Annotated in this window: 36 protein-coding genes (2 of these 36 cut by a window edge); 22 read left to right on the forward strand and 14 right to left on the reverse strand. The window is 47.6% G+C overall.

The window, feature by feature from the left end; genetic code table 11:
- The 4 genes from ACKFKF_RS04560 to ACKFKF_RS04575 form a co-directional block, all read left to right on the forward strand.
- Positions 1–781, forward strand: partial view of a tetratricopeptide repeat protein gene (locus ACKFKF_RS04560; RefSeq protein ID WP_446866593.1) — the 3' portion only. Its footprint begins 599 nt before the window's first position; 781 of the gene's 1380 nt are visible here — the last part of the coding sequence; its start codon lies off the left edge, out of view; its stop codon occupies positions 779–781.
- 2 nt (positions 782–783) lie between these two features.
- Positions 784–4218: a glycosyltransferase family 39 protein gene (locus ACKFKF_RS04565; protein WP_446866594.1), complete on the forward strand. Its 3435-nt coding sequence runs from the start codon at positions 784–786 to the stop codon at positions 4216–4218.
- Positions 4219–4458: 240 nt separating this feature from the next.
- Positions 4459–6555, forward strand: a complete 2097-nt coding sequence (locus ACKFKF_RS04570; RefSeq protein WP_446866595.1) for a glycosyl hydrolase 115 family protein — start codon at positions 4459–4461, stop codon at positions 6553–6555.
- Positions 6556–6566: 11 nt separating this feature from the next.
- Entirely contained in the window at positions 6567–7535 is a 969-nt protein-coding gene (locus ACKFKF_RS04575; protein WP_446866596.1) for a lysylphosphatidylglycerol synthase transmembrane domain-containing protein, read from the forward strand.
- 87 nt (positions 7536–7622) lie between these two features.
- Here the strand turns inward: ACKFKF_RS04575 and ACKFKF_RS04580 are convergent, their stop codons facing one another.
- The 5 genes from ACKFKF_RS04580 to ACKFKF_RS04600 form a co-directional block, all read right to left on the reverse strand.
- Positions 7623–10979 carry a right-handed parallel beta-helix repeat-containing protein gene (locus ACKFKF_RS04580; RefSeq protein ID WP_446866597.1) on the reverse strand — a complete coding sequence of 1119 codons (3357 nt, stop codon included), beginning with the start codon at positions 10977–10979 and terminating at the stop codon, positions 7623–7625.
- Between the two features lie 128 nt (positions 10980–11107).
- On the reverse strand, positions 11108–13222 hold the full coding sequence (locus tag ACKFKF_RS04585; RefSeq protein ID WP_446866598.1) for a glycosyltransferase: 2115 nt from the start codon (positions 13220–13222) through the stop codon (positions 11108–11110).
- A gap of 395 nt (positions 13223–13617) precedes the next feature.
- A complete protein-coding gene (locus tag ACKFKF_RS04590) occupies positions 13618–14973 on the reverse strand; it encodes a nucleotide sugar dehydrogenase (RefSeq protein WP_446866599.1) in 1356 nt (451 codons plus the stop codon).
- A 207-nt stretch (positions 14974–15180) separates the two neighbouring features.
- Entirely contained in the window at positions 15181–16491 is a 1311-nt protein-coding gene (locus ACKFKF_RS04595; RefSeq protein ID WP_446866600.1) for an HlyD family secretion protein, read from the reverse strand.
- 1268 nt (positions 16492–17759) lie between these two features.
- Positions 17760–17909 carry a hypothetical protein gene (locus tag ACKFKF_RS04600; RefSeq protein ID WP_446866601.1) on the reverse strand — a complete coding sequence of 50 codons (150 nt, stop codon included), beginning with the start codon at positions 17907–17909 and terminating at the stop codon, positions 17760–17762.
- A gap of 1109 nt (positions 17910–19018) precedes the next feature.
- Here ACKFKF_RS04600 and ACKFKF_RS04605 point away from each other — a divergent pair.
- The 3 genes from ACKFKF_RS04605 (at position 19019) to ACKFKF_RS04615 (ending at position 20797) form a co-directional block, all read left to right on the forward strand.
- Positions 19019–19393, forward strand: a complete 375-nt coding sequence (locus tag ACKFKF_RS04605) for a hypothetical protein (RefSeq protein WP_446857866.1) — start codon at positions 19019–19021, stop codon at positions 19391–19393.
- Between the two features lie 605 nt (positions 19394–19998).
- Positions 19999–20382, forward strand: a complete 384-nt coding sequence (locus ACKFKF_RS04610) for a hypothetical protein (protein ID WP_446866602.1) — start codon at positions 19999–20001, stop codon at positions 20380–20382.
- Positions 20383–20428: 46 nt separating this feature from the next.
- A complete protein-coding gene (locus ACKFKF_RS04615) occupies positions 20429–20797 on the forward strand; it encodes a hypothetical protein (protein WP_446857863.1) in 369 nt (122 codons plus the stop codon).
- Positions 20798–21011: 214 nt separating this feature from the next.
- Here ACKFKF_RS04615 and ACKFKF_RS04620 read toward each other — a convergent pair whose 3' ends face one another.
- From ACKFKF_RS04620 to ACKFKF_RS04635, 4 genes are read right to left on the reverse strand one after another with little or no spacing between them, the layout of a single operon-like run.
- Positions 21012–21782, reverse strand: a complete 771-nt coding sequence (locus ACKFKF_RS04620; protein ID WP_446866603.1) for a DUF928 domain-containing protein — start codon at positions 21780–21782, stop codon at positions 21012–21014.
- A 13-nt stretch (positions 21783–21795) separates the two neighbouring features.
- Entirely contained in the window at positions 21796–24171 is a 2376-nt protein-coding gene (locus tag ACKFKF_RS04625; protein WP_446866604.1) for a CHASE2 domain-containing protein, read from the reverse strand.
- Positions 24172–24191: 20 nt separating this feature from the next.
- Positions 24192–25127, reverse strand: coding sequence for a DUF1822 family protein (locus ACKFKF_RS04630; protein WP_446866605.1), 936 nt, complete (start codon positions 25125–25127; stop codon positions 24192–24194).
- A gap of 23 nt (positions 25128–25150) precedes the next feature.
- Positions 25151–25843: a hypothetical protein gene (locus ACKFKF_RS04635; RefSeq protein ID WP_446866606.1), complete on the reverse strand. Its 693-nt coding sequence runs from the start codon at positions 25841–25843 to the stop codon at positions 25151–25153.
- Between the two features lie 1532 nt (positions 25844–27375).
- Here ACKFKF_RS04635 and ACKFKF_RS04640 point away from each other — a divergent pair.
- The 6 genes from ACKFKF_RS04640 (at position 27376) to ACKFKF_RS04665 (ending at position 39136) form a co-directional block, all read left to right on the forward strand.
- A complete protein-coding gene (locus ACKFKF_RS04640) occupies positions 27376–28065 on the forward strand; it encodes a response regulator transcription factor (protein ID WP_446857858.1) in 690 nt (229 codons plus the stop codon).
- On the forward strand, positions 27998–29338 hold the full coding sequence (locus ACKFKF_RS04645; protein ID WP_446866607.1) for a sensor histidine kinase: 1341 nt from the start codon (positions 27998–28000) through the stop codon (positions 29336–29338). Before ACKFKF_RS04640 ends, ACKFKF_RS04645 begins: the two co-directional genes overlap by 68 nt.
- Before the next feature lie 493 nt (positions 29339–29831).
- On the forward strand, positions 29832–31259 hold the full coding sequence (locus ACKFKF_RS04650; protein WP_446866608.1) for an NF038122 family metalloprotease: 1428 nt from the start codon (positions 29832–29834) through the stop codon (positions 31257–31259).
- Positions 31256–33964, forward strand: a complete 2709-nt coding sequence (locus ACKFKF_RS04655) for a two-partner secretion domain-containing protein (RefSeq protein WP_446866609.1) — start codon at positions 31256–31258, stop codon at positions 33962–33964. Before ACKFKF_RS04650 ends, ACKFKF_RS04655 begins: the two co-directional genes overlap by 4 nt.
- Entirely contained in the window at positions 33964–36603 is a 2640-nt protein-coding gene (locus ACKFKF_RS04660; RefSeq protein ID WP_446866610.1) for a CHAT domain-containing protein, read from the forward strand. Before ACKFKF_RS04655 ends, ACKFKF_RS04660 begins: the two co-directional genes overlap by 1 nt.
- A gap of 265 nt (positions 36604–36868) precedes the next feature.
- Complete coding sequence (locus ACKFKF_RS04665; RefSeq protein WP_446866611.1) at positions 36869–39136, forward strand: protein kinase domain-containing protein; 2268 nt, start codon at positions 36869–36871, stop codon at positions 39134–39136.
- Between the two features lie 231 nt (positions 39137–39367).
- Here the strand turns inward: ACKFKF_RS04665 and ACKFKF_RS04670 are convergent, their stop codons facing one another.
- The 5 genes from ACKFKF_RS04670 to ACKFKF_RS04690 form a co-directional block, all read right to left on the reverse strand.
- Positions 39368–41365 (reverse strand): CHASE2 domain-containing protein, encoded by a 1998-nt coding sequence (locus ACKFKF_RS04670; RefSeq protein ID WP_446866612.1) that lies wholly within the window; start codon positions 41363–41365, stop codon positions 39368–39370.
- A gap of 3 nt (positions 41366–41368) precedes the next feature.
- Positions 41369–42142, reverse strand: coding sequence for a hypothetical protein (locus tag ACKFKF_RS04675; RefSeq protein ID WP_446866613.1), 774 nt, complete (start codon positions 42140–42142; stop codon positions 41369–41371).
- Between the two features lie 755 nt (positions 42143–42897).
- On the reverse strand, positions 42898–44232 hold the full coding sequence (locus tag ACKFKF_RS04680; RefSeq protein WP_446866614.1) for a tetratricopeptide repeat protein: 1335 nt from the start codon (positions 44230–44232) through the stop codon (positions 42898–42900).
- 159 nt (positions 44233–44391) lie between these two features.
- Positions 44392–44682, reverse strand: a complete 291-nt coding sequence (locus tag ACKFKF_RS04685) for a Mo-dependent nitrogenase C-terminal domain-containing protein (RefSeq protein ID WP_446857848.1) — start codon at positions 44680–44682, stop codon at positions 44392–44394.
- Between the two features lie 682 nt (positions 44683–45364).
- Positions 45365–46474 (reverse strand): bestrophin family protein, encoded by a 1110-nt coding sequence (locus tag ACKFKF_RS04690; protein ID WP_446866615.1) that lies wholly within the window; start codon positions 46472–46474, stop codon positions 45365–45367.
- 693 nt (positions 46475–47167) lie between these two features.
- Between ACKFKF_RS04690 and ACKFKF_RS04695 the strand changes: the two genes are divergently transcribed.
- The 9 genes from ACKFKF_RS04695 to ACKFKF_RS04735 all read left to right on the forward strand — a co-directional run.
- Positions 47168–47998 carry a carbonic anhydrase gene (locus ACKFKF_RS04695; RefSeq protein WP_446866616.1) on the forward strand — a complete coding sequence of 277 codons (831 nt, stop codon included), beginning with the start codon at positions 47168–47170 and terminating at the stop codon, positions 47996–47998.
- 28 nt (positions 47999–48026) lie between these two features.
- Positions 48027–48326: a 2Fe-2S iron-sulfur cluster-binding protein gene (locus ACKFKF_RS04700; protein ID WP_446866617.1), complete on the forward strand. Its 300-nt coding sequence runs from the start codon at positions 48027–48029 to the stop codon at positions 48324–48326.
- 156 nt (positions 48327–48482) lie between these two features.
- On the forward strand, positions 48483–49718 hold the full coding sequence (locus ACKFKF_RS04705) for a proton extrusion protein PcxA (RefSeq protein WP_446866618.1): 1236 nt from the start codon (positions 48483–48485) through the stop codon (positions 49716–49718).
- 89 nt (positions 49719–49807) lie between these two features.
- Entirely contained in the window at positions 49808–51091 is a 1284-nt protein-coding gene (locus tag ACKFKF_RS04710) for a hypothetical protein (protein ID WP_446866619.1), read from the forward strand.
- Between the two features lie 97 nt (positions 51092–51188).
- Positions 51189–51656, forward strand: coding sequence for an FHA domain-containing protein (locus ACKFKF_RS04715; protein ID WP_446857842.1), 468 nt, complete (start codon positions 51189–51191; stop codon positions 51654–51656).
- 68 nt (positions 51657–51724) lie between these two features.
- Positions 51725–52606, forward strand: coding sequence for a hypothetical protein (locus ACKFKF_RS04720; protein ID WP_446866620.1), 882 nt, complete (start codon positions 51725–51727; stop codon positions 52604–52606).
- A gap of 361 nt (positions 52607–52967) precedes the next feature.
- Complete coding sequence (locus ACKFKF_RS04725) at positions 52968–54986, forward strand: NAD(P)H-quinone oxidoreductase subunit 5 (RefSeq protein WP_446866621.1); 2019 nt, start codon at positions 52968–52970, stop codon at positions 54984–54986.
- A gap of 166 nt (positions 54987–55152) precedes the next feature.
- Positions 55153–56814 (forward strand): hypothetical protein, encoded by a 1662-nt coding sequence (locus tag ACKFKF_RS04730; protein ID WP_446866622.1) that lies wholly within the window; start codon positions 55153–55155, stop codon positions 56812–56814.
- Between the two features lie 511 nt (positions 56815–57325).
- Positions 57326–57671: the 5' end (the start) of a pentapeptide repeat-containing protein gene (locus tag ACKFKF_RS04735; RefSeq protein WP_446866623.1), read on the forward strand. It continues 356 nt past the right edge of the window; only the first 346 of its 702 coding nucleotides appear in the window; the start codon lies at positions 57326–57328; its stop codon lies beyond the right edge, outside the window.

A 57671-nucleotide genomic window follows, 5' to 3' on the forward strand; every position in this document is an offset into this window, starting at 1 on the left:
GGGACTGGCTGATGAAACGCTCGATCGCTTTCTATTTGATATGGGCAAAGTGCTGCCCTGGGTGGGTCTAGTCGCTGGCATCATTGCTTTCTCCCTGCTCGTGCCCAACCTGATCAATCGTCAACTCGACACAATGTTTGCCAAAGGCGAATATCACTCCGTTGTTACGATCAGCCGAACATTAGCCGCCTGGTATCCACCCTTGCAAGGTGATGAAGAATTTCTTCAGCGTAGGGCAGCAGCCGGATTTTATGATGGCGAACCTGATCTAGCTCTGATCAACGTTGCCAAAGGGCTAGAACGCTATCGTCTGAGAGATTATCTCAAAGCAGAAGATTATTTTCAGCGCGCCTTAGCGATCGCACCCGACCAGTTTTTTGCCAGACAGTACCTTGCCACGGCGATCGTCAACCAGGGCGTAAACTACTTCAACGAGGGTGAAAACCGCAAGCCTGGAGCGGCGATCGATCGCTTTGAAGCCGCATTGAAGATCTTTCCAGGACACCTCGAAGCAATGTATGACTTGATGTTAGCCAGAGTCGTCAATGGTGAATTTGACCAGTCATCACGGGTGGCGCGACAGTTGATCCAAGATCTCAGCCATTTTCACAAGCCCAGTTTTGCATTACTGGGTCAAGCCTATTTGCACTCATCCTGGGCGAGCTATCACAACGGCGATTTAAAGCAAGCCTGGAAACAATATCGCCAATCGATCGACAACACCGCCTGGGATAAACCGATCAATGAAGAAGCCTTGCACCCCTTTGATGAGGGAGGTTAGCTATGAAACACAGCGATCGTTGGCTTTCGTTAGCACTCATTGTGATTCTGGGTTGCTTACTAGGAATGTTGAGCTTTGTGCTTTGGGACAAACCGCCTGCTCCCGTTGATCGGGTTGCCTGGTCTGCTGAGACACAATGGATTGGTTCCCAGGAGCCGGGTTACTCGTTTTACGCCCGTCGCAGCTTTGACTTAGCAGAAGATGCTCAGGCTGGCTGGCTAAAGCTGAGTGCAGATAATGATTTTGTTCTGTATGTGAATGGTAAAGACATTGCTAAAGAAGTCAGCACCGTTAATAACTCTCTCGGATTTGCGAGTAAGTTGAGTGAACCGTTTCAAAATGTCAATGACAGCATTAATTATCGTAGCAATGGTGGAGCTTTCTACGCGCTGAGTAATACTCGCGATTGGAAATTAACAACCTATATTGATCTCACGAATTATCTACGTCCCGGCAGCAATACGATCGCGTTAGCCATTCAAAAGAATCGCCAAAATCCGCGTGTGGTCATTGAGGGAGCCGTCTATCCGACACAAGGAAGCGACCCGATCGACCTCAGCACCGGAGCAACTCCCTGGAAAATCTCTACCTTGGCAGAAAATCATCATGGACTGCGGTGGTTTGATCCAGAGTTTCCCGATCAGCACTGGGCAGCAGCGAAAGCGATCGCACCCGTTCAAGCACCGACCTATAGTCGGCTGAGTCGTCATTTGTTCGATCGCTTTCTGGAAGGAAATTGGATCACTGGTCGGGAAAGTACACAAGGAGAGGTATGGCTGAGAGGCAATTGGCAGACTCCCCAGGTGCGGCAGCGTGCCTTTGTAAGGGTGGCGGGAGATGGTGAGTATGCATTGTTGCTCAATGGTCGGCTGATGAATCGATTTGGGGCGAATGATGGCAACGAGTTACACCTCTATGAAGTGACAAACCTCCTAAAGTCGGGTGTTAACACACTGGCAGTACGGTTGGCTCGTCCTCTTGATCCAGACTGGTCTACCAAACGCAATGGCGCGCTCACCCCAAACGGTGCATTAGGATTTTTTCTAGACGGTTGGGTTGAGACTGATCGAGGAGAGATCACAGCGACGATCGCTACCGATAATACCTGGACTGCATTACCTCAGCCTGTGTTGGGTTGGGCGGAGGGTTTAGGTCAAGGTCAGCCTGCCACAGTGCTAGAATCGCCAGTCCCGCAGGCTTTTAAACGTACCTTTGAAGGCGATGCTTATCTGCTCGACTATCCCAGTTTTCTTTGGCATCAAAGTCTCTGGCAATTAGGAGCAACAGGGATTGTCGCGATCGCTGCCTGGGGTCTCGGTCGATTTTGGTTGGGTCGTCTTAGCGGGTGGGATAGCGTTACCGCAGGGACAGGACTGCTGCTACCCGGAACCTTGTTTCTGATCGGCATTGGGTTACTCAAACATCGATATGCCGAGTCAGAACGAGGGCTACTCTTCGCCCAGTCTCAAAGTCCTGCGCTCGTCTTTTTAGGATTTATGGGAATTGGGGTCTTGATACTGCTGTGGAGTCAGATGAGACGACGGCAAAACCCGCAGAGTAGTTTAGTTGAATTAAGTGGTTTAGTTGAATTAAGTGCTACCCGTGCAAAGGCGTTTCCTGCAACGTCTCTACATTCCTTGTCGCAAAATCCGCATCGATCGGGTCTAGAAATCTGTCCTTCCTGGACGCTGTGGTTTTTATTCGGTGTGATTCTGTTTGTGGGCTGGAGTCTGACAGGTGGAATGGCGGTATCGTGGGCTTCGGGAGCCATCTTAGCTTACCTCGGCGTTAGTGTTGCAATGATTCGGTTGCCGATGGGTGGGCGATCGTCACTAAACCTCAGACGATCGAGCATTGTAAACAGATTTCAAACGCTATTCAGAACACACTCTAACTGGAATCAGTGGGGGTGGTTGAGTGTGATTGTCATCATTGGATTTGTACTTAGGGTTTATCAGATTGGGTTTGAATCGCTAGACACCGATGAGAGTATTTCCTTTGATGCGATTCGTGGAATTCTTCGCACAGGCGCTCCTGAAGCTACATCTGGCATTTGGTATACCCGTTCCCCTTTCTATCACTATATGGTGGCGCTCTGGCTGCAACTAGTAGGAAATTCTGCCGTTAATGTTCGCTTGCTATCTGCGCTTTGGGGAACTGCGACGCTAGTGGTTGCCTTTGTCCTCGCTCGCCAAATCACTGGAAAAGTTTGGGTAGCTCTCGTGGTGACGGCGCTATTAGCGATCGACCCCTGGGAGCTTTGGTATTCCCGATTTATTCGGTTTTACCAGGTGTTGCAATGTATGAGCCTGGTAGCATTTTGGTCGTTTTACAAAGGATTCATTGAACGCGAAGGGAAACGCTATCAATATATATTTTTTATTGCTGTGACATTGACATTGCTCAGTCAAGAAGTCACCATTACGCTATTACCTTGCTTTCTAATTGGATTTCTGTTCTTTTATCGACCATTTCGTTGGTCAACCGACTGGACGATCCTGGTAGGCAGCGCAACGGTGATGTCAATTTATGTCTACAACATCATCTTCTTTTCGATCAAATGTTTAACGCCCTGGATTGCGTTATCTTCTGGCACAGAATCTTATTTAAAGCCGCATTTGCGAGACATTGCTGGTTTTCTTTCTTGCCTGTTTGTCGGCCCCAGCCGCATGTATACAATTTATAGTCTTTTCTTTCTCTTAGGGTTTGCCTACTTTCTAAAGCGTCGGGATGGAAAGTTAATTTTCTTCTTTAGCCTAACGCTACTCTATGTCTTGAGTGTGACGATTTTGCTCTATCAGATCACTCCCCGATATACCTTCCCGGTTTATCCCTTATTGATCACACTAGCAGTTCACAGTGCGGTTTGCTTACTAGAAAGCTTGGGGCGAAGATTTGAGAGCATCTTAAAAGGGTTACTGCCATTGAGACAGATTGCGATCGCTGGCGTTGCCCTGATTCTAATTAGCAATATTGAACCTGGTCGGGTGCTAGCCAGCTATCACGATTCGCTGATTAGACGAAACATTGAGGTGTTTGAATATGTTCACGATCGCCGACAGCCAGGGGATGTCGTGATTTCTCCAACCCCATCGGGAGCCGCGATCGTGCTAGGCGGATTAGATTACTTTTTCCCATCCGTTTTACCTGTAGATGCTCTCTATTTTCGCGATGGACGGATGATCGATCGCGTCAGTCGTAGTGTGATTATCAGCAATTTAGATCAGGTGAGTCACATTCTAGAGCAGGCTAAACGGGTGTGGATTCACCTTGATGATGCAAAAGACAATGCTTTTACGCCCGAAGTTTCTCAATATTTGGAAACGATCGGTCAACCTGTTATGGAAACCTTTGGGGCGAGGCTGCGATTGTGGCAGCGCGACGATGGAGTACTGCCGCGAGTTCAAAATCAGGGTAGAGATTTGGGTGCTTACTAATTCAACGTCAGTTCGACGAGTTTTTTTGCTTCGTTCTCAGCGGCTTCTGCCCCCTAAATCCCCCATTCTGAGGGACTTTGAACTAGAGTTTTTGGCTTGAAGTCGCCCAATTTTCGGGGATTTAGGAGGCTTCCCGAATTCACAACCCCTTGCGGGTATCTCGAAGAGCGCGGAGCAAACCACTTCTGTCGAACTGACGTTAATTCAGAACTGAAGGCTTAAAATCTGAGAATATTCTCAATGTTTAACAAAGTTTTCGATCGCAGAAATCGGATCAATACTCTGATTCTGGCAGCCTTAGTAACGCTGGTGATCAGCCTTTTTCCGAGCATTGATGCAGCCACATCTGCTGATATTCAAATCAGTCCAGGAGTGCCCATTCTAATAGATGCTGGACAAGATAGAGCCATTCAAAGAGCCGTCAAAGACCTCCAGCGAGATCTACAAACGGTGTTTGGGCAAGAATCACCGATCGTCACCAGTGCCTCAGATTTGGGCGATCGTGACGCGATCGTGATCACGCGCAATGGTTCCCAAACGGCTGATTCAACATTAGTAGGGACGGAAGCACATTCCATTATGGTGAAAGAGGCTGGAGGGGCTACCCGGATTGTTTTACAAGGAACAGACACACGAGGAACCATCTATGCAATCTACACCTTTTCTGAACGGTTCCTGGAGGTTCCTCCACTTTGGTTCTGGGCTTCGTGGAAACCTCAGCAGAAAACAGAAATTACCATTCCCCGAAGTACTAACTTGCGGTTTGGTTCGCCCCATGTTACTTGGCGGGCATGGTTTCCCAACAACAAAGATTTACTTAGAGGTTGGCAGAAAACCAACCCAACGATTGACGCAGACGACGTGATTTTTGAAACCATGCTGCGGCTAAAGCTCAATGTGACTAATGTCGGAGAAGACATAGGAGATTATCCCTCACCCCAAGCAGGTTTGAAGCGTGCGCGTCAAGCCAGCGATCGTGGACTCGCCATCACGGTTCCCTATTTGGGGTCATTCAGATATTGGGACAAGTACTGGCAGTTAGTTCGGCAACAAGAGCCTCCGAAACTTGCCTTAGCGAACCGCGAAAAATTTGATGAGTTCTGGACTTACCACATCAATCTACTACTGCGCGAGAAGTTTGAAATGGTGTGGGGAATTGGCTTTCGGGGAGCCAAAGATCAAGCCTTCTATGACGCAATGCCCGATGCACCTCAAGAGGATGCGAGCCGCGCCAGGGTAATCCAGGAGATGATTTTACGACAGATCACTTTGCTGAAACAGATTACCAATCAAGCACACCCGGTAATGCAAACGATGCTTTACGCCGAAAATTCAAAGCTCTTTGCTCAACAACTACTCCGACTACCAGAAGAACCGAGTCTGATTTGGACATTCTCTTCAGACAACCGAGATCACTTTCCTGGAGTCGAGCTAAGAGGCACGATCGCTCCCCCCAACCAGCCGATCGGCTACTACATGAACTTCCAATTTACCTCCTCCGGAGCGCACTTGGCTCAAGCTGAAAGCCCCTGGAAAATGGAGCAAAATTTCCGCATTGCTCAGTCCGCCTCCCAACAACCCCTGCAATTCTCGATCGTCAATGTGGGCAATGTGCGGGAATTTGTTTTAACGATCGCGGCCAACGCCCAGATGATGTGGAACTTTACAGAATACAAGTCGGATGTCTTTGTGAAACAGTTTTGCGATCGCTATTTTGGTGCGAGACATGCCAACCAAATCGCCTCACTCTACAAGGACTTTTTTGCCTCTTACTGGCAGCAAAAACAAGGAGACATTCCTGGCTTTAGTCAACAATATCTCTTTCACGACCTCCGCATCTCACACGCCAGCGAAGCGTTGCTCAAACACATTCAAACCAGCCAACTAAAAGCCAACCCATTGAGCGATCGCCCAGATTTCTACCGCATTGAGCCTGCTAATGGTCAGACCCAAGTAGATGCGATTATTCAGGGCACGGATGGATCAATCAAAAAGCTGCGATCGGTACTGTCAAACTGTGATGCACTGAATAAGACCTTAGATCCACAAGGTCAAACATTTTTCAACGATAACCTGTGTGTGCAGGCCGACTTCATGCAGCAAGCAAATCAGCTTCTAAACTCGCTTGCCCATGCTTTCAAGTCTCTTCCAAATCAACGAAAAACAATCAAGTACCTCGCGCAAGCAAAGCAAGCAGCTAGAGTCATGCCGCGAACCCTGAAAGCAGCAGAACGAGATCGCTTTGCAGGCTGGTATGTTAACGAACAAATTTTCGGGGTGAAAAAACTGAACGATGCCATTGATCGAGCCGCGATCGCACTCTCAGCAACCCGATAAAACTAAAGCCAGTGAAACTAAAGCCAGTCACCGTTCTGAAAACAATTGTTAGCCTAGCACTGCTTGGTTTTGTCTTAACTCAAATCGATTTTTATCAAGCCTGGACTCAGTTTCAGCACCTTTCCTGGCAGTTTATTCTGCTGGCGCTGCTCTTTTACACAGGCTGTCAGTGGTTAAGTTGCTTGCGCTGGAGTGTTGTCCTTCAATCCAGCAATCATTCCGTTCCGATGAGCCATCTACTCAGCAGCTACTTCGCGGGAATGTTTCTCAACATCTTTCTTCCCGGCGCGTTGGGAGGGGATGCTTACCGAGTCTACCGGGTTGCTCAGATCACAAAAGATCCAGAAGTCGCCCTAGTCTCCGTCTTTCTGGAACGATTCACAGGTTTGGCAGCACTCTCCGCTCTTGCCGTATTAGGATTGCCGCCCGCCTTTCGCTTAGTAGGACGTTGGGATATTATTCTGCTATTTATGTCCTGCGTTGGCGCACTGGTGGGAGCAGTTCTACTCATATCGAGTCCTAAACTACTGATATGGGTTGAGCCTTGGTTAGAAAAATTTCGGCTAGGGCGAGTTGTCGATCGCTTTGCCAAAATTCAAATCCTCTTAAGAAAGTTCGCTCAACACCGTCGCGCTCTGGCATTGTCTATGGGGCTTTCCCTGTTACTCCAGCTAGCGATCGTGTACTACCACTATCTCGTTGCTCAACAGCTTAAAATTCCGGTCTCCTACTTAGAACTGCTCGTTTTCATTCCGATCGTGGTGGTCGTCACGCTGCTTCCTATCTCATTGGGAGGGTTAGGAGTCAAAGAAAGCTTGTGGGTCTATTTGTTTAGTCGCGTAGGGTTAGCCGCAGAACAAGCCCTCCTACTTTCTCTAACTATTACCGCATTAAGTTGGCTGTTGAGCCTTCCCGGAGCCGTAATTTTGCTACTAGACTCTGCCGGGTATCAACAGATTAGACGGGGAACCCTTAAGTAGCTCCATAACCGATAAGTCGCTGGTCAGTAGAGGGGTTGGGGATGATAGTGAACCTCAGAACTCAGCAATGCCCTTTTTTCTCCGTCCTTACTCAAATGGCACTACCGAGGAGTTGAGTGTTTTGCTTGAGTCGTTACTCATCAGGGATTGTGCTACAGGCGAGGTAATTATCTTAGAGTTGGTGCCAAGGAGGGCGATCGCTGTTCTCGTAAATCCTGAAATTGTGTTGCTTTCGTAGACATTGTAATCGTTATTTATATTGCGTTCGGCGATTCCATTGCGGTAACTGTTTGTGGTAGAGCGAATGGTGTTGTTCCGAATTAAGTTGTTGGTAGATGACTTGACTCCACCTGTAGAAAAGTCATCCAGATAGATACCGTAGTAAGTGGTTGGTGCTGCGGTTCCGTTGTCGGCAATGGTGTTGCTAGTAATCGTCGTGAAGGTTGATCCTCTCAGACGAATGCCGTGTTGAGCATTACCGACGATCGTGTTGCCTTCAACTTTGGTGTTAGCAGCCAGTTGAACTAAGATGCCAGACAGCTTATTGCCGCGAATCACATTGTTAACAATAGAGTTTGCGTCAGAGGTTCTGCTAGTTTCTGTACCGGGTTGAATTGTAATTCCATTGCCACCATTGTTAGTGACGACGTTGTCTCTCACACTGTTATTTTTGGCAGCCGTCACGATATTGATTCCATGCCGACCATTGGCATCCAGAATGTTGTGAGTGAAGGTGGAATCGAGGCAATTGTCGATCGTTAATCCATCGACTCCATTGTGATCCGCCAGATTCCCAACCATGCTCAGCCGGACAGTAGGCACACCCGCCGCCGAGTTTTCGTGAGGGTCAAATCCATAGTGAGGAAAGTCATGTGCCCGAATATCGACAAAGCTACTGTCTGCATAGGTGCCAAAATTCGCATAGCTGTTCTGATAACTGGTGCCACCGTCTTTGTTACCATCTAGCGACAGGTGCCGGAAGTGCTGATTTGAGAAGAAGGTTTTGACTTGGTTTTCTGCTTCGGTGTGATAAGCCGATCGCAACAGTCCCGCATCTTCTAGCTGGGCATTATCGACCAATCTCAGTACCGATTTCCAGCCAACTCCCGTCAGGACGACGTTATCATAAAGCACTTCAACATTGTCGGAGATATTGTAGGTGCCTTCCATTAGCACAATTGTTCCACCACCCTTTGATCCCAGGCTTGCGATCGCTTGTTCAATGACAGTTTGGTCAGCCGTGCCTGTCGCTATGTAGTCCGCCAGATTTGCATTTACAGAGTTACTAGCGGAGATCGTAACGGTGTTAGGAGCGTTGTGGCGCATTAGATTGAAGGTGTAGGAACCCGGAAGGGCGTAGTCAGGATTTCCAAGGATGGCAGTAGGTGTGATCTTGACGTAATAGGTGCCTGCCGCTAAGAACGATGTGACCGAACCTCCTGTCGCTGAGGAACTGCTATTTGAAACAGTGCCACTGTTCATCGAGTCTTGCAGAATCGTTCCTGCACTGTTGAGCAGATCCAGGCGGTATCCTGCACTCAGCCCATTCAAGAACACGCTCACCGCATCAGAAACTCCTAGACTGAATTTGAAATAATCGAGCGGGTCACTACTGCCGACGAAATCTGTCACTGATTGCAGACGATCTGCTGCACCGAGATCAACCGCAGTCTCCAGGGTGTTGTCTGAGAGTGGGTTAGCTGCTCCGGTTTGAGTTGGGCGAGGAGTGACATCTACGGGTGTCACAACAACAGGAGTCGTGATAATTTTGGAGTTGGGCGCAAGCACGACGATCGGGCTTCTGGTCGTGCCTGTGATGAGGTTGTCCTGGTAAGTATTATTGTCATCACTGACGCTGCGTTCGGCAATTCCGTTGCGGTGGCTGTTTGTGAGAGAACGGATAGTATTGTTCTTTACTAGGTTGCGCGTAGAGGCCACAAAGGCAGGAGTTTCAGGTCTTGTGCCTACATAATCATCCATGTAAATTCCGTGGAACTTGTTGGTCAGGGAAAGACCGTTATCAGCAATCAGGTTGTTGGAAACGGTAGAGTTGCTGACTCCTCTGAGGCGAATTCCATGCTCACCACTGCCTTGAATGATGTTACCTATGATCTCAGTCTCGTTGGAGAGTTGAACTAAGATACCAGATAGTTGATTATCGCGAATGGTGTTGTTGAGTAGACGGTTTGCATCAGAGGCTCTACTCGTTTCGCTACCTGGCTGAACAATAATACCAACGCCCCCATTGTTGGTGACGATGTTGCCTCTAACTAAGTTGTTTTTAGAAGCCGTTACCACGTTGATTCCATGCCGACCATTGGCATCAATGATGTTGCTGCTGAAGGTAGAATCGAGACAATTGTCGATCGTCAATCCATCGACTCCATTGTGATCCGCCAAGTTTCCGACCATGCTTAACCGGACGGTGGGCACACCCGCATCGGAGTTTTCGTGAGGGTCAAACCCATAGTGGGCAAAGTCGTGTGCCCGAATATCGACAAAGCTACTGTCGGCATAAGTCCCAAAGTTTGCATAGCTGTTCTCAAAACTTGCGCCGCCATCTTTGTTGCCATCTAGTGATAGATGCAGAAAGTTCTGGTTTGAGAAGAAAGGCTTCTGAATATTTTGCGCCTCACTCGGAAAAGCTGATCGTAACAATCCGGCATTTCTTAGTTGAGCATTATCGACCAATCTCAAAGTTGACTTCCAACCCACTCCAGACAGGGTGACGTTATCATAGAGGACTTCCAGATTGTTTGAGATATTGTAGGTGCCTTCTAATAGGAGAATGGTTCCGCCGCCCTGAGTGCCGACTTGAGCGATCGCTTGCTCAATGATGTCTTGATCATTCGTGCCTGATGCCACAAAATCAGCCAGTTCGCGGTTGTTGGAGTTGCTGGCAGCGACCGTAACGGTGTTGGGTGCATTATGGCGTTGTAGATTTACTGTGTAGGAACCCGGAAGAGCATAAGTTGGGTTTCCGGTAATGGTAGCAGGAGTCACTCTGACATAGTAAGTTCCTGCTGTGAGGGAAGACGTGACCGACCCGCCTGTGGTTGAGGAGTTGAGTGTCCAAGTCGTGCCCCTGTTGGTTGAGCTTTGCAGAAGGGTTCCTGCGCTGTCCAATAGATCCACTGTGTAGCCTGCACTCAAGCCATTCAAGAACAGGCTAACTGCATCAGAAGTGCCGAGACTGAACTTCAAAGAATCTACGGGATCGGTGCTATCTACTGCATCGGTGAGCGATACTTTACTGTCTAATGTACCGAGATCCTGAGCAGTTTCTAGCGTGTTATCAGCGATCGGGCTAGCGGCGGCGGCAAGTCTGCTCTGGGTGAGAGGCGTTTGCAGCAGGGAGGATTGCCCAGAGGTCAGCAACCCAGCAGTTGTCAGGTCTGTATTAGCGAGACTAGAAAAAGTTGCATTGGAGGGTGAGATAACCATAGGTGTGACCAAGAAAGAAAGGATACAAGGCTAAACTTCCTGGATGAATATTCCGCCCTCACCCTAGCCCTCTCTCCAAGGAGAGGGAACAAGAGGTTTTGGCCCTTTTTTGAGTAGATTGCTTTGCTTTATTGAAAAGAGCTAGAAGAGACGATCGGGGCTTCAGCCGGAGTCACATTGCGCCAAGCGATCGGGGTCTGAGTAAAGCTTCCATCAAATGCAAGATATTCTAAATGGGTATCCTTGACCTCCTGTAATATCAGCGCATGAGTGCCGCTACCCTGAAATTGCAGATTGCTGAACCAGGTTTGATTGACCCGTTTCACCATTAGAAAAGCGTCTTCTGTAGAGTCTTTGAGCAATGTTAGATGAGAAAGTTTTATGTCTTTTAGTGACTGTGCTTTGTTGGGCGGCGAGATCATGACGATCGCACCTGGTTCACCTGCAACTAAATGCAGAATACTACGGGATTGTCCTTGACCTTTGAGAGCCGTCTGACTTCGATTCAGCGCTAGTGGTTGCGAAAGGGTTAGTTCTCCGGAGGGTAGATTGATCTGAATGCGTCCTTGAGGGGGCAAGCGATCGAACAGTTTCTGAAGAGCCGGGGCATCATCGAGATCATCATTGGAGATCACCCCATAGTCCGTGGCTTGCAGAATTTGTATGGGTTGCTCAACGGTGCGATGGTGTTGCCTCCACCACCAAGCTTGAATATCGACTTGGGGAGAAAGATAGCCTACGAGACAAAGCAGCGCAATCACAAAGGTAAATCCTTGAGCAGCTAACAAAAATCGGGAAGTTCCCAGCTTCATCCAGCGCTTGAGTCCGGTTCCGGCGACCGATCGACTTTGATTGCCTCGGTTTGACCACTTTTGTTGCGCCAGATTCATTTGCGTATAAATCTTGACCAGCGAAGAACTCCACTGAGACAGCAGTTCGTGCAGCACATGAATCGGCTTGAGCATGGCTTCTCGCTGCCACTGATATACTAATAGCCGGAGCGGTCGAGTAAACAAAATCCAACTGACAATCAAGCTTAAGCCAATCCAGTTGCCTTGAATAAGATAAATCAGCATCAAGGTCGGTGCAACTAGGGCAGTCCAAAAGCTAATGCGCTGATCTAAGAGACAATACCAGGTGTATGCACCGACTCGCGCCGGGCCCAGCGCCATTGCTCGGCTTCCGTTTCGCAGCATGTTGCCAAACCAGCGCCGCATATTCTGGTACATTCGCATCGGCACATTTCCAGTCACGGTTTCCAGGGTTTCCACTATTACATCTGGAACGTAGATCATGTCGTATCCGGCTCTTAGCAGCCAATACCAAGTGCTTTTGTCATCCCCCGATAGAAACTTGAACTCGCCCCATAACCAATCTTGAAGCGTGTCATTTTCTAGTAAATCTGCAAAAGAAGGATCTAAAGCAGCCTCGGCACGATAGAGCGAATATCGACCTGTCAGACACAAGATTTTGCGCGAGAGGGAATGGGAACACATGTAAAGGTGACGTTGAGCAAAGCGCAAGTCTAGCCACTCTCCAAAAACTTTAGAGCCATCAACGGTTGCTTTCTCGTCGGTTGTCAGTCCGCCCAGTTTGGGAAACAGCTTGAAGAACGGCAAGCACTTTCGCACGGCACCTTCTGAAATGATGGCATCTCCATCCATCAAGACCACAATGTCAGGGCGAGAAGACTGCTGCGCTAGAGTCCGTAGCCCGATCGCTAATGCGCCCCGTTTTCCTCTTGCAGGATCGAGCAGCGGCACATAGTGAATCATTCGCATATCGGGATCGATCGACCGCAAAATCTCGGCGATCGCAATCATTTCTTCGGCGGTGGTCACAGCGACCAGGGTGAGCGGTTTAGAAAGCGTTTGAGCTTCACGAGCGATCGCGCCAAATACTCGCTCTGTAATCCAAGGTTCTTCTCGAAAGGTCGGCACCACAATGCCCACCGAGGGTACTTCCTGCTGATCCATCCGATTCGCCCGTTTGCGCCACTGAGGAAAGACCCAGTACACATACAAGCGAGAACGAATCGCCTGTAGCCCAAACCAAGACCAGCGCCAAGTTCCCAATGTACCTGCACTAACAACGGCCCAAAATCCGGCTTGTTGAATGCGATCGGGATCGCGCAATAGATAAAGACCGCACAGCCCCAAAGCTGAGAGGAGCAGCAGACAAAGTAGATTCAACCCCTGCTGAATCCGCTTCTGAAATCTTCTAGACTCTAGAGACTGTTGCATTGTCAAGCTCCTTGGATGCAAGCGTTAGTCTGAAAGCGAACACTATCGTCTTCTCCCAGATACTCATTGTTGGCATTGCTTAGTTGAGGAATGAATTGCTCTCCTCACGAAGTGGAACGAAGCCCTCGCCAACTCTTCTCCCCAGGGAGAAGGGAGCCAAAAGTCTTGTTCCCTCTCCTTTTGGGGCTACCGTGTACACACAAGTCTTCCGATCGGTCATCGCTGAACGCTTCGCCCCCTAAATCCCCCAGACTGGGGGACTTTGAGCAGGGAGACTTCCCACTTTTCAGCAAATTTACAAGGTTCAAAGTCCCCCAGTTTTGGGGGATTTAGGGGGCTGAAGCCGCCTGAAACGGAGCGATGTTTGCAGAGAACTTGTGTATACACTGAGTGGCTCAGGCCGCAACTGCTTCCGCATCAGCGACGACAACAGAAACTGCTTCAGGGTCAGCGACTGCAATAGAAACCGCTTCGGGGTCAGCAGAGACAATCTCGCTGAGGTGAGCCAGATCAACGATCGCTGTGCTACCTAATAACCCTTGTAGAGAGTCAAGATCCTTAGTGATCACAGCCACCTGTGCACCTCTAAGTGCTTCGTGCAGATCACTCTTGAGAATCTGAGGAATTTGAGGTAGCTGCCGTTCGAGGTAAGCGCGATTTGCTCCTACCATGCGGTCTAGCTGCACATCGGGATCATAGACTGCCAGTTCTACGCCGTCTTCCCAAAGCTGACGAATCAGATTGATTACCGGGCTTTCGCGCAGATCATCGGTGCCAGTCTTAAAGCTTAGACCCAGAATTGCGACTTTACGGGGATTGTGTTCGTGAATCTTGAGGCGAGCCGCTTCAATTTGAAGCTCGTTGCTGGGGAGAACCGCTTCCATGATAGGCAAAGTTCTGCCTAAGCGACGGGCATTAAAGGTGAGCGATCGCAAATCTTTGGGCAGACAGGAGCCTCCAAAGGCAAAACCGGGGCGCAGGTAGGCGGCGGAAATGTTGAGTTTGGTGTCCGCGCAGACGATGTTCATGACTACGTTGGCATCCAGAGAAAGGGGGCCACACAAGCGACCAATCTCGTTTGCAAAGCCAATCTTGAGGGCGTGGAAGCAGTTGTTTACGACTTTGATCAGTTCGGCTTCTTCGATGCCAATCCGATAGATCGGAGCCTGAATGCTGGTGTACAAGTCTGCCACCGTTTGACCAGAGCGATCGTCTAGCTCACCAACTACTGTATAAGGGGGTGCATAGAAATCTTTGATTGCTGTGGTTTCGCGCAGAAACTCTGGATTGATTGCTAAACCAAAATCTTGACCACAGGTTTTCTGAGCATACTTCTCTAGCCACGGCAACAACTGAGTGCGCGTTACATGAGGAAAGACCGTACTGCGGAGAACAACGGTATGATAGCGATCGCTGTTTCGCATTCCTTTACCGATATCCCTGGCGACACTCTCAATGTAGTCTAATACAGGGCTGCCGTCGGGCGCAGAGGGAGTTCCCACACATATCATCGAAACATCTGCCCAGTTCACATATTCTCTACCAGAAGTCACTGCTCTTAGTCGTCCTGCATCAATGCCTTGCTGAATTAACTGATCCAAATCAGGTTCCTTGATGGGGCTACGTCCTAAATTGAATACTTCTACTTTCTCCGGATTGGTTTCAACGCCAATCACTTCATGTCCCATTTCAGCAAAGCAAGCTGATACAACCGTGCCGACATAACCCAATCCCCAAACCAAAATCTTCATTAACTGCTCCTGAATTTGTCTAGTAGTTAAACGTGTGGACGGTCAAACTTGTCCACAAACTTCCGAAACTCGCAGGCTAAAACGGGACAGCCTCAATAAGGGTTGCCGTTGTTGCCGTTGTTGCCGAAAAAACCGAACGCCTGATTTGCGAAGGTGGGCTGAATGCGATCGCTCCACCCTTTCGGTCAGATCGTTTGTAGAGATCTCCTAAAGACTGAGTGACTTTTTGGTGAATGTCACTTGGGCAATTTGTCCAACTCCACAAAACTCCTGGGGTTGGCTTACTTTCGCGGTCGGTTGGATGCGAACAATCACCCGCATCAATGCTTGTCCCGCCAAATCAGCTTTGATTGGAGGTGTCAACGCCTGTAACTGAGTGACGTTAAGATGATCAGTGCCTTGAGAATTCGCTGATGGAACGGGAGTGTTCCCGACTGCTTGCATTAGCTCCACCGTACCGCTCAAAGGAGCGCTTTCTCCAGACAAACTGACTTGCACAGACTGACGGGTGTTAATCTGGCTAGCTTGTTGAGCAGTCACAACCCCTTCAACCCACAGGTTTTGACAATCTAATATCGTCATGACGGGTTCTAGCTGGTTGACTTGTTCACTTTGCTCACTAGTAACGCTATAAATCACACCAGAAAAAGGGGCTGACACCACAAAATCTTGCTTGTCGCTGAACTGAGATTGCATTTGGCTCAACTGTTGATTGAGACGATCTCCTTGCGCTTTTAGCGTTGCGATCAAACTTGATTGAGTTTGAATGACTTGTCCAAGTTGCGCTTGCTGATCAGAAACACTCAGTCCTGAGGCGCTAGATTGGGTGCCCGATTGGGTAGCGTTTAACGCAGTTTGAGACTGTTGCAAGGTGGCTTCCGCCCGCTTGAGTGCTGCTTCTGCGGTGTCTATGCCCAACTTCTTTTCATCCACAACGGACTGAGCGATCGCACCATCCGCAGCGAGGCTGGCGTACCTCTGATGGACAGCCCGGGCCTGATTAACGGCTGCACGAGCTTCATCAATATCAGAACGCTTTGCCTCCACTCCGGCGGCTGCGATCGCTGAGTCGGCAGCGACGACCGTCGTTCCAGTTTGTCTGAGTTGAGCAATCTGCTGCTGGGTTTGAGCGAGTGCCTGTTCGGCGGCGGTGAGTTGAGCGAGGTTGGCTTGGCGCTCTGCTTGTAGGGCGGTGATCGATTGTTCTTGCTGCATGTTGGGCTTGATGCGAGCGAGAATTTGCCCTGCTTTAACCTGCATCCCAGGAGTGGTGTAGACCGCATTGAACTGCCCAGGGATCGGGGCGCGAACTCGCGTAATTCGAGCATTGACGATCGCATTGTCGATTGTGAATTGACCAGCGCGTGACCAAATGCTCAACCCACCCATGGCGATCGCACCAACTCCTATAGAAAAGAAGCTAAACGCGATCAAAAATCGTCTTGCTATTGACCTCTTCTCAGGTACTGGAACACTTGGACTCGGCTCTAAAGCCTCTTGTGTAGTTGTAGTTTGCACTCAACCTTCCTCTATGTAATAGGTTAGCTGTGACTCGCCTGGTTTCTCATCTGATGAATGTTGTGACCATTCGGTACGAGACTGAAGTAGTCACCCAGGCGCAATGGTAAGCTTGGAAACTCGTCTCATGGCATCCGTCAAGTAGTCGGAAGTAGGAAGAAACATCTGCACAATTAGAGTGCAGCCCATTTTCAGGAATCTTCTTAAAAAATGGTCGAAAGCCGGGTAGAGTTGACTCTTGAGCAATTTTTCTCACTACTAATCGACTAGCTTCGTCGATTCTTGTCGGGTCAGTAAGCTTCAAAACTTCTGAGAATAAACCATCTCAGCCCTGACAGTCCTGTCTCCGCCATCATTTCTGAGGCTTCACTTCAAACATGCCACCTGGGACGGACTATTTGACGATACTTTCAGGCTATAGGTTGCGAACCGCTTTTCCAGACAAAATACTAAGGAGTTGAAACCTGTATCTTAGGTTGCTTGGTTAAGAACGGCTGGCTTTCAATTTGAAGCAACAATGCCACAACAATATAATACGTCCCTTAAACGTTACGGGAAGGAGGCACCATATTTGCTGGGTAGGCTAGGCGGCATCCTTTGGAACTGTGGCGTTTGTTTAATTGGTGAGACTCAAAGCATCAGTCAGGTTGTGAGCTAGCTACTTTTGCGTAAGTCTACTGTAAAGATGTAAAAAGCTCTTCGATCCGGGGAGGGAAACTGCGTGGTTTCCATGAGTCCAATCATTATTCTTTTCCCGGTATATGCCAATAGCAAATTAATACTCTTAATCAATTAGACCTTTTGCTTAAATATTTGATGAAACATTCAAAAATTGCCGCTTGATATACACTTATTTTGTGCGATCTCTGGTAAGCGTTCAACTTACTAATTCAACTACTGAAAAAGCCTTCAAACTGACCAGAATAAGGGTATCTCTATTATTTCTGAGTAGTCTAATATCACAAGAAACAATAAAGTCTGTCTTTAGCAGGATGAGCAAGGACGAGGAATTGTATACATGAACTATTATTGCTCATTTTAGAGCCAAGAGATCACACAATTAAGACATAATTAAGATCGTGTAATTGCCAATCATCATAACCGTGCTGTCTGCTGATGACCAGTCCGAAGCATTGACTGCCTCATTCCAGAGCGAACGTGCGTTTGGGAACTAACAGAGTTATCTGACAGCATTAATCTGCTTATTCCTGTGTGAAATGCTTTAGAAGTTAGATCCAACCTGTTTTTTGTTCTAGTTGAGACGCTTCTTAGTAGAAATTTTCTAACTCACCCATCGTGAGCATGAGGCGATCGTTGAAATCAGATACGCGATTCTGGTCGATCATATAGACGACGTTGTAGCCCTTCAGCCGAACATGAGTATGTTTGTAGGTTAACCGCTGACTATCATTCACCATTGCTACACACTTTTCGCTCTGGCAATGCCCCGTCTTCCAATGCTTACTTCAGCCGCAGGTACAGGGGTGGGCGAAATCAAACAACCCACTCAGCAGATCAAAGGTGAGATAGCTTTTGCAGTACAACACGATGAGTAGCCTCTCTGGTATCGCGCCCAAAGTTGCTCTGTGCCCCATTTAATATGTTGGTAATTGTCAAAAATTAGGTTTTAACCTCTTCAGCCAAGCAATTTATTATTGGTATTCCTTAAAAAATACAAAATACTTAGATTCTATCTACCTTGGTTTTTTACATCGTAAATTTATGAAATTTGTCGAAGAGATTTTCATTTGACAGTCTCTTGAATTTAGAATAATCACTTTTCTAGAGATGAGCGATCGAGGTTAGTTTCTACCGATATAAATCTCTTTCTCTTCATATAGATATTGACCAAGCTCGGCTCAGTCTGTTTGGTTTAACTAACTATATCTTAATGCGCTTACAGAGATATTTCTGCGTATACCATATCTGATAACTGTTAGCAACAGTAAGCTGAAAGTTTCTAAATATCTGAGTCAATCTAAATAGAAAGTCCTCCTTATGAAGCGAATCAAAAACGTCCTTAACCTTCATTTTTAGGAAGAAGAGAGGAGGAAACTTAGCGCTCTAACCTTTGCTGTAGAGTAGCTTCAGACATTCTTTCATTTGATTGAATCTAAACACTTGCTACTTGTAAGAACGACCTCAGAGAGATCAAAGTCTAATTACTGAGCATAAAGATACAAGCGTTTTCTGGATATTTTTTTGCTCTAGTTTATTAAAACCTTCACTAAAAGCAGAAATAAAAATCTCTTCTCTATCATCTTTTATGCCACTGGTGAATACATATCTGTTATCTTCATACTAGATTTAAGAAGTGCGATTTTTCTTATTCAAAAGCTTTGCGAATTAGTCTATTAATTACTTGAAAACTGGGGAACTTAAGAAAAAATTAGCCCGTCTTCTTGCACATGAGGACAGAAAAGCTTGGCATTAACTACTTTCTAAATAGCTTCCGCTAAACGTTGAAGTTTTGTAGTTGATCCCTCGTGCTTCTAGGCTCTGTAAACCAAGATAGAGGAAGTCTAAAATGTTGAAAAGAACTGTTGTTATTGGTCTACTGTCTGCGATCGCTCTGACAGGTTCTGCCTTATCAGCAAGAGCAGGTCAATCACAATCAAGTGTGCAAGAGTCTAACCAAGAATCTGCTGTGATTGGCGACTTCAATAGCGTTTATCAGCACAGTGGGCAAGCAACTATCCAGCAACAAGTTGGCAACCTTAAAAAAGGATGCGGGACATCTGTAAGCCAAGATCAAGGCAGCTACCAAGGCTCTAATCAAGCTACCGGAGTCGTCGGAGTCGGTAACTCTGTTGGACAGGCTAATCAACAGCTTACCGTTCAACAACAAATCCAACGCCGTTCTTTCAAAAACGCACCCTGCTACAAGAAGGTTGTTAGATAGTAGGTGAAAAACTTGGGAAGCCCCATCAGTGCCAGGCTAGAGCTTTCATGAAACAGGGTTTCGAGTGATTTGCGTCTCACCGCACGACGGGTTTAATCATTGAGTAAAAGATGCCCAGGCACTTTTACAGTGCTTGGGGTTTTTACCTTTCACGAGACCTGGTGCTTCTGTGTACCAAAGCGTCAGCCGTAGTTCTTTCTTGAATAGCGGAACTGTGTCATTATGACCATCAAAAAGTCAATTTCTTGGCTGGTTTTTTCAGCCTTGTTGTCACTGTCTAACATCGCTAATGCTAATGGCATTGATATTCAGTCTGACAACACCAGAGTTCGAGTGGAAACAGGCAGCATCAACATCCAAACTAGAGGAGTTAAACCGCTCTCTGGAATTGGATCATACCGAAGTCTACCGAAATTCCAGTATCCCAGAAACTGGAATAGTCGCTATCCTGGCTATCTTCGTAGCAATTGTCGCAACAGTAGCTATAGCTACAATAACACTCAGAGAGATGTTTCAGGTACAAGTGTTGTTCAAACGAGGAATTATGCATCTACAACGGTGTGTCGTTAGCCAAAAGTGCCCGAATCTTTAGCAAGGAGTTTAATGTGGAATTGAAGATTTTCTCCCTCAGTCTGCTCTCTCTTTCGGCGATGTTAACGCTAGCATCTTCATCAACTCCGCCTGCTTTAGCCCAGTGTGTCATAGCTGACGTTTCGGTTCAAGCTGCAATCCGGGGTTCAAAAAAACCAGTGCAGCAAACCAATGATGTTGAGATGCAGAGTAAGGGAGCATGTGTTGGTAACACAAGTGTCCATACTGGGACACAACTTTATGTTGGCGGTGGCGATCAAGTAATCCAACGCCGAAACAGTAAGCACCGCTTAGAAGGTGGCTCCTCTCCTGTGACTGGGGTGGTAGGCCCGACTGTGAAGATCCCAGTGAATGTGCAGGTAGATGTCTACAATCCGGCAGAGCGTCTTAACCGCTAAGTAGCTTTACTGCTGAAATTTGTCAATACTATTTGAGGACTGAAAAATGTTGAAGAAAGCTTGCGTTGTTAGCCTATTGTCGGTTGCTGCTTTAGGAATGATTTCCTTGCCCTCCAAAGCGGGACAAGTACAAGAAAGTGTTCAAGGTACCAGCCAGAGTGCCGCGATCGTAGGAGACGGAAACGTCGTCAACCAGTACATCATTCAAAATAACGTGCAGAAGCAAAGAGGACAGGGACACCTGAAAGGGAAAAAACAGCAGCAACAAGGTTCTTTTCAAGGTGCTGGTCAAACGGCGGGTGTTGTAGGGAACGGGAATCAGCTTAACCAAGTCTCTGAGCAACTGAACGTTCAGCAACAAAAGCTTCGCTCTCGCGGCCACAAACAGCGCTATTTTCGGGGGGATAAAGACTAGTTTATCACCTGTCCCTTTTGGTGGAAGAAGGGGACACATCGTTAATTACTAGCTCCGTTGGTGACATATATTAAGCTCGACCTTACTTCTTAGATAAAGTCGAGCTTATTTCTTTGGAACTCTAGTAATCCTAGTTTCGTGGTAAGTGTGGGATAGGCTTCAAGTCTGTACGGGCAGAATTCCTATCCTACACATCATTTAGAATTTTTGGACATCATAGAACTAAGGGTGCTGAAGCGACTTCCCCTAATCCAACAGACTGCAACAAACTTACCCAGTCTTGACGAGTTTTAGTATCTTGTGGAGAGGCGCTTAGGCGTTCAGCGTGTTCCGTCAGGGTCTCGTGCCAGATGCCTTCCGCCTCATAGTGAGCCACCCGATCGCCAGGGGCCGCTGTCGCTAATTTTCTCTCCAGATCAGGGCGTTCTACCCGTCGAATCGCCCCATTGACATACACAAACTTATCCTGGTTTTGGGCATCACAGTAAACGAGATAGTACCAGTGATAGTCTTTACCTGCTTCTAACGCAACAGTAGACGGTAGACGCAGATTGACAATCCCGGCTGAGGTGCCTTTTCCGACAGCCTTGTTTGTGTAAACCGTCTTGTCTTGATTGTCCTTTAGTACAAATTCAACCAGATAGTCGGACGTGAGCGTATACGGCACAAAAAACCAGAAGGTCGGAGACTTCGCAAGGGTCAACCCCGTACTGGTGTCAGGCATTAAAGCCGTCATGGGTGGCTTATTAGGAACCGAACAGGCTCCCCGACTTCCTCCGCCCCGGCGTTTTCGAGGTCTGCCAACATCCGAAAAGTCTATTCGATTGAAGCGCGATCGTCGTTGATTGACCGTACCTGGTTTGGCGGATAGTGTCGTTGTCGCTGAAGGGACTGCTAGAGCAAACTCGCTCAATAGACAGGGCACGATCGCTCCAATCAGGATCATTTTTCTGAGCAAGTTTCTCGTCATGGTCTTTCTAGTCATAGCCATCTTCTTGTTAACTGCGAACTTGTGATTGCAAATTTCGATTTTGGTAGATGGTGTAAGCGACCACACTGCCCCCTGTCGCGACTAGGCTCACTGCGGCTGGGATCACTGGCATCCATCCACCTCTGAGCAAAAGAATAAAGCAGCCAGCCGATAGGGTGCCCAAAGCGACACTGCTTGCCAGCCCCAGATGAAGGGGCGATCGTATAGACAGAACTAGAATGCCTCCCACTAGAGACCATCCCCCCACCCAGAGGGTAATTCCCCAGGGCGGCAACCACCACAACAACGGACGCTGATCCATCACTGCACTTAGAATCTGACTCACCATATGAGCATGAATCATCACCCCTGGCATCTGCTCAGATCCCTGCCCCGAACTGTAGGGAGTCGGAGAGTAATCTTTAAAGCTCTGGGCAGTAGTGCCAATCAAAACAATGCGATCGTTAATTAGCTTAGAAAGTTCGGTATCTGATGCGTTTAAGAGATCAGTGAGCGTGATTTGTGAAGCGACCGGATTGGAGGAGCGGTAATTGAGCAACACCTGGTAGCCTAAGTCATCTAATGTTTGGTAGCCACCTGTTTGAGATTCAAGCTGCTTAAATCGGGTGTCGCCAATTCTGACTTCCCCTTGCGAATCGCGTTCAGCTTGAATGTTTTGATCCATCAGATACAACTGAGCCACCCGAAAGCTAAAAGAGGTGTCAGTCACACAGAGCGAGTTTGGGTTAGGAGCCATTGCCAAAAGTTGACGACGCACCACACCATCCGGGTCGATCGGAAAGTCACTAAAGCTCAAGCGATCCTCAGAAACGCCAGGAGGATGTCTAGTTCCAGAGCGCGTACCAGTGTCTCCAACTTCGCAGATTTCGATCAGGTTTTCATTCTGAAGATTGGTTTTCAGGTTTGCGTAGTTTTGAGTGATCGCAAAATCGCGGTAAATGTCTAACCCAATGACTCGTGGCTGATGAGATTGGAGTTTCTCTAGCAGTTGGGCCAGTGCCCGATCGGAGAGTGATGAACCACGTCTTTCTTGAGGATTTTGGTTCTGAACATCTTTCTCAGTCACGGTGACAATCAACAGGCGGCGATCGGGCGGTTCAGCAGGTCTGAGCTTCATCATGTGATCAAACGCCTGCAATTCCCAGTTTTGTAAAACGCCTAGCTGTCGTACTCCCATCACCGCCGCAGTGACGATCGCACTGGCTACTAATAAGGTTTGCAGACGCTGTTTGCGAGAAGGGGCGCGATCAACAGTCAGAGAGCCACACAGCGCTTGCCAGGTGGTCGGTTCTTCACTAGGATTCTGGCAAATCACAGGAAGCCAGGTCGCACAGGGACAGTCTTCTTCCAGCTTCTCCAGCCTTTCTCGTGCTTCTCGCACTGCCCCATACAGCGATTGCCCCTGTGAAAAGGTGGTTAGAAAGTGCTTAAAAAATTCTTGAGAAACCACATCCGGCACAAGCTCTCGCATCACAATCACTTGCGGAATGTGCAAATCTGCCAGCGACTGGGCCAACCCTAACCCATCACAAGAATTGAAAATCACCAGCTTCAAGCCGCGACTAATGGCTTTTCTGAGCGCATTTCTAAGCTGCTTTAGCGTCAAGCTATCTGTCGCGTTGATGTAAATCCGCCCAGTGTCTTCCTCAGTCTGACTATGCCCCGCAAAAAACAGGATATCCCAGCCTTTTTGATCCCAGAGGTGTTCGTCTAGCTCCCAGTGATTCGGCTCTTCTAAAAACACTGGCATCGCCCCTGGCACCGCTTCTAGTAGCTTGCGGTCTGCCTGAAGGTCGATCCCCTCGTGATTTCCCAAAACGGCTAAGATTCTGACTGTCCCGATCGGAGTCTGCGATTGAACATTAACTCGCCCATACTCCTGCACACTCAAGGCAACTTCCGCCGCCGGATAATCCTCAAAAAAATTCCACAAGTGCCAGGGGAGCCGCCGCAGCGCATCATCGTTTGTTTCGATCACCACGCGCACCTCATCGGCTGGGTCTAGCTCACGGCTCAATTTGCGATCGATTGACAAAAACGACTCCGAGTTAAGCCAGGCATTGAGTTGAAGCTTTAAGCGCCGGGATAGATCACTAAACTCAATTTCAGAAAAGTGAGTCACCCCACCTGGCTCGATCGTAATGGCACGGGTCGGCGGAGCGCTGCGTTCACGATAAAACTCGCGATAAAGGAGCCGCCAGTGGCGATAAAGCTGGTCAATCTCTGGGGCGGGAGGCAAACTACCTGTGCATTTAGTGGCATAGCGATCGTTGGCAGCAGTGCGAGACAAATCGCCACCAGTCTGTGAAATCTGAGCCGTGATATTAGGACAACCGCTTTGCAGATCGCCAGAACCCAGGTTGATGACAACTAACTTACTCATTCCCATCTATCCATAAGCAGTTAGAGAACAAAATCCTCAGTTACCCTAACATGATCACAGGCTACCTGAATGCTAAAGCAATCACCTGGTAATCCTCTAAAAGATCTCAGTTGGATGTAGTTATCATGTCCTCTAGAACAAACTTCCTGAAGGATCTCTCCCGCTTCAGACAGCATGACCAGCTTAAGATTAGACGATAGACGAGGGCTGCCACTACCCGGAAAAAGCTGTACTAGAACCCCGATCGTTCCATCAATGTTTGTATTAAGACCCAGTGACAGAGCGACTGACTGATCACCCAACTGCATTCCAAAGTCAACTAACTTAGCGCGTTTGGTTTCGGTTTTTAATAGCGTCATGCTCCTAACCGACACTAAATCTAGCTTGTCGCTGTCCAAAACGGCTTCCAGGGTCTGCCAACCTGTCTCAAAAACGCCCTCAAACCAGCTTCTCAAGTTGATAGCAGCCGAGGTGATGGGAGCTTGCCGCAACTGATGGAGGTAATCGGGAAACTCTGAGAGCGATCGCAACTGATTGAGAGGCACTTCTAACTGTGCCGTTTGCGTAAATCCCAGCAGCGTGGCTTCTTTTAGGGTCTGGCTCATTTGCACCGCGACATATCCCACTCGGTCTGATCCCACATCATGAGGAATCTGCATCATCTGTGCATTTGGCAAAACTGGACGACACTCTAGCCTACCGAGCTGTTTGACCCACAAATCCGCAATGTCCATCATTTTCACAAAGGTTGGGTTGCGGCTATCACTTCGGGCTACGTCCACTTCAAATCCCAAACAACGCAAATAAAAGTCTACGGCATAGACCGCCAGAGTGTTGAGATAGACCTGTTTAGCTTTCAGGGAGGTGAACTGCCGTTTTTGGTATTGTTGGGCGATCGTATGCGCCTCAAACGACAATGGCACTGTAAAAATCAAAGGCTCAACGGTTAGACTCATTCTTTATCTCTCTCTTTATCTCTCTACGTATCTTTTAGATATTTCCTGAAATAGGGCATCAAGTCTTTTAGCTGACGGTTAAAAAAAGAACACAGGGTTTGAACGGATACATTCAAGCTGATGGCAATTTCTAACCAGGTCTGACCTTCTACAAATCGGGCCCACGCCAGCGACTGAAACGTGACTTCTGGACGTTCTCTCAACCGCTGCTTTTGAAGAAGGTTGTCTGGGTCATCTTCCAGAAACTGTTGCAGAAGTTGAGTAGCCGAAAGCGTTTCTTCGGGTGAGACCAGATTATCTAAGTCATCTAATGAGGGAAGGTAAGCAATTTGTTCTGTCTTGTCTGACTTGGGAATCTGGGTGATCCCTTGCTTTCGGTAGTCATTGACGACATCGATAAATTGAAAGTTTAACCGGAAGTTGACCCACGCCAACACAGGATGATCTGGATTGTAACTGTCAATTTTTTGACAAGTCTCAATCAAGGTTTTTTGGAGAGCTTCATTGTAAAGATCTTCATAAAGACTCGCAGACCATAAATGTCTCTGAGGATGCCCCAACCGACCCGATTTGAGAATCTCGTTGACGAGTCGATTGAGTGCGATTTGTCGTTGAGAACTTTGCGATGGGTGTTGTTGAGCTTCCTTGGCTTGCTGTTGAAGCCGCTGATCTAGATCATCATTCGGTGAGGCACCCTGAAAGCGCTCATTCACCATCTAATTCTCCTCGCTTCTCTAGAACGGTAGGGACATCTCAACATCAGGGCTGTCATGGTAGATGCTACTTTTAGTCTGGTGAAGTGGCATTTATCTGAGTAAAACCAGTACGTCTTCGACTAGAGAATTTTTTTAGCTCCAGAAGTTTCAGCCTCTTATACCTAACACTAATTTGGGGCTAGAAACCAGGGCTAGAAACTTACAAGGTTCAAGTAAACGCTTACCTTATCCTCACGAGGCTGCCCAAGTAAGTCTGGCTGACGGTGAAAAGTGAATGAAGCCCTGTTCTGTTTGATCTCCTCTTGGGCGGAGAATCGGAGACTGGCGTAGAAGCTTCTGGTAGGGAACGTGCGATCGACCGAGTAGATAGACGGGTAGCTGTGTTCATGTAATTTAGCAAGCCAACGAGATCTGAGTATCTTGGGGACTGAGCGTTCATCATCTGAACCTCTATTTGCTATTGCGGCTGACCCGTAAAAAGTTAGGCATTTTGTCACAGAACTTAACAATAGGGCATGGTCTAGTTTTTCCTGGAGGATATCTTTAAAGTTTGGCTGGCGATCGTTCAAGTTGTAATTGTGTAGTTTTGTAACAAATTGCATAATTTTTAAGCTCTGGAACCTGAAGCCTAGATAGGAAGTTCGGCAGATGTTGGCAGCCTGAAAGCGATCGATGCGAGGTTGAACAAGTACTTTTTTGTTGCCCTTAATTCAAAAAACCACTCTGAATGATTTTTGGAGAGATCAACAACAATGCGGTACCAAAATTCTCAGACCAAAATTCTCAGACCAAAACTTTCAGATTTAAGGTTCTCAGAACTATGAGGGCGATCGCTCTTTCTGTGAGGCACTTGAGCGGCAAGACCTTTGAATCCCACAGTAAACCATTAGGGATTTGCATTCTAACTAAAACTCTGAGATTAGTCAAAAACAAAAGGGCTTTTACTACTGATTTTTATCAGTTTGTTTTTCAGTTTAGATGAGTAGTTGAAAGTCTCATTCTAAAAAACTTTGTGGAGAACCTGGCACAATATTTAGGGCAACATTTTCTAGAGTTTATGGCAAATTCTAGTTAGTCAATTTAGAAATTGTCCTGAAGCAAAAAACGATTTTAAGCGTTTATCCTACAGTGATTTGTAGTAAGGGCAATGACAAGGTTTCTTACCACTTATTTCAATTGTTGAGGGTTTCTAGGAATACAAAACGGTAGCTTTAAGTCTGATGAATAAGCTTTTCAGGGCTTACCGTCATGATTTGTGCAGCTACAAAGTCATCTAATGAGATTTTCAACGTTCATCTTTGACCTTCTGAAGTAGTTTTTATCTATTGAGATAACCAAGTTCGATCACTGCGAAAATTTGATGATGATGAGAGACTATTATCTTGAAAAGTTTTCAATTGTCTTAATATTTGAGGCGATCGTTCTGTCCCAAAACTAATAGCATGAAGACAGAATGAAGAGATGAATTTCTGAAACTTTCCTGGCAAAATTCCGTCGATTATTACTGTTGAGTTCAGGTTAACTGGCCGCCTATGAGACTTTTATTAGTTGACGATGATCAGCACATTACTGAACTTCTTGAAGAGGTTCTGACTGACCAGCATTATGTCGTTGATATTGCGGGTGATGGTCATGAAGCATGGGACTACGTAAAGACGTTTGATTACGACTTGCTCATGCTAGATGTGACACTCCCCAAGTTAGACGGCATCAATCTTTGTCATCAATTACGTTCTCAGAAATATCACATGCCAATTCTCATGCTGACTGCCCGCGATACCACCACCGATCAGGTAGCTGGGCTAGATGCAGGAGCAGATGACTACGTGGCAAAGCCTTACAAGCTACAGGAGCTACTAGCCCGAATTCGAGCCTTAGTGCGTCGAGGAAGCCCTTCTCTACCCCCCGTTTTAAAGTGGGAAAACTTGTGCCTTGATCCCAACACAACAGAAGCTAATTACAAAGCGCAATCCTTGAAGCTGACACCCAAAGAATATCGATTGTTAGAGCTTTTCTTGCGTCATGGTTGCCGGGTGTTGAGCCGCAGCGAGATCATGGAAAACCTCTGGTCTTTTGAAGACCCTCCCGAAGAAGATGCAGTCAAAGCTCTCATCAAACGTTTGAGACAAAAACTAAAAGGGGTTGGAGCCGTTGATGACTTCATTGAAACAGTGTATGGTCTGGGTTACCGCCTCAAATCGGGTTCCCAGTCAGACCTTTAGAGATATTCACTGGCGCTTGCTGCTGGCTTATGTCGTAGCAATGACTACAATTTTTGGAGTTTCGGCGATCGCCGTCTACTTCTTCTTCTACGAGAACCGGAATCAACAGATAAACAGTCAGTTGCTAACGCTAGTTCAGGCGGCTGCGCCAAGTATCGAGACCGTTAAAGCTCGTGGAAGCAAAAGCTTAGATAAAGACCTTCCCTGGCACGATCTCTTTTCTAACCGGGAGCAGAGTTTGGAATGGTTTACCGCCGATGGCAAACTTCTGGCAAAAGAGGGGAGCCAGTTTCCCACGGTTCCCTTAGCCAAACATTTTACGTCTTCGTCCCACGTCAATACGCCGATAGTCGAATCTCAAGCAGATTTGCGAATCATGACGATCGCGGTTTACACCAATACTCCAGATAAAAAAACGCTGCAACTACAGGGCTACTTGCGGGCAAGCCAATCCAATCAACGCTTTGAGGCTTCATTAAGTCAGTTGCGACTAGGACTGGGATTGGGAGGAATTATCGCTTTGCTGCTGGCCAGTATTAGTAGTCTATATCTCACCGAGCAGGCAGTAAAACCCATGAGAATTAGCTTTCAGCGACTGACTCGATTTGCTGCGGATGCTTCCCATGAGTTACGCAATCCTCTCACTCGAATTGGTATTGCCACTGAGATTATGTTGAGCCATCCAGAACAACTCAAACCCGCAGACGTAAAGAAACTGGAGACGATCGCCAGCGCAACTGAGCAAATGAGATGCTTGATTGACGATGTGCTGTTTTTAGCTCGGACTGATGCTACTCACCCTCCCAGTAAGCAAGAAAAAGGGACTATTTATCTGGATCAATTGCTCAAAGCATTGATAGAACGCTTTAAATCTCAAGCTCAAGCTAAAGGCATTGATTTTCAGGATCAATTGCTGCCTAACTTGCCTGTCAAGGGAAGCTCTACACCCCTGGATCGTCTATTTTCTAATCTTCTAGAGAATGCGCTGAAGTATACTGAAGCCGGAGGAAAGGTGGTAGTTTCGATGCAGCAGTCCGGGCAGAGTGTGGTTGTCTCTGTAGAAGATACTGGCATTGGCATTCCCTCTGAGTACTCGCCGTTTATCTTTCAGCGATTTTGGCGAGCCGATCAAGCTCGATCACAAGAGCAAGACGGGTTTGGACTCGGACTCGCGATCGCCCAAACGATCGCCAAACAACATAAAGGAGAGATCACAGTAAATAGCCAGGTTGGGGTAGGGAGCCGTTTTCAAGTGCGATTGCCCTTAGCGTAGGAACAAAACCAGGAGAAGATACGTCGTTCAAAATGTGTCACTTATCGAAGTGTCCTGAGCAGGGTATTTCAAACACTACCTCTTCTGCAAGGCTTCAAGGACATTGAGCAAATGTTATTTAATTGTTAGTCTTCTACTCGTACTAAAGTTATCATCAGCTATCATCAAAGATGTTGTTTTGGGTGAACGTGGGTTGCTGGAGTAGGTGCCTTGTAGATATTGCAAACAGGATGTTTGTAGTTTAGTCTGGTGACTGTAGAAGGTGGCTCAGTCTGCCACCCTGGTTTAGAAAGGGATCAAACAGAAGTTTTCAGGCTGCACGGTGTAGGTTAAAGAAGGTTTGGCTGCTCTGCCACTGATAGTATCGGCTAGTTTCGGCATTCCCCACGAGGGCGAAGGGATCGGGTGTGTTCCAATCCAGAGTTGTTCACTCACTTGGAAGTATGATTTCAGCGTCTTGTATCCTACTCCTTGTGTACTATCCATCGTGACTATGTACCCCAACAATTCCTCAAACCGGGCTGAGTCTCGCTCAGTCATTCGTCAGCTTGTGATGTCTGCGATCGCGTCCGCTGCGATCGTCGGGAACAATACCCCCGCTCAGGCAGCAAATTTCAACTTTACCTATGCGCCAGGGACTTCGCTAGAGCAAATGCTCGGCTTTGAAATGGCAGGGGGTATTTGGGCAAGTCATCTATCAGACAATGCAACGATCAACATCCACATGGAAGTTACTGATCAATTACCATCGAATGTGGTGGGCGGCGCACTTCCAGGAATGCGGGCCGAGCAAAGCTACGAGACATGGAGAAATCGACTGGCAGGCGATCGCACGTCAGCCGACGATCGGTTTATCTTCAACAACCAGCAAGACGACGCAGACAAGTTTACTGCGCTGATCGATGGTTTCAAAGTTGACAATAACTACGCCCTCAAGATGACCCGTGCCAATGCCAAGGCAGTGGGCATGATTGCAGGCAATGACAAAGCGCTGGACGGCTACACGCTGATGAACAAGCTGACCAACAAGCCAGTTTCCTGGAACTATGACTTTGTTGGCGGCAGTGTTTCTAAAGGCACGATGGACTATCTCAGTGTGGGAATCCATGAACTGACTCATCACCTGGGCGTTGTCAGTGGGGTCGATAAGGCTGGCTGGCTGACTCAAAAGACTCAGTATGACTCAAGCCATCAAAGTGACTTTTATGCCACCTTAAATGGCAAATTAGACAATGCGACTCCGCTCGATCTGTTTCGCTTTTCGGCAGAGAGCGTCAAACAGGCTGGGTCGGGTGACTCCTGGATTGATATGTCGGTGGGGGGCAAGCCTTACTTTTCGACTGACGGCGGCAAGACTGTGCTGGGCTACTTCTCAACAGGCGATGACACTAGCTTAGGAGGCGACGGCAATCAAGCCAGCCATTGGAAACAACAGGACAATCCTCTAGGCATTTTAGATCCCGTGCTGCGATCGGGAGAGCGCAGAAGCATTTCAGGACTCGATCGTAAGCTGTTGGATGCGATCGGCTGGAATCTGCAACCGGGCGAAACCAATCTGGCGACGCTCCAGAGTCAGGCAAAGCTACGACTGGCCCAGCGCATCGGTAAAACGGTCGAGTGGCTCGACGCAAACCCCGCCGAAGCAGCCTCACTTTTGTCTCAAGATCGCACTCAAGAAGTACAGGCCATGATTGAGCAAAGTAGAGTTTATGATTGGCGTGCCTCTAGCAGTAGTGGTTTTTGGCAGGATACGGCATATCAACACTTTTTGTGGCAAGAAGTCTCCGGATCAGGGACTGATCAGCCTGAAAAAACTGCTGTACCAGAACCTTCTACGATCGGGGGACTGATTATTGGGGGTGGCTTATTGGGGGTGCGTCGTCTACTTAAGCGTCGGAGTCAAAAGCGGGTGATCCAATGATGGGCAATTCCCCAAAGCGCTGGGTTCGATCGCAAGGTTGGGTTCACTACATCGTCTGGTGGCCCCTATTCTATTCGCTGCTAGGAATATGGGGAAATGCTTTTGCTCAAGTTGTGCCCGATACCACGCTACTTAACAATTCGGTGGTCACTCCTGGTAATAGCATCTTTGAGATTACAGGGGGAACAACTGCCGGGAGTAACTTGTTTCATAGTTTTGAGCAATTTTCTCTGCCAACGGGTGGCACAGCCTTTTTTAATCAGGCGATCGCCGTTGAAAACATTATCAGCCGAGTGACTGGAACCTCTGTTTCTAACATTGATGGTCTGATTCGAGCAAACGGTAGCGCCAATCTGTTTCTGCTTAACCCCAACGGCATTCTTTTTGGCCCCAATGCTGTCCTAAATCTGGGCGGATCTTTTGTTGGAAGTACAGCTAACAGCATTAGATTTGCGGATGGTAGCGAGTTTAGTGCTGTCAACCCGTCTGGGTCACCCTTGCTGACGGTCAGTATCCCCGCTGGCTTGCAGTATGGAGCGACACCGAGGGAGATTCGAGTACAGGGAGTCGGGAACAACTTGTTTCTAAATTCACCGACTGACCCCTCCGTAAATCGGAACGATCGCCCGCCTGGTCTACAAGTCAATTCTGGGCAAACGCTGGCGCTGATAGGGGGAGATGTCACTCTGGAGGGAGGCAATCTAACTGCCGCAAGTGGGCGAATCGAACTTGGTAGTGTGGGCGAAGCAGGAACGGTGATACTCACACCAACGAATCCCGGCTGGCAACTTGACTACAGTAACATTAGGCACTTCCAAGATATTCGGCTCTCTCAAGCAGCTTCGATCGAAGCCAGTGGCAACCGTGGTGGCAGTATCGGAGTGCAGGGACGCAACATCAGTCTCACAGACGCCTCGGCGATGATGGTAGACACATTGGGCGATGGCACAGGTGGAACACTCAGACTCATAGCAACAGACTCAGTGCAAGTGAGTGGCTTTTCCTTTCCGCCTGTGGGTGTACCGTTTGTCAGCCGTTTATCTACAGATGTTGCTCCGGGTGCGAGCGGGCAGGGCGGAAATTTGACGATCGCCGCGAGGCGCTTACTGATTGCCAATGGCGGTCAAGTATCCAGTGGGACTTTTGGCGCTGGAAATGCAGGTTCATTGAAGGTTGCAGCTCAAGATGTGGAAATCATCGGAAGTTCACCCATTGCCCCTAGTGGATTGTTTGCCCCAGTAGAAACTCTTGCTACAGGCAAGGGGGGGAATCTGACAATCGAAACTAATCGCTTGCGAATCGCTAATGGAGCACAGGTTGCCGCAAGTACGTTTGGGTTTGGAGATGCCGGAGATTTGACGGTTCAGGCAACTGTAGTAGAACTAATTGGTATTTCACCAGAAGGTTTTACAAGCGGTTTGTTTGCGAATGTCGAGAACGGAGCTACAGGCAAGGGCGGTGACTTGGGAATCACTACCAATCGCTTACAAATCACTGATGGGGCCCAGGTCTCAACGAGTACGTTTGGAGATGGGGATGCGGGATCATTAACAGTTCGCGCAAAGGATGTGGAAGCGGTTGGCATCTCGTCCATTGGTTCTAGTGGGTTAGTAGCGGCTTCTAGATCCACAGGCAATGGGGGACAGTTGACTCTTGAAACCGATCGCCTGCGGCTGATTGACGGAGGCCAAATCGCCACTGCAACCGGGGGATCGGGCAATGCGGGAGACCTAGCCATTAGAGCCTCTGAATCGGTAGAACTCATCGGCTCAACAGAACTGGGGCGTAGCGGCTTATTTTCGAGCGCGATCGAGGGCACAGGCAACGGGGGCGACTTAACCGTTTCGACTAATCGGCTAGTCGTCAGAGATGGGGCAACCATTAGTGTCAGTAACTTCTCTAGCCGCAACCCAGATATCCCCGCAGGGCAAGGAGCAGCCGGAAACCTGAATGTGAATGCCAGCTTTGTATTGCTTGACCAGCAAGGTATTCTTACAGCGGACGCGGCAGCAGGAGAGCGTGGAAACATCACTGTGCGATCGGGCACCCTCTTGTTGCGGCGAGCGAGTGTGATCACGACCAATGCTCAGGAGACGGCAACCGGGGGAAATATCACACTTAACACAGACATTTTGGCGGCTTTTGAGAATAGCGATATTACCGCTAATGCTCAACAAAGCTTTGGGGGACGAGTCGTGATTAACGCTAGAAGCGTCTTGGGTACACAGTTTCGAGAACAACCGACTACCGAAAGTGACATCACAGCATCTTCTGCATTAGGGGCTGAGTTTAATGGAGTCGTAGAACTCAATACATTGGAGGTTGATCCCGGACAAGGACTCGTCGAATTGCCCAGCGATGTCGTCGATCGCAGCACGCAAGTTGCCGCGGTTTGTCGGGGATCAGGTGGCAATGAATTTGTGATCACCGGACGAGGCGGACTCCCAGAAACCCCTGCTCAAATTCTCAGAGACGGGACAGTGTGGGAAGATCTGCGCCTGACTGGGCGTGAGCGTCAGAAGCCAGAAGCCAGAAGCCAAAAATCGGGACGATACGTGCCTCCTAAGCCTCAAGCCGCGATCGTAGAGGCCAGAGGATGGATAATGAATGCTAAGGGTGAAGTAACGCTTGTTTCTCAGCTTCCTCAATCGCCCACTGACCCCTCTCAGCAGTCATCAGTCCAGTGTGCAAGTTCTACAGAGTAATGACTAGATTTCATTGGCGGGATTGTTGGCAGCAGGTACGATCGCGGCTCCAGTCAGTTCGCGCTAGTCTGTGGTTGGCAGTCCTAACGTTTTTTGTGATCACTGGAACTTCGGTGGTTGCTTTTGATCGGGTAGCCTTTTCGACTGAGCCTTTCGCCAGTGCGATCGCTCAATCTGTCGCATCTCCAAACTTTTTAGAACAAGGACAGGCACTCTACCAAGCAGGACGATTTGCAGAGGCGGCAACCGTCTGGCAGCAGGCTGTTCAGGTTGCTCAAAAAGATCGACTCAATCAAGCCTTGAGCCTTAGTTATCTATCGCTGGCTTATCAGAAACTAGGCGCATGGGATCAAGCCAAACAGTCGATCGCTCAAAGTCTAGATTCTTTGAGTCCTCAAACCAGCTTAAAGGAATCAGAGATTGTTGTTTTAGCTCAAGTTCTCAACACCCAGGGCAGCATTCAACTCGCAATGGGGCAACCCGAAGCCGCACTAGAAACCTGGCGGCAAGCAGAAAAAACTTATGCTAAAGTGAAGGATAGTGCTGGGACGATCGGAAGCCAAATCAACCAGGCTCAAGCCTTACAAACATTGGGATTGTATCGCCGCGCTCAAATGTTGCTCAAAGAGATCAACGACCGTTTGCAAACTCAGCCAAACTCTCTGCTAAAAGCTTTAGGGCTAAAAAGTTTGGGTACAGTGCTACAAGTCACAGGCAACTTGAGTGAGTCTCAGGAAGCTCTCAAGCAAAGTCTAGCGATCGCCCAACAGCTCACCCCGCCCATCAATCCTAGCGAGACCTTGTTTAATCTAGGAAACACCCTGAGAGCTTTGCAAAATCCTTCAGCAGCATTGAGCTTTTATCAGCAAGCAGTCACCTCAGCACCGACGGCGATCGCTAAACTTAGAGTCCAATTGAATCAGTTAAGCCTACTTCTAGAAACGAGACAGTGGGAGCAAGCTCAAGCCTTGGTGATTCAAATTGAGCCACAGTTAGCAAATCTGGTTCCTAGCCGGGGCGCAATTTATGCTCAGGTCAATTTTGCAACTAGCTTGATGAAAATTCTAGAGCAGCAAAGCAGCCAAAAAACAGGCATTTCCAAGTCACCACTGGTTACACCTCGGACGATCGCTCAACTTTTAGCAACCGCCATCCAACAAGCAAAGACGCTGCAAGACCCCAGGGCAGAATCTTACGCACTAGGGCAACTCGCTAACCTGTATGAACAAACACAACAGTTGGCAGAGGCCAAAGATCTCACTCAAAAAGCCCTGACTCTGGCTCAAGCTAGCAATGCATCAGAGATTACTTATCGCTGGCAGTGGCAACTAGGGCGTATTCTGAAACAACAAGGACTGGCAGGTAATCAAAAGGTGGGAGCGATCGCGGCTTATAGTGAAGCCGTAAAAACGCTGCAATCTATTCGTAGAGACCTGTTGGCAACCAATCCTGAAGTGCAGTTTTCTTTTAGAGAAGGCGTAGAGCCAATTTATCGAGAGCTGGTCGAATTGCTCGTTCAACCCAATGCCAGTTCTGAAAATTTGCAACAAGCTCGTCGAGTCATTGAAGACCTTCAGCTTGCAGAATTAGAAAATTACTTTCGTTCAGCTTGTTTAGATCCTGTACAACAGATTGATTTTATTGATGATAAGGCAGCCGTTTTTTACCCCATTTTGCTCAACGATCGAGTAGAGGTGATTCTCTCACTTCCGGGGCAAGCGCTGCGTCACTACTCCACGATCGTGCCCCTGTCTCAAGTCGAAACCCTCGTCAAGCGTCTTCGCCAAAATCTAGTTCTCCCTTATACCTCCAAACAAGACATTCAGCCGCTTTCTCAACAGGTCTACAACTGGGTTATTCAACCTGCTGAGGCACTCTTGGCTAGCAGTGGAGTCAATACATTAGTGTTTGTCTTAGATGGTGCCCTACGCAACATTCCGGTGTCAGCGCTCTACACGGGCAGCCAGTATCTCGTAGAAAAGTACAACGTTGTTCTGACTCCAGGGTTGAGCTTGTTTGAGCCTAAGCCTCTAGCCTCTATAAAGCTGACGGCGTTGACGGCTGGACTAACCGAACCTCGCCCCAATTTTGAGCCATTAGAATTTGTCAAGCTCGAACTCGAACAAATTCAGTCCAAAATCTCTACAGAAGTACTGCTAAATCAAGCGTTTACTAGTAAAGCACTCGCCAATAAATTAAAATCGTCGCTGTTTCCAGTAGTTCACATTGCTACTCACGGTCAGTTTAGTTCTCAGTCTTCTGAAACGTTTATTTTGGCTTGGGATCAGCCGATTACCGTTAATCAATTAGACAATTTACTTCAAGCACGCGATCAGAGCGCGTTTAATACGCTTGAGCTATTAGTACTCAGTGCTTGCGAAACCGCAGATGGAGACGATCGCGCTACTTTGGGGCTGGCCGGAGTCGCAGTACGAGCAGGGGCACGCAGTACACTGGCATCATTATGGCTAGTAGATGATGAATCAACGGCTTTGTTGATGGGGCAATTTTATCAAGGGCTAAAGACTGGGTTAACAAAGGCAGAAGCCCTCCGTCGCGCTCAACTTAGCCTCTTGCAAGGAAAGTATAGCCATCCCCGGTTTTGGTCTGCTTTTGTCCTGTTGGGCAACTGGCTGTAAGCTAAAGCGATATACCCAGGATGGCGCGACTTAAAATTATTGAGAAACTTGCAGCTTTGTCCCAGGTTTGCCCCACTTTATATGTCAGCGTAGTGTAGGGCAGCTTAAAAGGGAAACAAAAAGCGATCGCTTCAAATCAGCAGATTCTCTCATGACTTAACAATTTTGAGAGATCGCCGTCAAATCGTGATTTAGCACCTTAATTCTCTGCTTCGACATAGCTCGATCAACACAAACTAATACATAGTCTCATTGGGGTGAGCACATGGAGGCAATCAATTCTGATTCGGAATCACCACAGTTACCCAGCCTGGAGAAACCTCTGGGCGGACGCTACAAAGTTGTCCAGCAGTTAGGAATGGGAGGCTTTAGTCAGACCTTTATTGCTGAAGATCTTCACCTACCGAACTGTCCTCGCTGTGTGATCAAACAACTTAAGCCCCACTTCGAGACCGAACAAGACTTGCAGACTGCCCGACGATTGTTTGACACTGAGGCAAAGGTGCTTTATCTGTTGGGCAACCATGATCAAATTCCCCGATTACTAGCCCACTTTGAAGAGGATCACAAGTTTTATCTTGCCCAAGAATTAGTTGAGGGTGAGACACTCAATCAATTGCTAGTCGATCATCAGCTTTGGACAGAAGCAGAAGTGATGACTTTGCTAAGAGACAGCCTGAACGTGCTGGCCTTTGTCCATCGGCAAGGCGTGATTCACCGAGACATCAAGCCCTCTAATCTAATTTGCCGTCAATCGGATGGCAGAATTATTTTGATTGATTTTGGGGCAGTTAAACAGGTCAGTCTGGGAGTTGCCGACGCAAAATCTGGAAAAACTGACCTAACCGTTTCGATCGGGACTCAAGGCTACACAGCAAACGAACAACTCGCAGGTGAGCCTCATTTTAGTAGTGATATCTATGCGATCGGCATGGTGGCGATTCAAGCATTAACGGGTATTCGTCCTAAGCATCTCAAGAAAGACCCATACACCCATGAATTTCGGTGGTGTGAGGAGGGAACGCCCGTCTGTGAAGCGCTCGTTAATCTGTTAGATTGCATGGTTCGCTACGACTTCCGGGAGCGCTACCCTACTGCTAATGAGGCCCTGGCAGCACTGCACACTCTGTCTGACTATTTTCCTGAGTACTCGCCTGAATCACCCACAAGCTCTGAGTCAGGCAGCCTGCCGTTCAAACCATTGCTGTTAATGCCAGCAAAAGACCCTTTAGAACCAGTACATTTCAGCAAGAAACCTTTGTATTTCCCAAGCTCAAGCTCCGAGAGATCGGCTCAACGGCAATCTACGGATGGTGGTTCTTCTCAAACAGGGGGCACTGCTGAACGATCACCCAATAGTCCCGCTTCGGAAATACAGCCAACCGAGCTTCAAGACTCTTTAAAGATGTTCCTCAAGCGTTTAGTCTCTGTAAGAGGGTTGGTAGCAGTTGGTTTCACCGTTCTGATGGCAAATGCGCTGCTATCTTCGCTGCCTTCTCAGATGATCTCATCTTCAACTCAGGAGTTTGGGTCTTCTCCAGTTCCCACACAGGAACCGCAGCCATCCGAGTCAACGCCTAGTGTTGAAGTCACTCCTGGTGCTGAACCAGTTCCTAGCGTTGAACTAACACCCAGTGTTGACCTTTCTCACCCTCCTAGCTTTGGACAAGTCCAAAAAGTACCGCCTGGACTGTTTAACTACGGTGGCAGCACAACTTGGGCACATATCCGACGCGAGGTAGACCCGATTCTCCAAGCTTCACACCCAGAGTTTCGGCTACGCTACACTCATCCCGTTAATGCTACGGCTGGCTCCGGTACAGGAATTCAGATGCTGCTAGAAGGGCAGCTTGCCTTTTCTCAATCCTCCAGACCTATAGAAGAACGGGAGTATCAGCAAGCACAACTGCGAGGCTTTAGCCTGAACCAAATTCCCGTGGCGCTAGAAGGCATTGCGATCGCCGTTCATCCCAGTCTTTCCATTCCAGGATTAAACCTGAGCCAAATTCAAGGCATTTACACGGGCAAGATTACCAACTGGCAGCAAGTAGGCGGCCCAAATCGAGCAATCATACCTTATTCGCGTCCTGTTGCCGATAGTGGAACCGCAGAGTTTTTTGTCAAAAATGTGTTGGGTGGTAGCTCTTTGGGAAATAATGTGCGCTACGTTGACAACACAACGGCGGGCTTACAAAAGCTGTCCACTGATCCGGGTGGCATTTATTATGCTTCAGCGCCAGAGGTCGTCTCCCAATGTGGAGTGAGAGCCTTACCCATTGCCCAGGAGTCAAACAATTTTGTGTCTCCTTATCAAGAACCCTTGGTTCCCGCAGAAACCTGTTTCAAGCAGAAAAATCAGTTAAATGCGGAGGCGTTTAAAGCGGGTGAGTATCCCATTACTCGCCAACTATTTGTGATTGTTAAACAAGATGGTCAGACCGACCAGCAGGCTGGCGAAGCCTATGCTCACATGCTACTGACGAGTGAGGGTCAAGAGCTAATTTCTAAAGCGGGATTTGTCAGAATTCGTTAACTTAAATCTTGCATCTCTCGCAACAACCGCCAAGAACTGAAGTTCCTGGCTCATAGCCCAAACCCATTTCAATAGGTTAAAACGCTTGCCGAGTCTTCTTCAGAGGACTTTGGCTATTAGCCGAAAATTGATTTCAGGGCGGTTATTGCGAGAGGTGTAAGATCTCAATTAACCTACGATCGTGAACAACAAACAACTGCCGAGTTAATAACAGCACAGGTAACGACAGCACTACAGGTGATTGACTTCACGATCGAGATCTCCTGCAATTTGTTTGTCTCCTTTCGACTCCAGGGTAGAGTGTAATTCTGCTTGGACTTGCCGATAGAGTTTCTGATCCCCGCCCTTTAGCCCAATTAGAGAATAAAGGAGGACTGGATGGGCTTCCCTTCCGCGTAGACGGCACTCGCCCATAAACACAGCTTCGACCTCAGTCTTGACTAGTTTATACAGTGCTTCGGTAATTAAGATATCTGTTCCATTCTCTTTGGTTAGCCCTTGAACTCGGCTGGCAACATTGACAGCATCCCCAATCACGGTGTATTCCATCCGCTGTAGAGAGCCAATATTGCCTGCGATCACCTCCCCATAGCTGATCCCAATCCCATGATGAAACAAGACTTTACCTTGCTTACGCCATCGAAATTGTAGTTGCAGTAGTGCCCGTCGCATTGCTAAAGCCGCTCGAATGGCACTCATCGCATCATTCTTTTCGCCCTGAGAAACTGGGGAGCCAAACTCTGCCATGACTGCATCCCCAATAAACTTGTCGATCGTGCCTCTAGCCGCGACAATCGCTTCTACCATCGCATTCAGGTAAGCATTGAGTTGAGCAACGAGCTGGTCAGCAGGTAGCTGATAAGACAACGCTGTAAAACCGCGAACATCGCAAAATAAGACGGCTGCCTTGAGTTTTCGCCCCTGCAAGAGCGCCTGGAAGTCTTCAGGCTGGCTTAAAATTTCTTGAACGATCGGGGCTGCTACATAGCGCTCCAAAGTGCGGCGCAACCGTCGTTTTTCAAACTGATCGCTCAAAGCACCCGTACTAAGATAAGACAGTCCACTCAGACAAATCGCGATCGTGGGAGCCATTACGGGTAAAATCAGCCCACCATAGACAAAGCAGAGATAACTGACCCCAACCCAACTACCCGCAACAGCCAGGGCAACCAGAAAAACTAATGTGGAACGCTTAAATAGTTTACCTAAAATCAGGTTGATGCTACCGACTCCAAAAAGAATTAAAACTCCCCGCCAGAGAGGATTAGGAACTACTTCTGAGATGGCTCGGTTCTCTAGCATCGTGGCGATCGCATTGGCATGAATTTCGACCCCTGACAGCATTCCCACAGGGGTGAGATGAGTGTCATGCAGTAAGGTTGCAGTCGGCCCAATCAGTACTAGTTTGTCTTTGAAGACTTGCTGTTGCTTGAGTTTGGCCCAGTTTTCAGCGTGGAGAACTTCCCAAAACGAAATCGTCGGAAATGTTCTTTCTCCACCATAAAAGAAGATGGATCTATCCCCGCCTGGAGAAAAAGGTAAATTGGCAGACTGCAAACTAGCATGACTAAAAGACATTAGACCTTTTTGTGAATGACGGAGATCTGGATCAATGCGATTGTTGATATAGCTGTCCGTAAAACGTCTCAGGCTTCCGTCGGCTTCGGGTTCGTAGTTGATCAACCCAATAGAGTTTGGAGTAGTCTGAAACATTGAATCAGGATACAGCAGTTGCTCTAAGCCACCGCCAGTCGAAGAAGAAGGCGCATGAACTGCGGCTAATGTCACTCGACCTGCATGGCGTTTTAAGGTTGTTTGCAACTGGCGATCGTCCTCTGGAAAAGGACTGGGTACATCCAGCACCACATCGATTGCGACCCCGCTCGCTCCGGCGGCCATCACACGGTCGATCGCTTGAGCATAGGCAGTTCTTCGCCACGGCCAGGATTTAATAGCCTCTAACGCCTGGGACTTACTAGCGTCTTCCTCTGGCAGAGAATCATCATCAATAGAGGCATCATCGATCGCCAAAATTACAATGTTGTCTGGCTGACGAACTGAGCCTCGCAGTTGGAAGAATAGAGACTGTGCTTGAAGCTCCATCACTCTGACTGGCTCTAGATTTAGGGCGGTTGTAACAGCACTACAAAGTGCCCAAGTACACACCAATAGGGGTGCAACTGTCGCTGGAGTAAATCGCCACGATCGGCTAACTTTTTCATCTACCATAGGTTATTGTGGGCAAATATTTGACTTCAAGAAATCATAGGTTTTTGGAAAGCGAACCCGAATTGAGTCAGGAATGCCAGTGCCACAGGCTTGCACTTTTGGAAAAGACTGATCTGGAAATTGCGCTTCATAGCTCTGTCGAATCTTTTTACTTCCGGGCAGCGGTTCTTCGTAGTCTCTGACCCAGGTTCCCGTCACAATCCTTGAAAACTCTGGTTGCTCAAACCGCTCGACTTGGGAAGGATAGCCCGCCGCACTCAGCTGGACTTTTTCGCCTGCTTTAAGATTAACTGGAGCAATGCGACTATCGGCTAACTTACCTTGTAGAGGAGTCGCCTCCGCGTCTGTCTGATCCTCATCCTGACTAATGGGAAGCATCGATCGCGTTACCATCACTTCGCCCTCTAGCACCTTAATGGTCGAGGCTCCTTTGCCATCAACTTCTAGTAGATAGGTCGTGCCTCGCACTCCGGCCACGGCTGAGTATGAACATCCATTGATAGCTCCGTTGACTAGCATTGAGCCATGTTGCAACCGCGCACATTGACCAATCACGAGGCTAGAGTTGTGTGCGAGTCGCCCAACTGCACCTGTGTTAAATTTTAGCTGTGCCCGCGATCGCCCTGTACGAATGCGTTGTCCTCGACTCGCGGTTGCGTTTACCTTGACTTGCCGATTTTGAATAAAAACGTGAGGGCCGTCCAGGATCTGTGTAATCTTTGCTGAATTGACAGTAGCAGCCTGAACTGGAGGCACCTGGTAAGTCACCCAGCCCATCAGACAGACAGATCCTTGTAAAATGCTACGGAGCCTTCTTCTAGCAGAGAGAAACTTCATATCTTTACTAAAAAACTTCTAGAGAATAGTAGGTAGCCAGATTGATGTTAAGTTGTCCGTATTTCCTACGAGCCCTCACTCTAATGTAATAACCTGACCCTTTAGCTTTAGACGAGAATGCACCATTTAGCTAACTGATAGGTTCCTACATAGCAAGTCTTACATTCCCGGAAATTCTTAAGCGATCGACCCAAATCAAGGTATGAAGCTTTAATCAGATGATGCAAATTACAAAAAAGCGTCTACTAAATATGTTTTTAGATCAAACAAAATTGATTATTAAACTAGGAAATGTTTGAAAAGTTTAGAAAACGACTTCGCTATTTCATACACAATTCTTAAAATCCTCTTAGGGTAAAGTGAGAGAGATAGAAAACTTCATTCAACACAATAAAATCTTGCTAAAAACTAGAAGACAAACCCATCTGCAACTGCAACTGACTTCATACAAACGACTAGTTGCAAATTAACTCACTACAAGTACTCACTACAAGTACTAATGCCTGGTTGGTAAACAAAACTCCTGAAACCCCATTCTCTGTAGGTTGGTGTTGAGCAAAGCGAAACCCAACAGAAACTTCTCAAACATTGAGTTTGGACAGATTCAGCCCAACCTACCCAAAGAGATTTGTCAGAGAGGTACTAATGTAGAAATGTAGAAAGCCTATGCAGAAAGTCTAATATCTACTAGTTTCTTAGTTCCAGTCGCCTGAGCGCAAAGTAGCATTCTTTTTACGGTGGAGCAGTTTTTCAACGCTTATGAAGAAACGATGTGAAAAGTCATCCTGCTGCTGATTTCGTCGTAGAGCATCCAGGTAGATCTGCTTAAACAAATGCCGTTGAGTTGAGCTACCCCCGATCGCCCAAAGAGATGACAAGATAGGTTTGAAATAAGCGATCGTGCCATGCATATCTCTGCTTGCGTGAGCAGCCATTCCTTCGGCAGCAGGAATAATGATCTCAGTCCACAATCCTCGCTGACGTGATTCAAGCTTTTGAGCATGATTTGCCATACTCGCCAACATTTCGTTAACCTGCTCAACCTGCCCCGTTCTCGCCAACGCATACACATAGTGCAAATCATGGAGAGGCAATGTGTGTTCGTGAATGCGTGGCAGCAAGTAAGGGACTAGCTCTTTCCAAAAATCTTCTACAGCGTCTCTTCTCATTTCTAGCCGCACTAACATGATCTCTAGTCTTACTAGCAGCGAAATCGCAGTCACTTGATCTTTGGGAGAGTCTTTCTGAGCGCGATTCCAAATTTTGTGGTGGTAGAGCGCAATGACCATTTGCAAATCGACCTTTGTCAGATAGAAAAGCGCTATATGGAGCCAATTGTGGGTGTACAACATAGAGTTGCAGTTTTCCCAGGTAGGGGCTAGACCTTCCATCCAAACAATGCCCTCGTCTACTCGTCCTTCGGCTTCCATGATATGAGCTACTGCATGATGTGCCCAGGGATTGTCACGGTTTAGAGCAACTGCCCGTCGTCCTAGTTCCTCTGCCTGGGGCAATCGACCGCACTGCTCTAAGCCAAATGCAACCATGCTGAGTAAGTAGGAGTCTTCCTGATTTTCAGGCAAAACGGTTTCAGCAATTTGAAGTAGCCCTGATTCATTACCCTGATAAAAGTAGTGATATTGTCCTTGCTGGACTGAGATGAGATCTTGAGGAAACTGTTGAGCGATCGTTTCGTGATAGTCGATTGCCTGACAGATGGCTCCTTTTGCCCAGGCAGCGATCGCATTGATATAAAGCCGCTCTCGCTCACTCACCCGACCCAATTTCTGTGTAGCGACTTTGAGATAGAAAACTGCCTGTCTTCGTGCCGTAATGTTTTCTTGAGAAAGGTAGTAGGCAGCCGCATAAGCATTTGCGATCGCGCAAGTAGGATCAGCTTTGACTGCTTGAAGAATCAATACTTCTGCATCCCGTCCATATCGAAGTGAGCAATCAATAAAGCCGTTAATTGCGCTGACCGCTTCTCGTGAATCTGTTGTAATGTCAAGTCCTCTGCTATCTTTCAGCATCTTGTTTTCCCCAACAGGGTAGCAGTTGAAATGCTCCCAGAGATTGTTTCATCATCCAGAAAAAGTGCCAAGAAAAAGGACTGAGTGTGTTCTCCATCACCCAGCCCTCAGACCTCATATTTGACATCCGGTTTGTCTCTACTGAGCCAATGAATTGAGCTAGATGTAGCTTGTAATATCTTGATGACACTCATCCGCTAGATAAGATAGCGCTCGAAATCTTAAGCCCATCAACTCATCGTAAAAGGGATTGAGTTTGCACAATGGTGGAATGTGTAGTAGCACACGATCGCCCCAAAGCTTGATGTCACGAGCAAACGGACACTGCGACGGAATCAATTTGCACAGCCAGTTGGCGACTCTGGGATTATGGATCTCAGTACGATCGAGCCGTTGACGAATTGAACTAGAGAGCAGCGTAATACTGTGGTGAGGTAGTGTAACATGCATGATGTAAGCTCCTTGCAACTGTGAGGCTAGTCTCGCTCTGAAACTAGCGAAGGTCTAAAAAACAAGCGAATCTTCAAGGGGTTGACTGCCGGAGTGGCGGTGGACGGAGTAGCCCTAACTTTACATCCGCCCTACCACTTCGACTTCCAGCCTCACCCAAGTAACCTGCCAGACTGTACGCCTTCTACAGCCAGGCGAGCGGCGGAGGTAGTCATATGCCGCAGGTTATAACGAATCCCGTTTACTGCCTAGTGGCTCTTGACTGCTCACGGGAACCTCTTTGGGTTTGCTGAAATTGCTCTACCTGTCTGCAATTCTAAGTCTCGTCAAGTGACAGGTCGGGGATGAAAAAGTGACAAACTGGAGATAATGTTGAAGGGAGCAGAAACCGACGATCGGGGATGTTCCTGAATGCTGAAGTGGCTCCAACGGTTCTTCCAATCCGTCTTTTGCGACAATGTTCTGTAAATTGTAGAGGTACGGCACCTACAATCTAGAGGGTTAACAGCTTACCGCTGGTTGACTGACAAATCTTTCCCCCTCATCCCTAAATCCCTTCGCCCCCAGTGGGAGAAGGGACTTCAGAAAAATTTAGATTTGAAAGCCCCTCGCCTGTCCTGGGAGAGGGGTTGGGGTGAGGGCGGTTCGAGTTTTGTTAGTCAACCAACAGCTTATCGTCTATTTAGTTGACAATGCTGGATGATGCCCTGGGCCATTCAACAATGTTGCGAGAAGAAGGAGCGTGCTGGATCAAATCTTCAACATTGCGTTTAATGGTGTCGCAGATAAAGTCTAGAGGCAAATCGTTCGGATCATGTCCAAAAGGCTCCTCGATTTCAGAACTCACCTCCTGAATAGACAGGAAAATTAAACTGATGAAAGCCGTGGCTGGGCTAACCCACCAGTGTAAATTATCGACCAATTCTAGAGGTACAATGATGAAATACGCTACTAGCAATATCTTAAGCGTCATTGTATACGCCAAAGGCACAGGTGTCTTCAAAATCCGCTCACACCCACCCAGAATATCTACCAGGTCATTCAGCATTTTATGCAAATCCTGGAGCTGAAACCCGTTAATCTGTCGATGTTCATACTGCTGCTGCACATAGTCCTCAAGCCAGAATGCAATCTCTAGAGGGCCATGGTTTACCTCCTGAAGTCTGCGATATTGAGGCAGTGACATCAAAGGTGCTAACTCGTCGTTTAAGCTCATCGGATCACGCCGCAGATGCAGTTTCATCGCTACAGCAAACGCAGCAACTAACCGCATCGAGTCTTCTTTTTGGGTGCGATCGTGCGGCAGTCGCTCTTCCACACTGATCCAAATGCTGCGGACACAATTGCGAACCGTATTCACCATAGATCCCCACAACTTTCGTCCTTCCCAAAATCGCTCGTGGGCTGCATTTGTGCGAAAAACCAACAACAAACTTAAAGCAATATTCAGTGCTACAGCAACATGGGGCAACGCCTTATTTTCATGGACAGCAGAGAGATAGCCAAGCTGATGTAGTAGAGAAGTGAGTGCAGCATACCCAGCGCACAGTAACACCCAGGGAAGAATTGCATGAAGCACAGTGTCTCCTAGTCGAAACAGCACTTGCAGCCCAGTGAGTTTTTCACCTGTGTAGCGCGAAAACTTTTCTTGAAAGGATCGCAATGAAACCAGTTTTTGCCGAGATTTGCGTTTTGGAACAGGGCTTTTTTCCTGCCTTTCTTTTAAGTGAACATGGTTGGAGTTGGTCGATCGCTTCTGAAAACGGTGCATCAAATTCCTTGCTTTAGTCATCTTCAAACCTCTGGATTCCTACAAGTTTCGAGCAGTATTACTCGCGTGGGCACTCATACCAATCTCGTGTGTTGTTGAACTGCATAGAAGCCTGACAGCTTCTTGTGATGAGTGTTTAAGAAGGCAAGCCGTTCATCACGAAAAATGGATGTCCGCATTTACTCCGATCGAGTCGCGAATTTCTGAGGGGCTAATTCTGTTAGACTCTACAGGATTGCCATACACCCCTCGCCTTCGTTGTGGAAACAAAAGTCTATTTCTTGAGTTGTTGCAATCACTGACCTTTGCGATCTGATGGCGATCGAGCCATTAAATTTTTATGGCTTGCTCAAGTCAACAAGATGATCGACTGTCATAGGACAATTCATCTTTTATTAGATGATGATTTGCATTAATAAAAACTATAAGTGAGAGAACGTAACAAAGTCGAGGCAAAAAAGAGAGTTTACCCAATTTGCTCTCAATCCGCGACTCTGGGTGAGAAGATTCAAAGTTCCTCAATCCAGGATCTCAGCCTAAAAGAACTGTCTACTCCCGGCTTTGTCACAGTTCTGTCCCCAGTTTGTCACTGTCGTTTGTTTAATGTGATGTCTAGTTCACGCTTCAAAAGCCGGGTAATGCGGATAGCGTTACTGCTCACCAAACATCCGCATTACTTTTCTCAAAGAACACTGCTCAGACGGGGCTAAACCAATGAAAAAACTAATTGAAGGTTTGCAGGAATTTCGGAAAACCTATGTTCCTGCTCATCGGGAACTGTTAGCACAGCTTTCTCAGGCACAAAAGCCTAGAGTCATGTTTATCACCTGTTCTGACTCCCGGATTGACCCTAATCTGGTGACTCAAACAGAGATCGGTGAACTGTTTATTGTTCGCAATGCTGGAAACATTATCCCACCCTATGGAGCAACCAATGGGGGCGAAGGAGCCACGATCGAGTATGCCATTCACGCCTTGGGAATTGAGCAAATCATCGTCTGTGGTCACACGCACTGTGGGGCAATGAAAGGACTGCTGCATCTCAATAAGCTTCAAGAAGACATGCCTCTCGTCTATGATTGGCTCAAACATGCAGAAGGCACTCGCAGACTGGTCAAAGACAGCTACACCAACCACAGCGATGAAGAAATGCTGGAAGTTGCAGTAGCAGAGAATGTGTTAACTCAAATCGAAAACTTGAAGACTTATCCGCTAGTCCACTCCAGACTGTATCAGGGTAAGCTGCACATCTATGGTTGGGTCTACCAAATCGAGACGGGCGAAGTGTTGGCTTATGACCCCGTTACCCATACTTATGTGCATCCTCAGAGCCAGATTGCTGACGACGAGATGGACGGGCAAACCGGAAAGCCTTTTGTTAAGACCAGTGCGCCCCCGGTTGCTTGTGAGTTTCATTCCCTTAAAGCCCTCGACCCAGATGTAACTGGGCAAAATGATGAAGGTGCATCTCAAGAAGTAACGCCTCGCCTCCCGATCGAGCCTGTGTCTGAGCTATCTAGAGTTCAGCAACAGCTATCGGCTTGAATGATCTTTTATCCCTGAGAATCACTGTATGGCAACCTACAAAGTTAGACTAATTAACCCGGATGAGGGGTTAGATGTGACGGTTGACGTTCCTGAAGGCGAGTACATTTTAGATGCGGCTGGGGAACAAGATGTTGACCTCCCTTATTCCTGTCGGGCAGGTGCTTGCTCGACCTGTGCTGGCATGTTAAAGGAAGGAAAAGTCGATCAGTCGGATCAGTCTTTTCTGGATGATGAGCAGATCGAAAATGGGTATGTATTGCTTTGTGTCGCTCGCCCCACGTCTGATTGTACTCTGCTCACTCATCAAGAAAGTGCGCTGTACTAAAATTGAATGTTCTGGAAGTTAAACGCTCGTTAAACGTTCATTTCTCAACGACTCTACTTTGACAATTCAATGGGTGCCGCTCTACCTTTTGGTTTGCTAACTAACTCTGCACTACCCAACAAAACTAAGAATCGCATCTGCTCACCGGAGGGGATCATGACTTCTACATTGGCAAAGCTTAAGGAGTATGTGCAAGCTTCTAGCGATCGCTTTCTCAATACACCCGATCGCGCCTTAAATCGTGCTTACCAGTCCGTTCAGCAAATTGAACTACTCGAAACCCAGTACTTTAGTGGTGATAGCGCTTCCATCGAAGCTTACGAAGGTCATGCAGCGGCCTTTTTGAAGGCAGAGCTTGAAAAAAATCTGAGTGTTGCCAGACTAAAGCTTTCAGAATTTAAGACGAGCAGCGTGATCTTTGAATCGCTGAGTGATAGCCAACAAGAAAAGTTGAGCGTCATCGATCGGGTGTTAGCCAGATACACAGCGACGAAGGTTCCTTCATCTGCACTCTTGCCAACTTCTGCAACGCGGATCTCCACAACGGCAACCTTTCAGATAGAGCCAGCCAATACCTCTACTGCGAGAAGCTCGGTAGAAAAAACAGGGTTGCTGCCGCGCTCGATCGGAAACACCTTCAATCGGCTCAAAGAAGAGCTAAATCCCAAATCAGAAGCAGAAGTTATCAAGAAGTTTCGCAGCGACCAGGAGAAAACCGCTATTTCGGTGCGATTTCTCTTAGTGTTGGCGCTGGTTCCTCTATTGACTCAGATCGTGACGAAGCAAGTGATCGTCAGTCCGATCGTCGAGCGTGTTAGTGGTGGAGAGACAGCCCAGATTTTCATCAACTCTGAAATGGAAGAGGAAGCATTCAGGGAGCTACAAAGCTTTGAGGAAAGTCTGAAGTTTTCAGCGCTGATCAAGTCCAGCCCTCGACTTTCAGAAGCGGAGCAGGAAACAAGAGTCGAACAGAAGGCAGACGAGATTGCCGAACAGTTTCGACAAAGAAGCAAGAATGCCATTAGCAATGTGTTTGCTGACTTGATTGCTCTAGGAGCCTTTGCCCTGATCCTCTTAATGAGCCAAAAAGAGATTGTGGTTGTCAAATCATTGATGGATGAACTGGTGTATGGTCTCAGCGACACTACAAAGGCTTTCTCCATCATTTTGATGACTGATATCTTTGTGGGATTTCACTCACCCCACGGATGGGAAGTGCTATTAGAGGGAATGGCAAACCACCTGGGCGTTGCTGCCAATCACAGTATGATCTCGCTCTTCATTGCGACGGTTCCAGTTGTGATGGATACCATCTTCAAGTACTGGATTTTTCGATACCTGAGCCGTATGTCACCTTCAACGGTGGCCACGCTCAAACAGATGAATGAGTAGCACACCGACCAGCAAATCGTCACCCTGCTAGAAATGCCTCAGTCTAATTACTAGTGCAAAGGTTTGGGAGTCAATCCATGAGTTCAAAAATGCCTGAGAAACGTGTACGGTTTGTTCTTTGGGCGCTAGCAGGTTGTGGGCTAGTCTTGCTCGGTTCTATCTTTTTGGGCACCAGTGCAGTGCATTTTTTGCGGATCATCCTGTTTTGGGTGTTTATCCTGCTGAGTGTCCTGGTTATTCTGCGATTGTTTACAGAGTCGGGGGAAGCTTCAAAAGATCAGGTTGCGGATGCACTTAAAAACCAGCCTGTCAGCGACTCGCTTCCTTTTGCTTCTCTAATGCGTGTGTTGAGTCTGAGCTATGAAGTGTGTCAGCAAATTTCTATGGCTGTCCTGAGACGCTTTTCAAAAACTTCTGCAAGTCCGCGATCGTTTGGAGCCGTGCGAAGTCGATCGCGCATTGGCGCTGCCGATCAAGCGCTCCCAGTAGAGGAGCGGACGGAGTTTAACCCGATTCGCAACCGTCTTCCAGATAAGGAACAGACCCAGATTGGGCCGTTCCCCAAAGCACTTCCCTCTACGTCGCCCCTTAAGGCGCTAACACCAACAGAGTCCAGTCCTATCGAAACCTTTCTTCCAGACGAGGAGCCACCGATTAAACACACTCCTAAAACGCCACCACTAGAAGAATCAACCAGGTTTAGAGCAGTGGGACATCTGCCAGGAGAGGAGCGATCGCAGGTGAGTGGTTTGTATCATGCGCCTCAACTAGAAGATCTCACCGGATTAAGACCAATACAGAAACCTCTTGTCGAGGAGGAGCGATCGCGGCTTCAGCCTTCTCAAAGCTCTCTTCCCGCACAGGAAATGACAGGATTACTCCCACTAGAGGACAAGCGATCGCAGATCCACCCCCCGCCACAGGAGCCTACGGTGTCGATTGTCGCGCAGGAGCCTGTTCAAGACCTTGTTCAGCATAAGGAGCCACGCGAAGGACAACATGAGACTCAACATCAACCGCCTCAAGTTAAACACTCTCTTGAAGCATCCTTACCTGAAAAGCAACCACCCGCTAGAACACAGGAAGTTATTTTAGGCACGCGATCGCAGACTCAACACATCGATCAACCTTTGATAGAAAAAAAGATGCCAGAGGAGCATACTACATTCAGGCCCATGCAGAAGCCGACCTCAACCGAAGATCAAACACAGGTTAGATACTTACCAAAAGCGTCTTCTCGCGAAGAGCCAACTTCATTTGGAGCCATCCAGAAGCGTGTTTTGCAAGACGATCAAACGCAGATCAATCCCCCCAGCAAGACCCCTTCAAAAGACGGACAACCGCGAATTAAAAGCAATTCAAACCACGATTGAATCTGGCTAGCTAACCCAGAAGACAGTGACCAGAAGACAGTGATTTGTTGGCACTAACCACTTCACACATCTAACTAACACAGGGAACTATACAACCATGATCACGCTCAAAATATTCGATCACCAAACAGGCGAGTCTCAGGAAAAGATTTTTACTTCTAAAGCTTTGGCTCAAGGCGGAGGGCTGATTGGTCGAAACGCCAAATGCGACCTGATGCTAAACAGTTCTGATGTGAGCCGCGTCCATGCTCGCATCTTCAACCAGGCAGGACAGTATTATTTTTCTGATCTCGGCAGTACTAGCGGCTCGATGGTCAACGAAGAAGACGCTCAAACCAATCAGAACTTTCCTCTAAAACTCAATGACACGATTCGCATTGGTGATTTTGTCCTAACGGTGACAGCCGCTAAGTCTAGCAATGGCGCTAGTAACTCGATCGTTGCTTTTACTCGTACATCGGCACGATTTTTGGCGGTAGTAGGAGTTTTGACATCGTTAGTTGCGATCGCTTATCTCTATCTTCCAGTAGATAGTCTTTCGCTTGACCAACTTTTCCATCCCTAGCTTTCTCCACAAGTTTTCTGGTTTGTTTCTAAATTTTTTACCTCTGCACCCCACGAGAGTTAAGCTTCATGTCAAGAGAAGAAGAAGTTCTGAAAAAGTTTCGCACCTCCAGAGCCAAGACTACAATGGCCGTTCAGTTTCTACTGACTCTGATCTTGGTGCCTTTGTTGACTCAGCAGCTATCCAAGCATTTTCTTGTTCGCCCGATCGTCGATCGTATGAGTGGAGAAGAGTCGGCTCAAGTGTTTCTCAATTCAGAAATGAAAGAGGAAGCCTTCAAAGAGCTTCAAACTTATGAAGAAAGTCTCAAATTTGACGCGCTCATTCACGTCAGTCCACCCCTAGTAGGAGAATCAAAGCCAGAAAAGACACCTGAACCATCAGAAATTAAAACAGAAAAACCAGCCGAACCATCAGAATCGAACCTGGAAAAGCCTGAGCCATCAGAAGTTAAATCAGAAAAGGCAACGACAGAACCCACGAAAACACCTGAGCAAGCAGCAGAAGAACGAGAAAAGCTAGTTCAGGAGAAAGCGATCGAGATTGCTGAACAGTTTCGTGGAAAAAGCAGAAATGCTGTGAGTAACGTGTTTGCAGACATGATCGCCACGGCATCCTTTGTGCTAGTTTTGCTGATGAGCCGCCCCCAAATCGCTGTCTTCAAGTCGTTTATGGATGATTTGGTGTTTGGTCTGAGCGACAGTGCTAAAGCGTTTATCCTGATTTTGATGACGGATATTTTTGTCGGCTTCCACTCGCCCCACGGCTGGGAAGTGTTGCTGGAGGGAATAGCGAATCACTTAGGCGTTGCCGCCAGTGTCAGCATGATTTCTCTGTTTATTGCGACGGTTCCGGTGATTATGGATACGGTATTAAAGTATTGGATCTTCCGATACATGAGCCGGATGTCCCCGTCAACCGTTGCGACCTACCGAGGAATGAACGAGTGATGTGATTCACAACTAACTATCATTCTGTCTCAAAACCCTATTTAGCACCCTTTAGAAGTTCTCGAAGGGTGTTTTTTATATTTACATCTCATCTTTATACCCTCATAGCTTATATGTTACATACCTCCATTTTACTTGTTGCAGAGAGCGATCGACGATAAGCTCATGGCGATCGCCCAATCCAGTAAACAGCCGCAATGTAGGATGAGGCAGCCATAAAATAGATGGAACTAATCTTGGGTCGATTCTGCTCCGCCCCAGGTTTGTTACCTCAGTGAGGATAGCTTAATGGAAACATCGGGGTTTTTAAGTGATGTCTCAAGCTGGTTGATTATAGACAATATGGGAGCAGGCATGAATCATGGAACTACTATATCAGTATGTCTGGCTAATTCCGGTACTGCCTTTGGCTGGAGCGGCGTTGATTGGTTTGGGTTTAATTACCTTTAACAAAACAACAAATCGTCTTCGTCGAGAAAGTGCCGTTTTCATCATGTCTCTGGTTGGAGCCGCGATGCTAATGTCTATGTCCTTACTGTGGAGTCAGATTCAGGGACATGCCTCTTACATCGACGGATTTGAGTGGGCAACTGCTGGAAGTTTTCATCTAAGAATCGGCTACACGATCGACCACCTGGCAGCAATGATGCTAACGATCGTGACCACTGTAGCGTTCTTGGTGATGATTTACACAGATGGCTACATGGCGCATGATCCGAGCTATGTTCGTTTCTATGTTTATCTGAGCCTATTTAGCTCCTCAATGCTGGGGTTAGTGATCAGTCCTAACCTGGTGCAGATTTACATTTTTTGGGAACTGGTCGGCATGTGTTCTTATCTGCTGATCGGATTTTGGTATGAACGTAAAGCGGCAGCGGCGGCTTCTCAAAAAGCGTTTGTTACCAATCGAGTTGGCGATTTTGGTTTGCTGTTAGGAATTTTAGCCCTGTATTGGACGACAGGCAGCTTTGAGTTTGAGGTGATTAGCGATCGCTTACAGGCATTGATTCAATCTGGTTCTCTTAGCGTTGGTTTAGCTTCCCTGTTTGCAATTCTAGTTTTTCTTGGCCCCGTTGCCAAATCTGCTCAGTTTCCATTACATGTCTGGTTGCCCGATGCGATGGAAGGCCCGACTCCGATTTCTGCGCTGATCCATGCAGCAACGATGGTCGCCGCCGGAGTTTTCTTAGTTGCGCGAATGTTTCCCGTCTTTGAAGGTCTGCCTGCTGCAATGAATGTGATTGCCTGGACAGGGGCATTCACGGCATTTTTGGGAGCGACGATCGCCATCACTCAAAACGACATCAAAAAAGGCTTGGCGTACTCCACCATGTCTCAGTTGGGCTACATGATCATGGCGATGGGAGTAGGCGCTTATAGTGCCGGATTGTTTCACCTGATGACTCACGCTTACTTTAAGGCGATGCTGTTTCTGGGGTCAGGTTCTGTGATTCATGGGATGGAATCTGTAGTCGGACATGACCCTGCTTTAGCGCAAGATATGCGCCTGATGGGTGGATTGAGGAAATACATGCCCGTCACAGCGACTACTTTTCTAATTGGCACCCTCGCCATTGCTGGGATTCCGCCGTTTGCTGGGTTTTGGTCAAAAGATGAAATTCTGGGGGCTGCCTTTGCTGCAAATCCAATCCTATGGGCGATCGGCTGGCTGACAGCAGGAATCACCGCCTTCTATATGTTCCGTATGTATCTCTCAACTTTTGAAGGGGAGTTTCGCGGACACAATTATGCCATTCGTCAGCAGCTCCAGACTAAAAAACTTCAACAGTCTGCCGAATCTCCTGACCAGCATAACAACCATCGCGAGTACCCCCATGAGTCACCGTTGGCAATGGTGTTGCCATTAGTGATTTTAGCAATCCCCTCCCAGCTAATCGGGCTAGTAGGCACTCCGTTTGCCAACTACTTTAAAGCCTTCCTAAATTCCTCAGATCAAGCGTTGCCTGCTTTGATTGAGCGAATGAATGTTTTTGATCTGAATGAGTTTCTGTTGATAGCAGGAACCTCGGTCGCGATCGCGCTACTTGGCATTATTCTTGCCCTCCTGATGTATCTCAAGCACGAAATTGATCCAGGTGCGATCGCACATCGAATTCGACCGCTTTACTTGCTCTCTTTGCATAAATGGTACATCGACGACTTGTATGATGTGGTGTTTGTTCAGAGCAGTCGTCGCCTTGCCCAGCAGGTGAGAGAAGTCGATCGCACAGTAGTGGATGGATTCGTCAATCTGACAGGTTTAGTCACTTTAGTCCTGGGCGAAGGCTTAAAGTATCTGGAGAGCGGTCGCGCTCAACTCTATGTACTACTTGTTTTTGGCACAGTGTTGGGACTAGTCTTGCTATCAAGTGTGAGTTGATGAGTAGGCTGCTTGGCGGAACATTGACTAAACAAAATCAATCCACTGTCTTGGAGTGTTTAAAGTATTAGAACACGATCGCATTCATCGAATTAGCTAAAGCAACTACTCAAAGCCAGGGTGCGCCTCTACCAAAATTCCCACTCTTTAATTCCCAGGAGGAATCGTGGTTAACTTGAAAGGCGAATCTACGGTAAAAAAGCTGGCTACAACGGTACTCATGCTTGGAACAATCACAACTTTGCAGTTGCAGACCAACCCTGCTGTGGCAAAAGATCCAGTATCGGTTGTCTGTGCAGGTCGGATCGCTTTGAACACGGCGGGTAGCCTCAAACTCCCCTATTGCAGCAATAAACCTTTGGGACAACAAGATACCACTGTTCGGCGTGCTGTGATTGTTATTCATGGCACAAACAGAAATGCAGATGACTATTACCAGTACATTGTAGAGGCTGCGAAAAAGGCTGGAGCATCCAACGATACGATTATTTTAGCTCCACAGTTTTTGCTAGAAGAAGATATCGAAAGCCGCAACCCTGGACGCGATATTTCATTTTGGACAAACGATGGCTGGAAGCAGGGAGACTCATCACTATCCACATCGAGCAACCCGCGATCGACGCAAACTAGCTCGTTTAGTGCAGTCAATGGAATGATGGAGCAATTAGCAAACCGCAACCTCTACCCCAACCTGCAAAGCATTACGATCGTCGGACACTCAGCAGGCGGACAATTTGCCAATCGCTTTGCGGCGGGGAGTGTCGAATCAGCAGCGGTGCCCACCCGCTATATCGTCGCTAACCCATCTTCCTATGTCTACTTTGATGGCAAGCGCAGAGTTCTCAAGACGGTTGATCAATTTGCGGTTCCTGGCGCTCAGGCACAATCTAGTTGTCCTGACTTTAACACCTACAAGTATGGTTTGAGTGGGTTGAACCCTTACATGCAGAACCTTGGAGCCGCCAAGATCACATCGCAATATGCCCAACGACAAGTTGTTTACTTGCTCGGTGAAAAAGATACCGATCCGAATGCTTCTTCCTTGGATAATGATTGTCCTGCTAAGCTACAAGGGGCGCACCGATTTGAGAGAGGAACGATTTACTACAACTATCTAACTCAATTCTTTGGTTCCTCAATTCAGAACAACCATAGGAAAGTTACGGTTCCTAATGTCGCGCATGACAGTCGTGCAATGTTCAACTCTAGCCAGGGTGTTCAGTCTATATTTGGACAAGCTGCACCGACACCAACGCCGACTCCCACTCCCACTCCCACTCCCACTCCTACACCCACTCCCGCTCCGACTCCGACTCCGACTCCGACTCCGACTCCTACCCCTACCCCTACTCCCACTCCTACTCCTATTAGCAATTCGGTCACCCTACAGGTTGTAGACGGCTGGGATACCAAAAACCGGAAAACCTTAGTCCAAGATGGGAAAGTCTACGTAGTCAAGAAAAGTGATAACGATCGCTTAGATTTAGAATCAGGCGATTTTTGGTCATTCAAGTTTGGTAACACTATCCCGACAAGTAGCACAATTCGATCAGTGAAAATCTACATAGAACACTACGAAGAAGAAGGAATTTCGCCTAACTCAGTGGTCTTTCAGATTGGTGGCGGCTCACTAACCAAACCCTCCATCTTAGGAAGCCAAGCAGTCCCCGTTTTGTCAGGCGAGTCAAAAGAGCGCCTTGTAGAGTGGGATGTGACGGCAGCAATCAACACAGCCGCAAAGGTAAATGATTTGAAAGTTATTGTCCGTAATACCGGAACGAATGGCAAGAAGATCAAACTCGATCGAGTCTATGTCGTCGTCAGCTAAAGCACCAGCATTTAGGGTGTAGCCTGATCTAATACCAAATCTACCTGGCTGACTGACAAAACTCCTAAAACCCTCGATTCTTCGTAGGTTGGTGTTGAGCAACGCGAAACCCAACAGCAGCCTTTCTACCGTTGCTAACGTTGGGTTTCACCAGGTTCAACCCAACCTACCTGAAAAGATTTGTCAGTCAATCAGCCAAATCTACTGATTGTTGATACAAATCCTCGCCCCCTAAATTCCCCAATTCTGGGAGACTTTGAAACGGCTTTTCTAATGAGTTCTTTCCAAGTCTGAGAGACAGAAATCAGTTAGTTCACTGTTATGAGTATCATTGGTTGATTGATTTGGTATAAGACTATGTTCCTGTGTCTAGGGGAACTAACAACTCCCTTAGAAGCTGACACGATGTCCTCGGCTATTGCATAACGAATCACCCTTCTATGGGTTTCCAATCTCAGAGAGTAGACAAATCGATCGGATTTGACCAATTGAGGCAATGGAGGTTAAGGAAATGAATGCAAAGGCACTGGACGCGAGAGAAATAGCTGTTGAGAAGCTTGTAAAACGCTATCTCTTAGGGCAAAGAAGTTTTAGCCAGACCAATCTCAGCGGCGCACATCTAAGTAAAGCCAACCTTAGAGAGGTCGATCTGAGTTGGGCAAAGCTAAGTCAGGCAAACCTGAGCGGTGCAAACCTCACGGGTGCAAATTTGATGGGGGCAGACTTAAGGGGAGCCGATCTGAGTATGAGCATCCTACGCCAAGCAGATCTTTGCCGAGCAGATCTTAGTAACGCAAATCTGAATGGAGCAGACTTGACTGAGGTGGATCTGCAATGGGCGATCGTGAGAGAAGCAG

This window comes from Phormidesmis sp. 146-12 (assembly GCF_052939495.1).

What these genes read in the sequence shown, in the direction of transcription:
- ACKFKF_RS04720 (WP_446866620.1), top strand. Translation starts at nt 51,725, where the DNA reads ATGTCAAGAGAAGAAGAAGTTCTGAAAAAGTTTCGCACCTCCAGAGCC.
- ACKFKF_RS04585 (WP_446866598.1), bottom strand. Translation starts at nt 13,222, where the DNA reads ATGCAACAGTCTCTAGAGTCTAGAAGATTTCAGAAGCGGATTCAGCAG.
- ACKFKF_RS04655 (WP_446866609.1), top strand. Translation starts at nt 31,256, where the DNA reads ATGATGGGCAATTCCCCAAAGCGCTGGGTTCGATCGCAAGGTTGGGTT.
- ACKFKF_RS04675 (WP_446866613.1), bottom strand. Translation starts at nt 42,142, where the DNA reads ATGGGCTGGGTGACTTACCAGGTGCCTCCAGTTCAGGCTGCTACTGTC.
- ACKFKF_RS04590 (WP_446866599.1), bottom strand. Translation starts at nt 14,973, where the DNA reads ATGAAGATTTTGGTTTGGGGATTGGGTTATGTCGGCACGGTTGTATCA.
- ACKFKF_RS04600 (WP_446866601.1), bottom strand. Translation starts at nt 17,909, where the DNA reads ATGGTGAATGATAGTCAGCGGTTAACCTACAAACATACTCATGTTCGG.
- ACKFKF_RS04725 (WP_446866621.1), top strand. Translation starts at nt 52,968, where the DNA reads ATGGAACTACTATATCAGTATGTCTGGCTAATTCCGGTACTGCCTTTG.
- ACKFKF_RS04695 (WP_446866616.1), top strand. Translation starts at nt 47,168, where the DNA reads ATGAAAAAACTAATTGAAGGTTTGCAGGAATTTCGGAAAACCTATGTT.
- ACKFKF_RS04570 (WP_446866595.1), top strand. Translation starts at nt 4,459, where the DNA reads ATGTTTAACAAAGTTTTCGATCGCAGAAATCGGATCAATACTCTGATT.
- ACKFKF_RS04715 (WP_446857842.1), top strand. Translation starts at nt 51,189, where the DNA reads ATGATCACGCTCAAAATATTCGATCACCAAACAGGCGAGTCTCAGGAA.
- ACKFKF_RS04705 (WP_446866618.1), top strand. Translation starts at nt 48,483, where the DNA reads ATGACTTCTACATTGGCAAAGCTTAAGGAGTATGTGCAAGCTTCTAGC.
- ACKFKF_RS04605 (WP_446857866.1), top strand. Translation starts at nt 19,019, where the DNA reads ATGTTGAAAAGAACTGTTGTTATTGGTCTACTGTCTGCGATCGCTCTG.
- ACKFKF_RS04620 (WP_446866603.1), bottom strand. Translation starts at nt 21,782, where the DNA reads ATGACTAGAAAGACCATGACGAGAAACTTGCTCAGAAAAATGATCCTG.
- ACKFKF_RS04710 (WP_446866619.1), top strand. Translation starts at nt 49,808, where the DNA reads ATGCCTGAGAAACGTGTACGGTTTGTTCTTTGGGCGCTAGCAGGTTGT.
- ACKFKF_RS04615 (WP_446857863.1), top strand. Translation starts at nt 20,429, where the DNA reads ATGTTGAAGAAAGCTTGCGTTGTTAGCCTATTGTCGGTTGCTGCTTTA.
- ACKFKF_RS04625 (WP_446866604.1), bottom strand. Translation starts at nt 24,171, where the DNA reads ATGAGTAAGTTAGTTGTCATCAACCTGGGTTCTGGCGATCTGCAAAGC.
- ACKFKF_RS04645 (WP_446866607.1), top strand. Translation starts at nt 27,998, where the DNA reads ATGACTTCATTGAAACAGTGTATGGTCTGGGTTACCGCCTCAAATCGG.
- ACKFKF_RS04700 (WP_446866617.1), top strand. Translation starts at nt 48,027, where the DNA reads ATGGCAACCTACAAAGTTAGACTAATTAACCCGGATGAGGGGTTAGAT.
- ACKFKF_RS04680 (WP_446866614.1), bottom strand. Translation starts at nt 44,232, where the DNA reads ATGCTGAAAGATAGCAGAGGACTTGACATTACAACAGATTCACGAGAA.
- ACKFKF_RS04580 (WP_446866597.1), bottom strand. Translation starts at nt 10,979, where the DNA reads ATGGTTATCTCACCCTCCAATGCAACTTTTTCTAGTCTCGCTAATACA.
- ACKFKF_RS04685 (WP_446857848.1), bottom strand. Translation starts at nt 44,682, where the DNA reads ATGCATGTTACACTACCTCACCACAGTATTACGCTGCTCTCTAGTTCA.
- ACKFKF_RS04635 (WP_446866606.1), bottom strand. Translation starts at nt 25,843, where the DNA reads ATGGTGAATGAGCGCTTTCAGGGTGCCTCACCGAATGATGATCTAGAT.
- ACKFKF_RS04690 (WP_446866615.1), bottom strand. Translation starts at nt 46,474, where the DNA reads ATGACTAAAGCAAGGAATTTGATGCACCGTTTTCAGAAGCGATCGACC.
- ACKFKF_RS04630 (WP_446866605.1), bottom strand. Translation starts at nt 25,127, where the DNA reads ATGAGTCTAACCGTTGAGCCTTTGATTTTTACAGTGCCATTGTCGTTT.
- ACKFKF_RS04660 (WP_446866610.1), top strand. Translation starts at nt 33,964, where the DNA reads ATGACTAGATTTCATTGGCGGGATTGTTGGCAGCAGGTACGATCGCGG.
- ACKFKF_RS04670 (WP_446866612.1), bottom strand. Translation starts at nt 41,365, where the DNA reads ATGGTAGATGAAAAAGTTAGCCGATCGTGGCGATTTACTCCAGCGACA.
- ACKFKF_RS04650 (WP_446866608.1), top strand. Translation starts at nt 29,832, where the DNA reads ATGTACCCCAACAATTCCTCAAACCGGGCTGAGTCTCGCTCAGTCATT.
- ACKFKF_RS04640 (WP_446857858.1), top strand. Translation starts at nt 27,376, where the DNA reads ATGAGACTTTTATTAGTTGACGATGATCAGCACATTACTGAACTTCTT.
- ACKFKF_RS04665 (WP_446866611.1), top strand. Translation starts at nt 36,869, where the DNA reads ATGGAGGCAATCAATTCTGATTCGGAATCACCACAGTTACCCAGCCTG.
- ACKFKF_RS04565 (WP_446866594.1), top strand. Translation starts at nt 784, where the DNA reads ATGAAACACAGCGATCGTTGGCTTTCGTTAGCACTCATTGTGATTCTG.